The organism is Agrobacterium sp. 20P9.1.2, assembly GCF_057799395.1.
In genome coordinates, this window is record NZ_JBYOKI010000007.1 from 1 (window position 1) to 56507 (window position 56507).

56 protein-coding genes and 1 tRNA gene (1 of these 57 running past the window's edge) are annotated in these 56507 nt (G+C 57.4%); 21 read left to right on the plus strand and 36 right to left on the minus strand.

The genetic code is table 11. The features are described from left to right. Together AC27VJ_RS18420 and AC27VJ_RS18425 are read left to right on the plus strand one after the other, a co-directional pair. Positions 1 to 653 (plus strand): TetR-like C-terminal domain-containing protein (locus AC27VJ_RS18420; protein WP_488685246.1); only part of this gene is annotated, 653 nt, incomplete at its 5' end. A gap of 93 nt (positions 654 to 746) precedes the next feature. Then, a complete protein-coding gene (locus AC27VJ_RS18425; protein WP_488685247.1) occupies positions 747 to 1310 on the plus strand; it encodes a nucleotidyltransferase domain-containing protein in 564 nt (187 codons plus the stop codon). 245 nt (positions 1311 to 1555) lie between these two features. On the opposite strand, the gene AC27VJ_RS18430 is transcribed toward AC27VJ_RS18425, so the two are convergent. The 8 genes from AC27VJ_RS18430 to AC27VJ_RS18465 form a co-directional block, all read right to left on the minus strand. Continuing rightward, positions 1556 to 3337: a chloride channel protein gene (locus AC27VJ_RS18430; RefSeq protein WP_488685248.1), complete on the minus strand. Its 1782-nt coding sequence runs from the start codon at positions 3335 to 3337 to the stop codon at positions 1556 to 1558. A gap of 35 nt (positions 3338 to 3372) precedes the next feature. Further along, the gene (locus tag AC27VJ_RS18435) at positions 3373 to 4203 is read right to left on the minus strand and encodes an MBL fold metallo-hydrolase (RefSeq protein ID WP_488685249.1); all 831 of its coding nucleotides are present in this window, start codon (positions 4201 to 4203) and stop codon (positions 3373 to 3375) included. 3 nt (positions 4204 to 4206) lie between these two features. Next, positions 4207 to 4989, minus strand: coding sequence for a TatD family hydrolase (locus AC27VJ_RS18440; protein ID WP_488685250.1), 783 nt, complete (start codon positions 4987 to 4989; stop codon positions 4207 to 4209). Positions 4990 to 4995: 6 nt separating this feature from the next. After that, positions 4996 to 6546 carry a methionine--tRNA ligase gene (gene metG, locus AC27VJ_RS18445; protein ID WP_488685251.1) on the minus strand — a complete coding sequence of 517 codons (1551 nt, stop codon included), beginning with the start codon at positions 6544 to 6546 and terminating at the stop codon, positions 4996 to 4998. A gap of 98 nt (positions 6547 to 6644) precedes the next feature. Continuing rightward, positions 6645 to 7670, minus strand: a complete 1026-nt coding sequence (locus tag AC27VJ_RS18450; protein ID WP_488685253.1) for a DNA polymerase III subunit delta' — start codon at positions 7668 to 7670, stop codon at positions 6645 to 6647. Then, a complete protein-coding gene (gene tmk, locus AC27VJ_RS18455) occupies positions 7667 to 8338 on the minus strand; it encodes a dTMP kinase (RefSeq protein ID WP_488685254.1) in 672 nt (223 codons plus the stop codon). Before tmk ends, AC27VJ_RS18450 begins: the two co-directional genes overlap by 4 nt. A 72-nt stretch (positions 8339 to 8410) precedes the next feature. After that, entirely contained in the window at positions 8411 to 9577 is a 1167-nt protein-coding gene (locus AC27VJ_RS18460) for a D-alanyl-D-alanine carboxypeptidase family protein (protein ID WP_488685255.1), read from the minus strand. 139 nt (positions 9578 to 9716) lie between these two features. Continuing rightward, on the minus strand, positions 9717 to 10766 hold the full coding sequence (locus AC27VJ_RS18465) for a septal ring lytic transglycosylase RlpA family protein (RefSeq protein WP_113088211.1): 1050 nt from the start codon (positions 10764 to 10766) through the stop codon (positions 9717 to 9719). A 267-nt stretch (positions 10767 to 11033) separates the two neighbouring features. On the opposite strand from AC27VJ_RS18465, the gene AC27VJ_RS18470 reads away from it, so the two are divergent. Beyond that, positions 11034 to 11123: transfer RNA gene (locus tag AC27VJ_RS18470), tRNA-Ser, on the plus strand. 102 nt (positions 11124 to 11225) lie between these two features. Here the strand turns inward: AC27VJ_RS18470 and AC27VJ_RS18475 are convergent. After that, on the minus strand, positions 11226 to 11975 hold the full coding sequence (locus tag AC27VJ_RS18475; protein WP_488685256.1) for a sulfite exporter TauE/SafE family protein: 750 nt from the start codon (positions 11973 to 11975) through the stop codon (positions 11226 to 11228). Between the two features lie 96 nt (positions 11976 to 12071). Between AC27VJ_RS18475 and AC27VJ_RS18480 the strand changes: the two genes are divergently transcribed. Both AC27VJ_RS18480 and AC27VJ_RS18485 read left to right on the plus strand, forming a co-directional pair. Continuing rightward, positions 12072 to 12959, plus strand: coding sequence for a LysR family transcriptional regulator (locus AC27VJ_RS18480; RefSeq protein ID WP_488685257.1), 888 nt, complete (start codon positions 12072 to 12074; stop codon positions 12957 to 12959). 88 nt (positions 12960 to 13047) lie between these two features. Beyond that, complete coding sequence (locus AC27VJ_RS18485) at positions 13048 to 13230, plus strand: hypothetical protein (RefSeq protein WP_113088214.1); 183 nt, start codon at positions 13048 to 13050, stop codon at positions 13228 to 13230. A gap of 1 nt (position 13231) precedes the next feature. Here AC27VJ_RS18485 and AC27VJ_RS18490 read toward each other — a convergent pair whose 3' ends face one another. The 5 genes from AC27VJ_RS18490 to AC27VJ_RS18510 form a co-directional block, all read right to left on the minus strand. Next, positions 13232 to 13576, minus strand: a complete 345-nt coding sequence (locus AC27VJ_RS18490) for a DUF1304 domain-containing protein (RefSeq protein ID WP_488685258.1) — start codon at positions 13574 to 13576, stop codon at positions 13232 to 13234. Between the two features lie 63 nt (positions 13577 to 13639). After that, positions 13640 to 14620 (minus strand): zinc-binding dehydrogenase, encoded by a 981-nt coding sequence (locus AC27VJ_RS18495; protein ID WP_488685259.1) that lies wholly within the window; start codon positions 14618 to 14620, stop codon positions 13640 to 13642. Between the two features lie 139 nt (positions 14621 to 14759). Further along, on the minus strand, positions 14760 to 15125 hold the full coding sequence (locus AC27VJ_RS18500) for a hypothetical protein (RefSeq protein WP_113088358.1): 366 nt from the start codon (positions 15123 to 15125) through the stop codon (positions 14760 to 14762). A 625-nt stretch (positions 15126 to 15750) separates the two neighbouring features. Next, entirely contained in the window at positions 15751 to 16005 is a 255-nt protein-coding gene (locus tag AC27VJ_RS18505; RefSeq protein WP_488685260.1) for a hypothetical protein, read from the minus strand. A gap of 24 nt (positions 16006 to 16029) precedes the next feature. Then, complete coding sequence (locus tag AC27VJ_RS18510; RefSeq protein WP_488685261.1) at positions 16030 to 16296, minus strand: hypothetical protein; 267 nt, start codon at positions 16294 to 16296, stop codon at positions 16030 to 16032. A 95-nt stretch (positions 16297 to 16391) separates the two neighbouring features. On the opposite strand from AC27VJ_RS18510, the gene AC27VJ_RS18515 reads away from it, so the two are divergent. The 4 genes from AC27VJ_RS18515 (at position 16392) to AC27VJ_RS18530 (ending at position 19566) form a co-directional block, all read left to right on the plus strand. Further along, the gene (locus tag AC27VJ_RS18515; protein ID WP_488685409.1) at positions 16392 to 16556 is read left to right on the plus strand and encodes a hypothetical protein; all 165 of its coding nucleotides are present in this window, start codon (positions 16392 to 16394) and stop codon (positions 16554 to 16556) included. Further along, positions 16516 to 17979 (plus strand): D-alanyl-D-alanine carboxypeptidase, encoded by a 1464-nt coding sequence (locus AC27VJ_RS18520; RefSeq protein WP_113088217.1) that lies wholly within the window; start codon positions 16516 to 16518, stop codon positions 17977 to 17979. Before AC27VJ_RS18515 ends, AC27VJ_RS18520 begins: the two co-directional genes overlap by 41 nt. A 91-nt stretch (positions 17980 to 18070) precedes the next feature. Next, positions 18071 to 18334, plus strand: a complete 264-nt coding sequence (locus AC27VJ_RS18525) for a hypothetical protein (RefSeq protein ID WP_113088218.1) — start codon at positions 18071 to 18073, stop codon at positions 18332 to 18334. Between the two features lie 197 nt (positions 18335 to 18531). Then, complete coding sequence (locus AC27VJ_RS18530; protein ID WP_488685262.1) at positions 18532 to 19566, plus strand: NAD-dependent epimerase/dehydratase family protein; 1035 nt, start codon at positions 18532 to 18534, stop codon at positions 19564 to 19566. A gap of 256 nt (positions 19567 to 19822) precedes the next feature. Here the strand turns inward: AC27VJ_RS18530 and gyrA are convergent, their stop codons facing one another. Then, positions 19823 to 22630: a DNA gyrase subunit A gene (gene gyrA, locus AC27VJ_RS18535; RefSeq protein ID WP_488685263.1), complete on the minus strand. Its 2808-nt coding sequence runs from the start codon at positions 22628 to 22630 to the stop codon at positions 19823 to 19825. 252 nt (positions 22631 to 22882) lie between these two features. Here gyrA and AC27VJ_RS18540 point away from each other — a divergent pair, with 252 nt between their 5' ends. After that, positions 22883 to 23512, plus strand: a complete 630-nt coding sequence (locus AC27VJ_RS18540) for a MarC family protein (protein ID WP_113088221.1) — start codon at positions 22883 to 22885, stop codon at positions 23510 to 23512. Between the two features lie 68 nt (positions 23513 to 23580). After that, positions 23581 to 24735, plus strand: a complete 1155-nt coding sequence (locus AC27VJ_RS18545) for an HPP family protein (protein ID WP_488685264.1) — start codon at positions 23581 to 23583, stop codon at positions 24733 to 24735. A 143-nt stretch (positions 24736 to 24878) separates the two neighbouring features. On the opposite strand, the gene AC27VJ_RS18550 is transcribed toward AC27VJ_RS18545, so the two are convergent. Continuing rightward, positions 24879 to 25136, minus strand: coding sequence for a hypothetical protein (locus AC27VJ_RS18550; protein ID WP_488685265.1), 258 nt, complete (start codon positions 25134 to 25136; stop codon positions 24879 to 24881). Between the two features lie 26 nt (positions 25137 to 25162). Next, positions 25163 to 25699 (minus strand): single-stranded DNA-binding protein, encoded by a 537-nt coding sequence (locus AC27VJ_RS18555; RefSeq protein WP_113088359.1) that lies wholly within the window; start codon positions 25697 to 25699, stop codon positions 25163 to 25165. 292 nt (positions 25700 to 25991) lie between these two features. On the opposite strand from AC27VJ_RS18555, the gene uvrA reads away from it, so the two are divergent. Further along, complete coding sequence (uvrA, locus tag AC27VJ_RS18560) at positions 25992 to 28913, plus strand: excinuclease ABC subunit UvrA (protein WP_488685266.1); 2922 nt, start codon at positions 25992 to 25994, stop codon at positions 28911 to 28913. A gap of 44 nt (positions 28914 to 28957) precedes the next feature. Next, positions 28958 to 29758, plus strand: a complete 801-nt coding sequence (locus AC27VJ_RS18565; protein ID WP_488685267.1) for a DUF72 domain-containing protein — start codon at positions 28958 to 28960, stop codon at positions 29756 to 29758. A 21-nt stretch (positions 29759 to 29779) separates the two neighbouring features. Here the strand turns inward: AC27VJ_RS18565 and dusA are convergent, their stop codons facing one another. Beyond that, the gene (dusA, locus tag AC27VJ_RS18570; protein ID WP_488685268.1) at positions 29780 to 30793 is read right to left on the minus strand and encodes a tRNA dihydrouridine(20/20a) synthase DusA; all 1014 of its coding nucleotides are present in this window, start codon (positions 30791 to 30793) and stop codon (positions 29780 to 29782) included. A 137-nt stretch (positions 30794 to 30930) separates the two neighbouring features. On the opposite strand from dusA, the gene AC27VJ_RS18575 reads away from it, so the two are divergent. Together AC27VJ_RS18575 and AC27VJ_RS18580 are read left to right on the plus strand one after the other, a co-directional pair. Then, the gene (locus tag AC27VJ_RS18575; RefSeq protein WP_113088227.1) at positions 30931 to 31620 is read left to right on the plus strand and encodes a fumarylacetoacetate hydrolase family protein; all 690 of its coding nucleotides are present in this window, start codon (positions 30931 to 30933) and stop codon (positions 31618 to 31620) included. A gap of 13 nt (positions 31621 to 31633) precedes the next feature. Further along, positions 31634 to 32161 (plus strand): gamma carbonic anhydrase family protein, encoded by a 528-nt coding sequence (locus AC27VJ_RS18580; RefSeq protein WP_488685269.1) that lies wholly within the window; start codon positions 31634 to 31636, stop codon positions 32159 to 32161. 2 nt (positions 32162 to 32163) lie between these two features. On the opposite strand, the gene AC27VJ_RS18585 is transcribed toward AC27VJ_RS18580, so the two are convergent. The 3 genes from AC27VJ_RS18585 to znuC are packed head-to-tail and all read right to left on the minus strand — an operon-like array spanning position 32164 to position 34296. Beyond that, positions 32164 to 32568 carry a Fur family transcriptional regulator gene (locus AC27VJ_RS18585; protein ID WP_062449313.1) on the minus strand — a complete coding sequence of 135 codons (405 nt, stop codon included), beginning with the start codon at positions 32566 to 32568 and terminating at the stop codon, positions 32164 to 32166. Beyond that, positions 32565 to 33383 (minus strand): zinc ABC transporter permease subunit ZnuB, encoded by an 819-nt coding sequence (gene znuB, locus AC27VJ_RS18590; protein WP_488685270.1) that lies wholly within the window; start codon positions 33381 to 33383, stop codon positions 32565 to 32567. The genes AC27VJ_RS18585 and znuB overlap by 4 nt, the downstream gene beginning before the upstream one ends. Continuing rightward, on the minus strand, positions 33376 to 34296 hold the full coding sequence (gene znuC, locus AC27VJ_RS18595) for a zinc ABC transporter ATP-binding protein ZnuC (protein WP_488685271.1): 921 nt from the start codon (positions 34294 to 34296) through the stop codon (positions 33376 to 33378). The genes znuB and znuC overlap by 8 nt, the downstream gene beginning before the upstream one ends. A 103-nt stretch (positions 34297 to 34399) precedes the next feature. Between znuC and znuA the strand changes: the two genes are divergently transcribed. Both znuA and AC27VJ_RS18605 read left to right on the plus strand, forming a co-directional pair. Next, entirely contained in the window at positions 34400 to 35374 is a 975-nt protein-coding gene (gene znuA / locus AC27VJ_RS18600; RefSeq protein WP_488685272.1) for a zinc ABC transporter substrate-binding protein ZnuA, read from the plus strand. Between the two features lie 85 nt (positions 35375 to 35459). Then, the gene (locus AC27VJ_RS18605) at positions 35460 to 36665 is read left to right on the plus strand and encodes a GTP-binding protein (RefSeq protein ID WP_488685273.1); all 1206 of its coding nucleotides are present in this window, start codon (positions 35460 to 35462) and stop codon (positions 36663 to 36665) included. A gap of 116 nt (positions 36666 to 36781) precedes the next feature. Here the strand turns inward: AC27VJ_RS18605 and AC27VJ_RS18610 are convergent, their stop codons facing one another. The 3 genes from AC27VJ_RS18610 to AC27VJ_RS18620 all read right to left on the minus strand — a co-directional run bounded on the left by AC27VJ_RS18610 (position 36782) and on the right by AC27VJ_RS18620 (position 40887). Continuing rightward, on the minus strand, positions 36782 to 37111 hold the full coding sequence (locus AC27VJ_RS18610) for an RcnB family protein (protein WP_488685274.1): 330 nt from the start codon (positions 37109 to 37111) through the stop codon (positions 36782 to 36784). A gap of 177 nt (positions 37112 to 37288) precedes the next feature. Further along, positions 37289 to 38323 carry an L-glyceraldehyde 3-phosphate reductase gene (mgrA, locus tag AC27VJ_RS18615; protein ID WP_488685275.1) on the minus strand — a complete coding sequence of 345 codons (1035 nt, stop codon included), beginning with the start codon at positions 38321 to 38323 and terminating at the stop codon, positions 37289 to 37291. A gap of 92 nt (positions 38324 to 38415) precedes the next feature. Further along, positions 38416 to 40887 (minus strand): beta-mannosidase, encoded by a 2472-nt coding sequence (locus AC27VJ_RS18620; RefSeq protein WP_488685402.1) that lies wholly within the window; start codon positions 40885 to 40887, stop codon positions 38416 to 38418. Between the two features lie 485 nt (positions 40888 to 41372). On the opposite strand from AC27VJ_RS18620, the gene AC27VJ_RS18625 reads away from it, so the two are divergent. Beyond that, the gene (locus AC27VJ_RS18625) at positions 41373 to 42434 is read left to right on the plus strand and encodes a LacI family transcriptional regulator (RefSeq protein WP_488685276.1); all 1062 of its coding nucleotides are present in this window, start codon (positions 41373 to 41375) and stop codon (positions 42432 to 42434) included. A gap of 39 nt (positions 42435 to 42473) precedes the next feature. Here AC27VJ_RS18625 and gndA read toward each other — a convergent pair whose 3' ends face one another. From gndA to ccoG, 5 genes are all read right to left on the minus strand, one after another. Next, entirely contained in the window at positions 42474 to 43904 is a 1431-nt protein-coding gene (gene gndA / locus AC27VJ_RS18630) for an NADP-dependent phosphogluconate dehydrogenase (protein ID WP_488685277.1), read from the minus strand. Between the two features lie 134 nt (positions 43905 to 44038). Continuing rightward, a complete protein-coding gene (gene ccoS / locus AC27VJ_RS18635; RefSeq protein ID WP_113088236.1) occupies positions 44039 to 44194 on the minus strand; it encodes a cbb3-type cytochrome oxidase assembly protein CcoS in 156 nt (51 codons plus the stop codon). Beyond that, positions 44191 to 46476: a cation-translocating P-type ATPase gene (locus tag AC27VJ_RS18640; RefSeq protein ID WP_488685278.1), complete on the minus strand. Its 2286-nt coding sequence runs from the start codon at positions 46474 to 46476 to the stop codon at positions 44191 to 44193. Before AC27VJ_RS18640 ends, ccoS begins: the two co-directional genes overlap by 4 nt. Next, the gene (locus AC27VJ_RS18645; RefSeq protein WP_488685279.1) at positions 46473 to 46973 is read right to left on the minus strand and encodes a FixH family protein; all 501 of its coding nucleotides are present in this window, start codon (positions 46971 to 46973) and stop codon (positions 46473 to 46475) included. Before AC27VJ_RS18645 ends, AC27VJ_RS18640 begins: the two co-directional genes overlap by 4 nt. Beyond that, positions 46970 to 48556, minus strand: coding sequence for a cytochrome c oxidase accessory protein CcoG (gene ccoG / locus AC27VJ_RS18650; RefSeq protein ID WP_488685280.1), 1587 nt, complete (start codon positions 48554 to 48556; stop codon positions 46970 to 46972). The genes AC27VJ_RS18645 and ccoG overlap by 4 nt, the downstream gene beginning before the upstream one ends. A 119-nt stretch (positions 48557 to 48675) precedes the next feature. On the opposite strand from ccoG, the gene AC27VJ_RS18655 reads away from it, so the two are divergent. Further along, a complete protein-coding gene (locus tag AC27VJ_RS18655) occupies positions 48676 to 49077 on the plus strand; it encodes an SRPBCC family protein (protein WP_488685281.1) in 402 nt (133 codons plus the stop codon). 137 nt (positions 49078 to 49214) lie between these two features. Here AC27VJ_RS18655 and ccoP read toward each other — a convergent pair whose 3' ends face one another. The 5 genes from ccoP to cobU form a co-directional block, all read right to left on the minus strand. Next, entirely contained in the window at positions 49215 to 50078 is an 864-nt protein-coding gene (gene ccoP, locus AC27VJ_RS18660; RefSeq protein WP_488685283.1) for a cytochrome-c oxidase, cbb3-type subunit III, read from the minus strand. Positions 50079 to 50080: 2 nt separating this feature from the next. Continuing rightward, complete coding sequence (locus AC27VJ_RS18665) at positions 50081 to 50233, minus strand: CcoQ/FixQ family Cbb3-type cytochrome c oxidase assembly chaperone (RefSeq protein ID WP_062449288.1); 153 nt, start codon at positions 50231 to 50233, stop codon at positions 50081 to 50083. Positions 50234 to 50244: 11 nt separating this feature from the next. After that, positions 50245 to 50976 (minus strand): cytochrome-c oxidase, cbb3-type subunit II, encoded by a 732-nt coding sequence (gene ccoO / locus AC27VJ_RS18670; protein ID WP_062449287.1) that lies wholly within the window; start codon positions 50974 to 50976, stop codon positions 50245 to 50247. A gap of 12 nt (positions 50977 to 50988) precedes the next feature. Then, positions 50989 to 52611 carry a cytochrome-c oxidase, cbb3-type subunit I gene (gene ccoN / locus AC27VJ_RS18675; protein ID WP_488685284.1) on the minus strand — a complete coding sequence of 541 codons (1623 nt, stop codon included), beginning with the start codon at positions 52609 to 52611 and terminating at the stop codon, positions 50989 to 50991. Positions 52612 to 53027: 416 nt separating this feature from the next. Then, positions 53028 to 53552, minus strand: coding sequence for a bifunctional adenosylcobinamide kinase/adenosylcobinamide-phosphate guanylyltransferase (cobU, locus tag AC27VJ_RS18680; RefSeq protein WP_488685285.1), 525 nt, complete (start codon positions 53550 to 53552; stop codon positions 53028 to 53030). Between the two features lie 526 nt (positions 53553 to 54078). On the opposite strand from cobU, the gene AC27VJ_RS18685 reads away from it, so the two are divergent. Further along, positions 54079 to 54765: a DUF599 domain-containing protein gene (locus tag AC27VJ_RS18685; protein ID WP_488685286.1), complete on the plus strand. Its 687-nt coding sequence runs from the start codon at positions 54079 to 54081 to the stop codon at positions 54763 to 54765. Positions 54766 to 54837: 72 nt separating this feature from the next. Next, on the plus strand, positions 54838 to 55806 hold the full coding sequence (locus AC27VJ_RS18690; RefSeq protein ID WP_488685287.1) for an acetyltransferase domain-containing protein: 969 nt from the start codon (positions 54838 to 54840) through the stop codon (positions 55804 to 55806). Positions 55807 to 55809: 3 nt separating this feature from the next. Here the strand turns inward: AC27VJ_RS18690 and AC27VJ_RS18695 are convergent, their stop codons facing one another. Together AC27VJ_RS18695 and mgtE are read right to left on the minus strand one after the other, a co-directional pair. After that, complete coding sequence (locus AC27VJ_RS18695; protein ID WP_062589573.1) at positions 55810 to 56196, minus strand: MerR family transcriptional regulator; 387 nt, start codon at positions 56194 to 56196, stop codon at positions 55810 to 55812. Positions 56197 to 56360: 164 nt separating this feature from the next. After that, on the minus strand, positions 56361 to 56507 hold the final stretch of the coding sequence (gene mgtE, locus AC27VJ_RS18700; RefSeq protein WP_454892304.1) for a magnesium transporter. It continues 1281 nt past the right edge of the window; 147 of the gene's 1428 nt are visible here — the last part of the coding sequence; its start codon lies off the right edge, out of view; its stop codon occupies positions 56361 to 56363.

Here is a 56507-nt window from a genome sequence, read left to right on the forward strand (position 1 = left end):
AAGAAGGTAAAAAATCCGGACACCAGATGACATACAGCCCAGACGAAAGAGCCTCGATCAGGCGAAAGATTGCCGAAGTCTGCTCCGCTCAGATCGCGGAGGCAGGCCTCGAAAAGGTTTCGGCCCGATCCGTCGCCAAGGGCATGCGAAAGACTGTTGGCTGGCTCTACACCATGTACGCGGATTTCGGCGAGATCATAAATGCCCCAAACTCGACAACATTAAAGGAGCTGAACGATGCGTTGAGACGTAACGCATCCGATCAGGATTCGATACCTGCCGCCGACAAGCTCTCCGCGTTCGCCAATTCCTACCTCATCTTCTCGCGAAAACATCCCGAACGATGCGCGGCTCTGTTTGCACCCATGCCAATATCGCAAGCACTGCGTCCAGCTCTAGAGATCGGGTTCCGGTCGTTGGTGTCCCACCTAGAGACGCCGCTCGCGCAGATCATGCCAGATGTTGACAGTGACAAGATCAACGCTACTGCAAAGACATTGTTCACGGCCTTGCACGCCATCGTCTCCCTTGATCACCGCAACAGGCCGGCATACAGCCAAGGCGACGCAGTGGACGATCAACTCCGTTCGTTCATGAACGCAATCGCTGCCGGCTACTCCGCGCTCCACAAGGATAGACGGGCAGGGCGCTGAACAAGACAGTCGGGCGACTTGCCGGGCACGGCGTGAACGGGTACAACAGTCCGCACCAATTTCTGGTGCAATCGAGCCAAGTCTGGGTGCAAAGTGTCTACCGTTGATTTCCTGCTGTCAGAACGCAAACAGAGGATGCTGAGCGCGTTGCTTCTCCATCCAGACCGCCAGTATGGGTCCAACGAGCTTATCGCGATCGGAGGGCCGGGACAGGGCGCCGGGAAAAGAATCCTCGAGCAATTCGAGACCTCCGGGGTCGTCACAAAGACACCACGCGGAAACCAACGCTTATATTTGGCAAACAGGCAACATCCAATCTACCCCGAACTTCGCTCGATCTGCCTCAAGACCTTCGGGCTCGCCGATGTCATCGGTGAAGAACTCTCTCAGTACCGCGAACATATCAGCGAAGCTTTCGTCTTCGGGTCGATCGCCCAAGGGACTGACAAACCGCAGAGCGACGTCGATCTCATGCTTGTCGCAAACTTGGACTTACTCGACTTGGGCGAAGTTCTCGAACGCTTGGAGAGCGCGCTTGGAAGACGAATAGATCTCAATCTTTACACTGACGAGGAATGGGCCGCGGCACAAGGAGACCGCGTCGTAAGGTCAATAATGGAGAGCCCGCAGATCACGATTTTTGAACGGACTGGCTGACTAAGTCGGTCTTCTTGGCAAAGTAGGGCGCGGCTCGGCAAGGTGTCGGTGCGAATAACACATGGGAGAAGGGTGTCGCATTTCTATCCGGCCCAACTGTCGCATTACTAAATGGGCGCTACATACAGAGATCGCATAAGATAGATTATGGAACTTTTGTGAGTGTCGATATGGCAGAATCCTGTTGCCGACGAATGCATTTAATCAAACGAAATCAAAATCATCCGTTCAACTCCTCAACCAACCTATATCTCTCCCGATGCCTCGCGGCGTCGGATTTCCAATTCTTCGCTGTAGCGTCTTAGCGTATGGCTTTCTGTCAGCAAACCTACGGGACGGTTTTCAATTTTGTCGTTCACCACCGCCAGTGCTTCGCTTTCCGTGGCGTCGAAGGATGCTGCGGCTTGGCGGGCGTTCATGGTTGGTAGAAGCACGTCGGTCTTGTAGCGCAGATAGGTTTCAAGGCTGATCGTTTTGGAATCGCGTTCCATGGGATCGGCGTAGATTTCTGGCACCAGTATAATGCCAGCATAACGGCCGTCGTCGTGGGTCATGATGACGCGTTGGGTTGAGCCGAGTGGAAACTTTTCCTTGAAGGCCGCAAGGCCGATGCTGACCGGTTCCTTGCGAATATCGGCGCGCATCATTTTGCCCACGGTCAGGTCGCGGATCCAGCCGATGTCATGGGCGCTGCGGATGCTTTCGCCACGCAAGTGGAAGCGCCATGTGGCGAAGGAATAGCCGAAGGTCGTTCGCACCACCAACGACGTCGTCATTACGGCTGCAAGGACCAGCACGGTGATCTGGAAGTCGCCTGTGAGCTCCAGAGCCAAGAACGTCATGGTCAAGGGACCGCCGATGATCGCCGCTGCGAAAGCGCTCATGCCGATCACGGCATAGACGATGGGCTGGGTATCGCCATAACCGATATAGGGCGCGCAGATGGCGAAGATTTTGCCCAACAGCGATCCCATAAACAAGGATGCGAAGAACAGGCCGCCGCGGAAGCTGGAGCCGATGGAGATGGCGCTGGCTGCGGCTTTAAGAATGAAGATGCCCGCCAGCCCGGCAATCGTCATGTTTGCATCGAGATTGAGATGCAATGCGCCGTGACCGCTGGATAGCACTTGTGGTGAAATCAGCGCTAGTACGCCGACTGCAACACCACCTATGGCGGGCCTCAGCCAGATAGGAATTTTGCTTTTCCGCGCGGTCTCCTCGATGAAAGACACCGCCTGCATGAGGACAATGCCAACGCCGGCGCAGACCGCGCCGAGAAAGATTGCTGGAACATAATCCGGCGGTGTGACTTCGCTGGCGCCAAATATATCGATGCTGAGACCGTGCTGGGACAGCAGTCCCGTGACGATGGTCGCCACCAGTGCGGAGACGATCAAAGGTGCCAGCGTGACAATCGTGTAGGTGCCAATGATGAGTTCGATGGCGTAGAATGCACCCGTAAGCGGTGCGTTGAAGGCGGCGGCAATTGCGCCTGCGGCGCCGCAGCCAACGAGGATACGCATGTCCCCTCGCCGCAGCTTCAGCTTCACGCCTAGCTTCGATGCGATGCCACTGGCCACCTGCGTATAGCCAGCTTCGAGCCCGACAGACGCGCCGAAACCGTTTGAGACGATGTTTTGCAGGCAGACGATAACGCTATCGGTCAAGGACAGACGCCCGCCATGCAGGGCATTTGCCTCGATGGGGTCGATCATCGGCTTTTTTCGCGTTTTGGAGATGACGAAAATGATGATGCCGAGAACGACGCCACCCGCCAATGGCCCGAGCAAAACGATCCAGCCCGAGAGATCGCTGCTGCTCAAGCGTTCGACACCGAAGATGAGCACATGTAGCGCGGTGGTTATGGCGCCGATCAGGACCACAAAAAGGCCCGAGGCAATTCCGACGAAGAACGCCAGAATGACAAGTGCGATTTCACCACGTCGGAAAATTGCGCGCAGGCGGCTGGAGCGCAGATTGTCGAAGAAGCTTGCCATACTGGGCGCACGGAACGGCTTGGTCGACATGATTTCTCCTCCGGCAGTCCGCTTAAGCTTTCAGGTCAGAATGCCTCAGCCAACATATCGATTTCAAACCGCATCTGGTCGTAACCCGGCTCGACGTGATCGGGCGTCTCACCCATGACTATGTCATAATCCAGAGGCGTGTGCATGTGTGTGAGGATCGCCCGTTTGGGTGCCAACCTCTCGATCCAGCCCATAGACTGTTCCATGGAAAGATGGCTGGGGTGAAAGCGATATTGCAGCGTATCGATAATGAGCATATCGAGCCCACTCAGATTGGCGATGGCCTGTGCCGGAAAATCGCTGACATCGGTGCAGTAGGCCACATCGCCGATGCGAAATCCCAGCGAATGGGTATCGCCATGCTGTTGCAGATGCGGCTTGAAGGTGATGGTGCCGCCTGCCCCATTGATTGCGATTTCGGCGTCCAGATCGTCTATGAGATGCGGCTCGACGATGGGCGGGTAATTGCTGCCCGGCGGCGTCTCAAGGCAATAGGGAAAGCCATCGCGAATGCGCTGCATTGTCACCGGGTCGGCATAAACAGGAATGCGAACTCGGCTGGAAATGAAATATCCACGCAGGTCATCGATACCATGCAGATGGTCGGCATGGGCGTGGGTGTAAAGGACCGCATCGATATGCGCGACTTTCGCGGCAATCAGTTGCGCACGCAAATCCGGCCCCGTATCGATGACGACAGTCGTTACACCGCCATCCGGGGCGAATTGCTCCACCATGAAGGCCGCACGGGTGCGTTGGTTCTTCGGATTATCAGGATTACAGGCACCCCAGTCGCCGTTGATACGCGGCACGCCGGGCGATGAGCCGCAACCGAGTATCGTGAACCGACGCCGAAAGCCTGCCACAACCTACACCTTCGTCATTTTCGAAAAGCAGCGAAACGCATTTTCGGTGGTGATCTTTGCCATACGCTCATAGGCAATGCCGTGAATCTCGGCCAGAACTTCTGCCGTGTTGACGACGTAAGAAGGCTCGTTGCGTTTTCCGCGCCACCGCTTCGGTGCGAGATAAGGTGCATCGGTTTCCACCAGCAGCCGATCCAACGGAACGGTCGCGGCAATATCGCGGATATCCTGCGATTTCGGGAAGGTCAGAATGCCCGAGAACGAGACGTAACCACCAAGCTCCACGCCAACTTTTGCCAGCTCAGGCCCAGCCGAAAAGCAATGCAGAATGAAGGGGAAGGCCCCCATCCCGCTTTCTTCGCGCAGAATCGCAATCATGTCGTCATCGGCGCTGCGGCTGTGAATGACAAGCGGCAGCTGGGTGATGCGCGCAGCCTCGATGTGACGTCGCAGGCCGGTTTTCTGGTCTTCCGGCTTTTGCGTATCGTAGAAATAATCCAGACCCGCCTCGCCGATGGCAACGATCTTGTCGTGGCTGTTGGCCAGCCGAACCAGATCGTCTGCCATAATATCGAGTTCTTCATCCGCATTGTTGGGGTGCGTACCAACGGAGCAGAAGACCGAGGGATATTTTTCTGCGATCTTCAGCAGTTCGCCCAAGCGGGAAACGCGGGTAGAGATCGTCACCATCTGCGCAACGCCGGATGCGTGAGCGCGCGCGATGATATCGTCGCGCTCCGCATCGAAATCGGCGAAATCCAGATGGCAATGGGTATCGATCAGCATCTGTCTTTAAGCCTCTGGCGCTACATAACGCGGGAAGACCGGCTTAGGTGCTTCGAGCGGCGTGCCCGGCACCAGACGTCCCGCCTCACCCAGAGCCGTGAAATCGCGCTTGTCCGCAGGTGCGGCCACGAGATCGAGCAGCTTTTCGCAAGAACCCGGCATGAAGGGCTGAAGCAGAATGCCGATCTGGCGAACCACTTCCGCAGTTACGTAGAGAACAGTGCCCATGCGCTCCGGATCGGTCTTTTTCAGCGCCCATGGCTCCTGACCCGCGAAGTAGCGGTCGGTTTCCGAGACGACGGCGATGATGGCGGCAAGCGCCTTGTGGATCATCTGCTTGCCCATTTCGTCGCGGCAGGTCGCCAGCAACGCATCGGCAGCCGCAAGCATGGCCTTGTCTTCATCCGTATAGGCACCGGGTGTCGGAACCTGCCCGTCGCAGTTTTTGACGATCATGGATAGCGAGCGGCTGGCAAGGTTGCCGATACCGTTGGCCAGATCGGCATTGATGCGGATGCCGATGCCTTCTTCGCTGTAGCTGCCGTCCTGTCCGAAGGACACTTCGCGCAGGAAGAAGTAGCGCACCTGATCCAGCCCGAAATGATTCACCAGATTGACGGGGTCGACCACGTTGCCCAGCGACTTCGACATCTTCTCGCCCTTGTTGAGCAGGAAGCCATGCGCATAGACACGCTTGGGCAGCGGCAGACCGGCGCTCATCAGGAAAGCAGGCCAGTAGACCGCGTGGAAGCGGATGATGTCCTTGCCGATGATGTGAACGTCGGCTGGCCAGTATTTCGCACGCGGACCGTTCTTGTCTTCAATATAGCCAGTCGCGGTGATGTAGTTGGTCAGCGCGTCGACCCACACATACATCACGTGCTTGGGATCATTGGGAACCTTGATGCCCCAATCAAAGGTGGTGCGCGAAACCGAGAGATCCTTAAGGCCGGATTTGACGAAGGACATGATCTCATTGCGGCGCTCGGCCGGACCAATGAAATCCGGGTTTTCTTCGTAAAGCTTCAGCAGCTTGTCCTGATATTCGGACAGCTTGAAGAAATAGCTTTCTTCCTCGACCCATTCGACCGGCGTGCCCTGCGGCCCGTAGCGAACGCCATCGGCACGCACTTCCGTTTCGTCCTCGGCGTAATAGGCCTCGTCACGCACGGAGTACCAACCGGCGTAGCTGTCCTTATAGATGTCGCCGCTATCGGCCATCAGGTTCCAGATGTTGCGCGACGTCTCGTGGTGACGCTCTTCCGTGGTGCGGATGAAATCGTCATTGGAGGCGTTGAGCAGCTTGCCCATTTCGCGGAACTGGTCGGAATTACGCTGTGCCAGCTCTTCCGGTGCGATGCCCTCGGCGCGTGCGGTCTGCTGCATCTTCTGGCCGTGTTCGTCCGTGCCCGTCAGAAAGAAGACGTCCTTACCATCCAGACGCTGAAAACGCGCCATGGCATCCGTCGCGATCAGTTCATAGGCATGGCCGATATGCGGCTTGCCGTTGGGATAGGAAATCGCTGTGGTAATGTAGAAAGGTGTCTTGTCTGTCATGACGCTCGATCGGCTTTACGGTCTGTTTTTGAGATAGACCGCTCTTAGCCTATTGTTCGCACAAGCGAAAGCAAAAGCCTTACAAAATCTACGAGACGTCAAACCGAGCGCATGTCTTCCAGAATGGAAAGCACCATCTGCTTCTTGTCCAGATTATAGGCCTGCGCGATAGTGATGCGCTCTGACAGCGAAGACGACAGGCGCGCATGGCGCTCGGCGGCGTTGAGGTCACCCGCCATGGCCGCCGCCCTCGCCCGGTCCATCAGGGCTTCCGTGGCGTGTTCCATGAAGAAGCCGAGAACGATATCGCCATCCTTCTGCGCCAGCACATCGGCCAACTTGTGCATCTGCTTGCGGGCGGATGGTCCGGTCGCGGCCATGACTTCACCGAAGACATCGACGATGTCAGCGCCACCGTAATTCAACAGCTTCAACGCCTGCGAAACGCTGCCCTTCGAGGCTTCCAGAAGCGTATCGGGCTTTTCGGCAGACATGCTCAGCCCGAGGTTCTGCAGCGCAAGCTCCATATCTTGGTTCTGCAAGGGCAGCAGACGAAGCGGCATGCAGCGGGAGCGGATGGTGGGCAAAAGCTTGCCCGGTGCGTGTGATAACACCAAAAACATCGCCCGTTTTGGCGGTTCTTCCAGTATCTTCAAGATCGCGTTGGCGGCGTTGCGGTTCAGGTCATCGGCTGGGTCGATGATGACGATGCGCCAGTTGCCTGTGCCAGAGGTTTGCGAGAAGAAATGCCCTGCCCTGCGCACCTCATCCACTGTGATCGCGGATTTGACCTTGCCGGTCTTTTCATCGACCGGGCGTGTCAGATGCAGCAGATTATGCGATGCGCCGGAGGAAATCTGGCGGCTGACCATGGAATCCTGATCAGGATCGGCCATTGTTTCCGGTGCCTGCGAAGGCTCCGGGTTAGACAGAACATGGTTGGCAAAGCGGAAGGCCAGCGTTGCCTTGCCTATACCCTCAGGCCCCTCGATGAGAATGGCGTGATGGCCTTTTCCGGAGCGGTAGGATTGCGCCAGAAACTGCTCCGCCTCGTCATGGCCGAACAGCTTGGTATTTTCCTGCGGCGGAATCGCACCGTCCAGAACGCCCTGTATCTCGCTCATTCCGCGACTTCCGAAAGGCTGGCCATCTTGGCAAGCAGAGGCTCCACGAAGGAGAGAACGTCTTCCGTTACTTGGATCTGAGGCTGGTCTGCATTGACGATGCGGCAGCGACGCGGCTCGTTGAGAGCGATATCGAGATAGGCCTCGCGGCGCTTCTCGTGTGTCTCGAGCTCTTCTTTTTCGAAGCGGTCAGGTGTGGCACCCTCGTCCGCTCTCTTGCGCGCACGGGCAAGGCCTGCGGCGGCTGGGATATCAAAGATCAGCGTCATATCCGGCATAGTGCCATCGATGGCGATGCGCTGAAGGGTTTCGATGAATTCCGGTTCCAGATTGCCCGTTGTGCCTTGATAGACGCGGGAAGAATCGAGGAAACGGTCGCACAGAACAACGGCACCTTTTTCCAGAGTCGGGCGAATGACTTCCTCGACATGATCATTGCGCGCAGCAGCAAAAAGCATCGCTTCCATGCGCACGCCGAAGGGTTCTGCCGCCCCGGACAAAAGCACATGCCGGACGGCCTCCGCACCCGGCGACCCGCCCGGCTCCCGTGTTACCACGACATCCAACCCGCGCGCGCGCAAGGTTTCCGCCAACAGGCGAATCTGGGTGGATTTGCCAGCGCCCTCGCCGCCTTCAAAGCTGATGAACAATCCGTTGTTTTCGGGCAAAATTTCTTCCTGACTTCAGGTTTACGCCAGTCCGTGTTTAACGCATATCAGCGCATTGCGAAACCTCAGGCGCTACAACCAAAAGAACAATAGTTCTTTCAGCGCGCCTGCCGCGTTTTGCGTCAGTGTTCCCTTTTCCACCGCCGCCGTGGTGTAAAGCGGCACTTCGCGAAGCAGTTTTTCGCCGGAGTAAATCTTCAGCGTCGCGGCGTTGTAATCGGCCGCCAGTGGCGCATTCAGCGGCCAGTTATAGACGATGCGACCGGACAGGCGATCTGGGTTGTTGATCGGGACCAGTACGCTGACCGCTTCATGCACGGTCAAATCCACGGCGGATGTCGCACCGCCATAGATGCCGATATTGCCGACCGTCTCGTTCTTCTGGAACAGATTGCGCTTTTCAAACGCCGTCAGGCCCCATTCCACCACTCGGCGCGCTTCTTCCTGCCGGGTCTTGTCGTCAGGCAGACCGGCAAGCGTCAGATAGATCCGGCGGCCATCGCGTTCGGCAGAGACAACGGCAGAAAAGCCGTGGCCTTCGGCAAAGCCTAGCCCCATGCCATCAATGCCATTGCCAAGAAGCGAGTTCTTGTTGCGCTGAAAAATACGGTTCCACTCGAAATCCGGCTTGCTGAACAGGCTGTAGCGGTCCCCGAATGTCTCGTGAATATGCTTGGCCAGCACGACCATGTCTTTGGCCGTCGTGTTGCTGACCTGATCCGGCAGTCCGGTGGAATTGGCAAAGGAGCTGCCGGTCATGCCCAGTTCCGCCGCGCGTGCCGTCATGCGCTTGGCGAATGCTGGGTCGGAGCCAGCCATGCCCTCTGCAATGATAAGGCAGCCGTCATTGGCATTCTGAACAATGATACCCGTCAGCAGATCATTGATGCTGACCGAGGACTTTAGCGCCGCAAACATGGTGGATGTGCGGGATGGCGCGCCACCGGTGCGCCAGGCATATTCGGAAACCGGATAGCTGGTGTCTGCGCTCACCTGCCCTTTGGAAAGAGCATCCGAAATCACTTCCACCGTCATCAGCTTGGCGAGGGACGCAGGCGGGAACTGCGTGTTTTCATTGACGGCCAGCAGCACTGTGCCGGTTTCGGCATCGATCATATAGGCCTGCTGGGCTTTGGTCGCCAAAGGGCCGGATTGCGCTTGTGCGGCAGAAATGCCCGCACCGATGCAGGCCACAACAAGAAGCGCAATGCGAAGATGTCGGTTGATTGTATCGCGCATGAAAACGCCAGCCCGCCGTCCTGTAGTGTTAAGCCTGCGCCTCACGAAATCAACGATGCGACGCCGATGAGGGCATGCACATCGAGAATCGCTACGCAGTTACGGAGAGTATGCGCAAGACTGCTGCAAAGGGCAAAGATCAGCGACCCTTGCCCTGCTTGTTTTTCACGAAATTGAGGATGGACTGCTCGGTCAACTGGCCGCGCTTGACGAGAACTGTATCAAAAGCGCTTGCAGCCTTGGAGACGGGCGCCTCTTCCGAATAGGCGGAGGCAAAGCGGGCCGATGGCGTCGGCGCGCGCAGGAAGTTGCCTTCCGGGCGCTCAACGATGAACGGACCGATTTCCGGCAGGATCACGAACTGCTCAGCGCCCTGCCCCATAACAGGTGCCGGGCCATTGACCAGCGGCATGGCCTGCAACGCAGCGTTCTTCTTGGTCCCCGCCATGGCCATCTGCGCGGAACCGCCATAGGCCGGGCTCTGCGGGATCGGAATATTCGTCGCCGAAGCGGATGCGACCATCACGCCCGTTGCGATCTGACCTTCAGGATTGATACCCGGGTTGCGGGAGCCCTTGGGTGAATAGGATGCCATCAAATAGGGCATGTCGTGGCCGTCAAGCGGTGCGCGGCCAACATATTGCACCCGCACATTGGCGGTGCCAGTTGCCTTCATGTCCAGCAGATCAGCCGTCTTGCTGGAAACATCGATCAGGCGGCCTTCGTGGAAAGGTCCGCGGTCATTGACGCGAACGATGACGGAAGAACCGTTGTTGAGATTGGTAACGCGGGCATAGCTTGGCAGCGGAAAGGTGGGGTGCGCGGCAGAAAGATGTTCCTTGTCGTATGCCTCGCCATTGGCGGTCAGACGACCGTGGAACGCGGAGCCGTACCAGGATGCAAGGCCGGACTTGTCGTAGTTCTGCTCTTCCTTGGGGAAATAGCGGCGACCCTTGACGGTGTAAGCATTACCAACAAGAAAACGCCCGCCGCCCTTGGGAATGTTCGCGCCATCGGCAACACGCGGGCTTGCCTTCACGCCATATTCCGACTCGGAAAAATATTCCTTGCTGCGCTTCGGCTTTGTTTCGGTCTTCGACGTGGTCGAACAGGATGCGGTCGCTGCGCACAGAACGGCAATGCCGAGCCACTTCGCGCTCACACCGACTTTCGTAACCGTAGAGTTCAAATCCTATGCCCCGTGCTGCTGCTGGGTCGCCTTTGCGACAACCCCTCTCTCGCCTCGATTGTCATGCCCCTGACACCGAAGCACCTAACAGGCCCTTAATCTTGCCCGCAACATGGCAAAAATGCGAACGGCACATACGAATTCGATAAAATTGTAATGAACGTGGTTAGCCATTGGTTAATGCGCAACGCGCCCAAACCATGCCGAAATGCCCGCGCAGACGGATTGACGGGATAGGCCAAACAGTTATAAAGCCACGCTTAAGACGGATGGGTGTCCGAGTGGTTTAAGGAACCGGTCTTGAAAACCGGCGTGCGTGAGAGCGTACCGTGGGTTCGAATCCCACCCCATCTGCCAGCGTCTTGAGAATGTCGAACACTGTCGTTCGTTCTCCTTCTCCCCTGACTTACCACTTCCTCTGCCGCATGTTCGCCATTGCGATCGGTATTGGGAAAACCATCACAGAAACGGCCTGATCGCCATTTCGCATCCCAGCACGAGAAGGCTGACGAGGAACCAGCGGCGGAAGGTTGTTGGGCTGATGCGGTTGCGCGCACATTGACCCACCCACATGCCCGCAAGCGCTGGAAGAACGGCCGCAGTCGAGATGGCGAGATTGCCGGACTGAAACGCACCGTGGCTTCCAAGCCCAATGGCTAGCGCGATTGTCGAGACAGTGAAGGAAAGGCCAAGCGCTTGAACCAGTTCCTCTTTTTTGAGGCCGAGCGCCTGAAGATAAGGCACGGCAGGAATGACGAATACGCCCGTTCCGCCAGTAACGATGCCTGTGATAGCCCCGATGAGCGGCGAGAGCCAGGGCTCCAGATTGTCCGCGATGCTGAGCTGTCGGGTAAGTAAAGTATAGGCAGCATAGAACACAAGTGTGCCGCCGAGCAGTGTCGTCGTGATGCCCGTATCGCCGCGCGCAATCCATGCCGAGCCCAGCACCGTTCCTGCGACGATCGCCAGCATCATCGGCCAAAATCGACGCAAGAGCTTGTCGAAATTCGGCCCTGCCAGCAACTGCCAGACATTGGTAACGAAGGATGGGACGAGTAGCAGACTGGCGGCAGCTAGCGGTGAAATCAGCGCTCCCAGAATACCCATTACCACCGTTGGCAGGCCCATGCCGCTGACGCCTTTAACGAGACCGGCGACGAAGAATGTTGCGAATATTGCGGCGAGCAGAGGAACTGAAAAATCTGTCATGCCCTCTTGAATATCGTCTTTCAGACGGCAAACAATGCGGATGTGCCAAGCAGTGACTTCGGCTATACCGAAGGCTGATTTGAAAGGCTCGATGAAATGCGCTTCGACTTGACCGATCTTCGCCTTTTTGTTGCCGTAGTTGACGCCGGCAGCATCACCCATGGCGCGAGCGATGCTGGCCTGTCCCTGCCCGCTGTCAGTGAAAGGCTACAGGATATGGAGGCCGCAGGCGAAGTCCTGCTGCTCCATCGCGGGCGGCGGGGTGTGGTTCCTACCGAAGCTGGCGAAGCACTGGCCCACCATGCGCGCACTATCCTGCATCAAATGGCGCAGATGCGCGGCGAACTCGGGCGTTATGCCAAGGGCATGCGTGCAACCGTGCGCATTCTCGCCAACACAGCTGCCATGACCGAGTTTTTGCCACAACGCCTCGCCACCTGGATGGCTGCCAACCCGCAAATCGACCTTGACCTTCAGGAGCGACAGAGCACCGATATCGCCCGCAGTGTCTCCACGGGCTCAGCGGAGATCGGCATTCTCTCCAGTGCCGTGGAAACGGAAGGTCTGACATTGAAGCCATTCGCCGTCGACAGGCTGGTTGCCGTCTTCGCTCAGGACCATGTCTTTGCGCAGAGACCATCCCTTCGCTTTGCCGATTTGTTGGGCGAGCATTTCGTCGCGCTGACGGATGGTGCTTTGCGGCAGCATCTCGATATGCAGGCTGCACGCCTCGGCGCGAAACTCAAGGTCCGTGTGGAACTTCGCAATTTCGATGGCATTTGCCGTATGGCAGGCGCGGGAATCGGCGTCGGCATCGTGCCGGAAACAGCTGCGCGTCGCTTCAAGCGATCTACGCGAGTGGCCCTGATGCGGCTTCAGGACGATTGGGCAACCCGAAAATTGTCCGTCTGCGTTCGCGCGGAGGCTGAACTGACCGCACCGGCAAGAAGCCTGCTGGATCATCTGGCCAAACCCGGTCGATAAGGCTCACATCAAACGCCAAAATGGTTTGAGACTTTTGCGCATGCATTTATAACGTGCGCAACTGACGATTCTCTAAGGGCTTTTGATAATGTGGATTGAAGTGACAGCGGCAAGTAATAACCAGAAATTCGCCATCAACTTTGACCATGTGACCCAGATATCGCCGCTTGTTCAAGGCGCCCTTATCCTGCGCGCAGGAAATGAGCGCGTACAGGTCATGGAGAGCTATGACTATCTCGTCGCACGCCTGCACGCCGCCGCTGTGAAGTAAGTCAGATACCGGCGAAGACGGCTGCGAGCGCCAATGCCGCAGGCACGGACTGAATGAACAGAATCTTCTTGTTTGCGGTGATGCCACCAAAAACGCCTGCGACGAAAACGCAGGTGAGGAAGAATATGGCAAAGGTCCGGTCGTGCATCACGCCGAAGATCAGGCCGGCTGCGAGAAAGCCGTTGTAGAGACCCTGATTTGCGGCCAGAACCTTGCTGGCTTCCGCAAACTCGGGCGAGAGCTTGAAGGCTTTGCGACCCGCAGGTTTGGTCCACAGCGCTGTTTGCAGAACGAGAATGTAAAGATGCAAAAGGGCAATCAATAAAATCAGTGTGTTGGCAATCATGCTGCGCCCCAGACAAGGTGATGAGATGATGCGGCGTTTCAAACGCGCGCATCACCCCAAGAATTAGGGCTTCAGCAGTACCTTGCCCACCTTACCTGAAGCTAGCGATGCTTTGACGGCCTGGGAAATGTCGGCCAAATCATAAATGCCATCGACGGGCAGGCGAATCGTCTCATTGGCCACATGCTGGATCAGTTCGCCGATCAAGCGGCGGCGCTCATCCGCGGGCATGGAGCCGATGACCGTGCTGCCCCAGAACCCCTTGATCGTCAGCTGCTTGAAAATCACCGGACCGGAAGGAATCTGCATCGCCTCCCCGGTCATGCTGCCGAAGGAAACGAGAAGGCCGTTTTCACCCAGAAGCTCCACGATATCCTTGCTTGCATCGCCGCCAATGGAATCGACACCAGCGCGGATCGGGTTATCGCCCGTGAGCCCACGAACCTTGTCTTTCCAGTCCCTCGCAGCTGTCGAAATACCGTTGACGATGCCAAGCTCGGCCAGCTCAGCGACACCTGCATCGCGTCGAACAAGATTGATGACATTGATGCCGCGCGCCTGCGCCAGCATGGCAACTGCCTTGCCAACAGCGCCATTGGCCGTGTTCTGGACCATCCAGTCATTTTCTTTGACGCCGAGAAATTCCAGCAATGTAATGGCGCTGAAGGGCATGGCGATGAGTTGAGCCGCGGCCTCATCCGAAATCGCATCCGGCAAAGGCACCACGCCGTCCGCAGCCGCCAGAAAATATTCGGCCCATGAACCATGGACGCCAGCGGCGGTCACGCGTTTCCCCAGCAAGCTGGAATCGGCCCCCTCACCCAACGCGTCGACAATGCCAACAGCCTCGCTGCCACCGATGGCGCCGGGCAATGGCGGCTTGTATCCGTAGCTTCCGCGCACGGTCCAGATGTCGTGGTTGTGGATGGGCGAGAGGATTGTGCGGATGCGAACCTGGCCTTTGCCCGGCTGTGGAACGGGTGCTTCCTTCAACTGAAGCACGTCTTGCGGTTCACCGAAAATATCGTGGGATGCGCTGCGCATGGAATGATCCTCGTCATGAAAATTGCTGATGCGCCAGCGTTTCGAAACAATAAGGCATTGATATGAATTTGAATTGTCCGCGCTGAAAACAAAAAAGCCGACCCAAAGGCCGGCTTTCGATTGAGAGATGGCATATGCCTTACTGGCAGACGCGGAAGCTTTCCATGTGCCAGCCGCCATCATAGGCGTTGCGGACCTGACGGTCTTCGAACCAGCAACGTGGCGGAGGTGGTGGTGGCGGTTCCACGTAGCGTGGGCCACTGCCGTTCACCAAAGCGCCGCCGATAATGCCGCCGAGAACACCGGCTGCAATGCCACCAGCGATCACTCTGCCATCGTGATTGCGGTGCTTGCGCGGCGGATCACGATAGGGAGGTGGCGGTGGGCCGCGACGGTCGTAGCGATACGGACCATCATAATATTGGGCCGAAGCAGTTTGCACGCTGGCCAGAACTGCGCCGCTGGCGATGACCGCGGCAAGCGTTGTGAGAAGAATTTTTTTCATTGCGGGCTTCTCCATGTGAGCCGAACCGTCCTGCGGTAGCGCCTCAATATGCTCGCAAAATGGCACGATATTGATGAACAAGTCCTGAACGTCGAAAGTTGAAATGCACCAGATTTTCTTTCCGGGGTTTTCTGGCGAGGCGTACCGATAGCCAGCACACTGGCCTTTCGCGCATAGGTAATGGAGGCTATGGCTGATTTGCTTCCTCCACGGGAGGAGCTCCCAAGTCCTGAAAGCCAATCAGGCAATAGCTTAGCCCCGCCTTTTGGTGGGGCCTTTTTTATTGTACGCGCTGCTCCGCACCGCCCTCAAATATTTTTTTCTATTGCACGCAACCTTTTTTATAGCCCCGCCGTTATGCAGCCGAGACTTCACGTCTCGGTTCCCCTCTCGACTGATAACCCGCCTCGTGCGGGTTTCTTTTTGCGCGTTAAATAATGTCGCGATTGCTGACCTAATTATTTCGTAGAGCGTACCGATTATGTGCAATATGCACTATCTCGCCGCTGCTATTCTGATTTATGAAATTGACATCGCTCAAGGGCTTTGCCCAACTTTTCCCCGAGCGAACAACCTGCCCCGCCCATGTCGCGGGGCTTTTTTGTTTCAGCAATAGAATAGGGCGTCACCGCAAAGATAGCTGCACGGGCACCGAGACGTCCAGCCTTGGTCCAACATGACCATGATCGTTGCGGTCATTCAGCAGGTCGCGGAACAGGTCGATGATGGCCGGAGGCATGTTTCTGGAAAAGTCGTCAAATATCTCGCTGGCGCGATTCCATGAATAGATCGCCATCAGCGTCAGAATGAGCAGCAGCAACCATGGCCAGATGGGCTTTCTGCGTGGCGGCCTGTCTTTTACACTCTCTTCGATCGTCATCGTAAAGACCCTTAGCTCCTGGCTTTATCGTCTTCCGTAACGCGGCTCGCCGCCCGGAGCATAGGCTGCCTTCTGCAGGAAACGGAAGATGTTGCCGCATTGGGCGCAGCGTATCATGTACTCGGCGGGATTCCCCGAAGGACGTTCGGTCCTGAAACCGGCTGGCATTTCGTCTACCCGAAAATCGACGTCGGGATTGGCCTTCTCATCGATCTCCGATGCTTCCGCAAAGCCGCTATGGCCGCATTTGGAACATTCGAGTTTGCGGGAATATCGATCGCGTGAGGCCATGGTGCATCCTTTGTTTCGGGACAGGTAGCAATCGGCACGCGCCAGTTCAATACATATTGCCGCGCCACGCACCTCCTTACCCACGAAGCTCTGTATTGTTTTCAATCAAGCTCGGCATTTTATCGGCTTCAGATACCATTCATAAACCACTTGGTAACGCCATCGCTCTACAGTTGGTGGGTGAAAAGTCTGGCGGGGCGTGTCGGACGGAACAGTGGCATGCGATTAAAGAGTTCAACCGTGTTGAAAAAAATATCTGAGGGACTACGGCGCGCTGTAGGCGTGACGTCTTTTGCAAAGGCAGTGCTATTTGCGACGGCGGTAACGGTAGCATCCGTTTCTTCCGTGCAGGTGGCGAATGCTGATCCCAAATATGCTGGTATCGTTATCGATGCCAAAACAGGTAAGGTTTTGTACAGCGAAGATCCAGATGGTTTGCGCTACCCAGCGTCATTGACCAAAATGATGACGCTCTATTTGACCTTCGAGGCTCTAAGCGCCGGCCGCATATCCTTGAATTCGACTGTCCCCGTTTCAGCAAATGCTGCCAAGGAGCCTCCAACCAAGCTTGGCGTGCGCGCTGGTGGTTCTGTAACGGTCGAGCAGGCCATTCTCTCGCTTGTTACTTTGTCTGCCAACGACATCTCGACCGCACTCGGTGAGTATATTGGTGGTTCTGAAGAGCGTTTCACGCGGATGATGACGGCTAAGGCTCGCGCCCTTGGCATGACGCGCACAACCTATCGCAACGCCAATGGATTGCCAAATACCGCCCAAATGACCACGGCTCGCGATCAGGCCCGTTTGAGTATGGCATTGCGTCAGCATTTCCCGCAATATTACGGCTACTTCAGCACGCGCTCCTTCAATTTCGGAAAGCGCGTCATTGGCAGCCACAACCGCCTCGTAGGCACCGTTCGTGGCGTCGACGGCATCAAAACCGGTTACACCCGCGCGGCAGGCAGCAACCTTGCAACATCCGCACAGCTCGATGGCCGCTCGATCGTGGCCGTTGTTCTCGGTGGTCGCTCCAGCGCGGCGCGTGATGCGACCATGCGCAAGCTGGTTGCCGAATATCTTCCGCAGGCATCTCGCAGCGGTAGCGGCAATCTTATTGCTGCGACACCATCTGCACCTATCGAAGAGCCTGTTGCTGTCGTGGCGACTGCACCGACGTCGTCCGCTGGTCTTCCAAATGCTGGCCCTGTTCCGCAGGCCCGTTATGCAGATGAAACACCGGTTTCCGCTTTCGCTCCGGCACCTGCCAATGCCGCGGTTGCTGCTATGGATGTGGCAACGCGTCCAAAGGCTGCCGCACGGCCTGTTCCACCCGCACCTGTCAACATGAAGCCGGATCGTTCGCTCGTGACGAACTCCACTAAGGTTGACAACATCGTGACGGCATCAACCGCCCCTGCCCCATCGACTTCCGCCAATGCGGGTTGGGTTATCCAGATCGGTGCATCGCCGGACGAAGGCTCTGCACGCAATCTGCTCCAGTCCGCACAGGACAAGGGTGGCAGCCTGCTTCGCACAGCCAAGCCCTTCACAGTCGCCTTCAGCAAGGACGGCGCCCAGATGTATCGCGCTCGTTTCGGTGGCTTCGGTGACCAGAACCAGGCGGTCAATGCATGCAACGCTTTGAAAAAGAAGGGCATCAGCTGCTGGGCATCGCTCCAGTAAGCGGAAGACGTTTTGGGCACCGGTGATGGTTATGAAAATTCAGATTACCGGTTCCTCTCCTCGAATTGTATTGTGTAACGAGGCTTTCCAGATGGCGATCAACGAAAACTATTCGGACATTGCAGCAGGTAAAGGCAGACAACAGAGTCTTTCCGTGCTTCACCCGATCCATGAAGCAGCAATGAGAATTGCCGATTTAGGCTTGAACAAATCGCGCCACAAGACGCGCGATCTGGTCAATCTTCTGCTTTGCCACGGCGCACGCGCCTGGCGCAGCAACCAGCCGGAAGCGAAGATTCATCTTCATATTTCGTGCCGTTCCGGCCGAAGCGCAATCCATATGCGCCTGCGCTGACCACCGACAATCCACAAAAAAGCCCTGCGAAACATCTGTTCCGCAGGGCTTTTTTTTGGGGGGGGTTAAATAAAAGCTTGCTAGCAAGTTTGGTGAGCCATTGAATACTTTAGGCCTTAAGCGGTCATTGCTGAACTTGTGCCAAAGAGCTGCCTTCGTTACGCTGGTCCAAGTAAATCTCGCTTCGGGAGACTGGCGTGGCAAAACAGGCTTTTATTATAGGTGCCGGGCAGATCGGTCGTGCGATTGGTTTGAAGCTCTTGAAGGAAGGTTGGAGCGTTACCTTCGCGAGTCGTCGCGGTAACATGCCAAATGAAGCTCTGGGCTTCTATGCCAAAGCGATTTATCTCGATCGTAATGAAGCCGGCGCGCTGGCACGAGCTATTAGCGAGGGCGCAGATGCCGTTATCGATACAGTTGCATACGACGAAACGCATGCAAACCAATTGATCGATATCGAGGCATCTGTTGGGCAGTTTGTGGTGATCTCGTCATCTAGCGTCTATCGCGATGAGACGGGAAGGACTTTTGATGAAGCGAGGGAGAACGGCTTTCCTAATCTCCCGGACGGAATGACAGAGGAGCAGCCAACGGTTGAACCGGGGCCAGAGAACTACTCGACGAAGAAGGTTGCAATTGAACGGCGACTGCTCGACGGCGCGAAGAGGCATGTCGCTATTCTGCGACCCGCCGCAATCCATGGCACCCATTCCACCCACCCGCGAGAATGGTGGTTTGTTAAACGTATGCTGGACGGTCGAGAAATCATACCGCTCTGTTTCAAAGGAAAAAGCCGTTTTCATACGACTGCTGCATCCAACATTGCTGAGGTTGCTGTCCATGCCCTTGCCGAGCCAAGGAAACTTATCCTCAACGTCGCAGATCCCGTAGCCTTAACCGTGTATGAGATTGGTACTCTCATAGCGGAAGCTATGGAATGGACTGGGAAATTTGTGCCGATCGACATTGGTGACCCGCGTTTTGGTTCACCCATCGGCTGGACGCCTTGGTCTGTACCGGCTCCTGTCACCTTAAGCACCAAAGCTGCGCGGCAGATCGGATATGAACCTGTCACCGACTATGCACGATCGGTTCCATATACTTGCCAGTGGCTCCGAGGCGATATGTCCGGAGATTGGCAAGAACGGTTTCCCGTGTTGGCTCGCTATACCGTCCCTTTGTTCGATTATGCCACGGAAGACGAATTCTTTGCCACTCGAAGGGCTAAGTGACTCTTACCTCAGCCAGGCGAAGGCCGAGTGTCATTATCTCTAATACGCGAATAGCGGAAGATCGTTAACAGCAACGAGGTGCTGCGCTCAACGCAAAGCTGTCTTGTACTCTTTCAAAGCAAGGCTCTGTGATACTGAAATTGATAAAAGTTCAATTTATTTGTGAAAACGTTCAGGTGTTATTCCGCATCAGCCTAAAACAGGCATCTGAATAGAGAGCGGCGAGACTTTTCACCCGCCGCCCCCACTATCAATCTCAGCTATCGCTTTCCGGCGTCGGATCGGTCGCGGGCGCATCGCTCTCGACAACCAGGCCATCGGCTTCGGCTTCACCGAGAGCTTCGACCTCGTCTTCACCTTCCGGCTCATTGATACGCTCGACAGATACGACCTTTTCGTCCTTGGCTGTCGAGAAGATCGTTACGCCCTTGGTGGCGCGGCTGGCGATGCGGATGCCGTTGACCGGCACGCGGATCAGCTGGCCACCATCGGACACCAGCATGATCTGGTCCTTGTCCTCAACTGGGAAGGCAGCGATCAGCTCACCGATTTCCGCAGTCTTGGAGGTGTCGGTGGCACGAATGCCCTTGCCGCCACGACCGGAGGTGCGGAAGTCGTAAGACGACGAACGCTTGCCGAAGCCCTTTTGGGATACAGTCAGCACGAACTGTTCGCGCAATTTTAGTTCCTGATAACGGTCTTCAGGAAGATCACCTTCTTCAGAGACCTCTTCGCCAACCAGCGTGATGTCTTCTTCATCCACACCTGCGGCACGGCGCTCGGCAGCGGAACGCTTGAGGTAAGCCGCACGCTCCCATGGCTGGGCATCGCTGCTGCCAACGATGGTCATGGAGATGATGCGATCACCCTCGCCCATGTTGATACCACGCACACCGACCGAATTACGGCCCGCAAACACGCGAACATCATCAACGGAGAAGCGAATGCACTGACCCAGCGCCGTCGTCAGCAAGACATCATCGCGGTCGGTACAGGTTTCGACGGAGAGGATTTCGTCGCCCTCTTCGTCAAGCTTCATTGCGATCTTACCGTTGCGGTTGACCTGAACGAAGTCCGACAGCTTGTTACGACGCACGGTTCCACGCGTGGTGGAGAACATGACGTCGAGCGTTTCCCACGTCGTCTCGTCTTCCGGCAGTGGCATGATGGTGGTGATACGTTCACCCGCCTCAAGAGGCAGCATGTTGATCAGCGCCTTGCCCTTGGACTGAGGCGTGCCGATGGGCAGGCGCCAGACCTTTTCCTTATAGACGATACCGCGCGAAGAGAAGAACAGAACCGGCGTATGCGTGTTGGCCACGAACAGACGGTTGACGAAATCCTCGTCGCGCGTTGCCATGCCGGAGCGACCCTTGCCGCCGCGACGCTGCGCCTTGTAGGTCGTCAGCGGCACGCGCTTGATGTAACCCAGATGCGATACGGTCACGACCATGTCTTCACGGGCGATGAGGTCTTCATCGTCCATGTCAGGACCGCCTTCGACGATGATACTACGGCGCGGTGTGCCGAATTCATCGCGCACGGCGGCCAGTTCATCCTTGACGATCTGCTGGATGCGGATGCGCGACGACAGAATATCGAGATATTCGCTGATCTCAGCGCCGATCTTGTTCAACTCGTCGCTGATTTCATCGCGACCGAGAGCCGTCAGACGGGCAAGACGCAGTTCGAGGATGGCACGCGCCTGCTCTTCCGAGAGGTTGTAGGTGCCGTCTTCGTTGATGCGGTGGCGCGGATCGTCGATCAGAAGGATCAGGCTTTCCACGTCGGATGCCGGCCAGCGGCGCGTCATCAGCTGTTCGCGCGCCGTCGCCGGGTCTGGTGCCTGGCGGATAACGCGAATGACTTCATCGATATTGGCAACCGCAATCGCCAAGCCCACCAACACATGCGCGCGGTCACGCGCCTTGCGCAGCAGGTACTTGGTGCGGCGGCTGACGACTTCTTCGCGGAAAGATACGAAGGCGCGCAGCATGTCCAGCAGCGTCATCTGCTCCGGCTTGCCGCCGTTCAACGCCACCATGTTGCAGCCGAAAGAGGTCTGCAAAGGCGTGTAGCGATAAAGCTGGTTCAGAATAACTTCGGCATTGGCATCACGCTTCAGTTCCACCACAACGCGGTAGCCCTGACGGTCAGACTCGTCGCGAAGGTCGGAAATACCTTCGATGCGCTTGTCCTTGACCAGTTCGGCCATCTTTTCGATCATCGACGACTTGTTCACCTGGAAGGGAACTTCGGTGATGATGATCTGCTCACGGTCACCGCGCATCGGCTCGATGGTGGCGCGACCGCGCATGATGACGGAACCACGGCCCGTCTCGTAAGCCGAGCGGATGCCAGAGCGGCCAAGAATGAACGCGCCGGTCGGGAAGTCCGGGCCCGGAATGATCTGCATGATATCCGGCAGCTCGATTTCCGGATTGTCGATCAGAGCGATACAGCCCTCGATGACTTCGGAAAGATTGTGCGGCGGAATGTTTGTGGCCATGCCGACGGCAATACCGCCCGCGCCGTTGACCAGCAAGTTCGGGAACTTCGCAGGCACCACGACGGGCTCGGAGAGCGTGCCGTCATAGTTATCGCGGAAATCGACGGTTTCCTTGTCCAGATCGTCCAGCAGCGAGTGTGCTGCCTTTTCCAGACGGCACTCGGTGTAACGTTCGGCTGCCGGTGGATCGCCATCGATGGAGCCGAAGTTACCCTGACCGTCGATGAGCGGCAGGCGCAAGGACCAATCCTGCGCCATACGCGCCAGCGCATCGTAAATGGCGGAGTTGCCGTGCGGGTGGTATTTACCCATCACGTCCCCGGTTACGCGGGCGCATTTTACGTATTTCTTGTTCCAGTCGATGCCAAGCTCGGACATGCCGTAAAGAATACGGCGATGAACTGGTTTCAGTCCGTCACGAACGTCTGGAAGCGCACGGCTGACGATAACGCTCATGGCGTAATCGAGATACGACCGCTGCATTTCCTCCATGATGGAAATCGGCTCTATGCCTGGCGGAAGCTTTCCGCCGCCTGGGGGGCTCTGGTCAGTCAAATCGGATCACATTCTATGTTAAGAATCGGATGGATTTTTATAGCGGAAACATCGCTAAAGCGCCAATTTCCAGCGCCGTTATGAACAGTCTTTTGCGTCATTTGCAAGACGATACACAGTTTTCTCCGTAGCCACGGCAAAAACCGGCAGATCGGGGTTTCAAACACGCGTCGACTTACCTACCATTGCCAAAAAACAAGCACGTAACGCGGCGGCGCAGCCTTTGATTTGCGGCTCATAAGCAGGGAAAACATGGCAAGCACGGAACTTCTGGTCAACGCGCTGACCACAATGCTGGTAACGCTGGACCCGCCCGGCCTCGCGCCTGTGTTTCTGGCGCTGACAGCGGGCATGACGCGTGCGCAGCGCGGTCAGGTCGCTCTTAGAGGCTCCATCATCGGCTTCGGCATTCTGGCCATGTTTGCGCTGTTCGGTGCGTCCATTCTGGAAGTGCTGGGCATCTCGCTGGGTGCCTTCCGCATTTCCGGTGGCCTGCTGCTGTTTTGGATTTCCTTCGAAATGATCTTCGAAAAACGGCAGGAGCGTAAGGAAAAGACCTCGGAGATGGCGATTACCCTCGACCATATCCAGAATATCGCCGTCTTCCCCCTCGCCCTTCCGCTTATCGCCGGGCCGGGCGCGATCTCCGCGACCGTGCTGATTTCCGGCTCCATGGAAAACAGCTTCGAAAAGGCCATCTTCATCCTGCTTCTGGCTTTCAGCATGCTGCTGGTTTTTGCCGCGCTGCTGGCCGCAGATCGTCTGGACCGCTTCCTCGGCAATACCGGCCGCGCCATCCTAACCCGCCTTCTGGGTGTGCTGCTGGCGGCGCTTTCCGTGCAGTTCGTGGTCGATGGCGTGAAATCGGTTATGGCCACCTGACGAGATACAGACAGCGCGGGCTTTTCTGCTAAAACGCCAACTCCCGACGAGAATCGAGAGTTTGCAGAATGCGAAATCTGTTGCGCCTTATCGTGCCCGAAGCGATGCCGGTCAGTTATAAGGAGCGCTTTCGCTCCGCAACCGGCGCTCTAATCGGAATTCTCATCACGGGCGTCATCGGTCATCTGGCTATCGGCAACAGTGCCGCGCTGCCAGCGCTGATAGCCCCCATGGGCGCCTCCGCTGTCCTACTCTTTGCCGTTCCTTCCAGCCCGCTTGCGCAGCCCTGGTCCATCCTCTGCGGCAACATCGTCTCAGCCCTCGTGGGCGTGACAGTGGCGCTTCTGGTTGCCAATCCCTTCATCGCTGCGGCGCTCGCCATCAGCATCGCCATAGCCGCTATGATGGCGCTGCGATGTCTGCATCCGCCAAGCGGTGCGGTGGCGCTGACCGCGGTTCTGGGTGGGTCGGCGATCCATAATCTCGGTTATGGCTTCGTGCTCTGGCCGGTGGCTGGCAACTCCATCGCGCTTTTGGCTGTGGCGATCATCTTCAACAATCTCTCCGGCCGCCGCTATCCGCACGCCATGCGCCCGCAGCCCGCCAGTCACGGCACGAAAGATCCTGACCCCATCCAGCGCATCGGTTTTTCATCCGCCGATCTCGATGATGTTCTGAAAGACTTCGATCAGGTGCTGGATATCGACCGCGACGATCTCGAAACCATTCTGCGCCGCACGGAACTGCGCTCCTACCGCCGCCGCGCCACCCATCTGGATTGCGCCAGTATCATGTCCCGCGACGTGGTGGGCGTCGCCCCGGACGATGCCCTGAAAACCGCACATGCGCTTATGCGCAACCACCATTTCAAGGCATTGCCAGTCACGAACGACAGCGCGGAGGTCGTTGGCATCGTCACCCAAACGGATTTTCTCGACAAGGCAAGCTGGACCAGTGGCCGTCCCACCATCGGCCTCCTTCAGCGCATAAGACTGATATTTTCGGGACGCAGCGCGCCGAACGGTACTGTCAAGGATATCATGACATCGCCGGTCAAGACCGTGTCACCCAAGACGCCGATAGAAGATGCAATCATCATTCTGGCAGAGCAGGGCCTGCATTACCTGCCGGTCGTCGATGACAACAACAAGCTCGCTGGCATCATTTCACAATCGGATGTGATGGTGGGCATGCTGGCGGACAAGGCCGAAAACACAGACTGAGGAAAGATCGCGCTTGGGATAATCCTCACGCTAGAACAATGACTGACCGCCGGTCTTCCTACGCCAACATCGAAACATGTGAGCACTTGCAAGGAGGCAGCGACGAGCATCACCTGCCGCAGATCGTCTCGATGGGGCCAGTCTTACCGCTTCGCCTTCAAAATCCGCTTCCAGATGGTGCCGCCGAGAAACTTATTAAAGACCACGAAATAGGCGACCATCAGGGCGAAGGACAGAAGGGCTGGCATACCATTAAGCTGAAAACCGTCTTCTGTCCGCCCACCGAAGACGGTCGCGACCAGAAAACCAAAGACCCAGAAAGCCGTAAAGAAATCCAATATGAAGGCAAGTACGATGCGCCATGTGGCGGGTTGACTGCTGGATGTTGCTGTCTCTGTCATGCTTGCCCCAAATTGAAATTTAAAAATCAAAACGGAATGTCGTCATCCATATCATTGGAGAAGTTGCCCGCAGGCTGGCCGCCACGGGAAGCGCCGCCGCGAGAAGACGATGGCTGGTCGTTGCCGCCACCATAATTTCCACCGCCGCCGCCATAGGAAGAGCCGCCGAAATCGTCTCCGCCACGGCTTGCGCCGCCACCACCGCCTTCACCGCGGCCATCGAGCATGGTCAGCGTGGAGTTGAAGCCCTGCAGTACGATTTCCGTGGAATAACGGTCGGCGCCGGTCTGGTCCTGCCATTTGCGGGTCTGAAGCGCGCCCTCGATATAGAGCTTCGCGCCCTTTTTGACGTATTGCTCGATGACCTTGCAAAGACCTTCGTTGAAGACAACGACAGAGTGCCATTCGGTCTTTTCTTTTCGCTCACCGGAATTGCGGTCGCGCCAGCTTTCGGAGGTGGCGATACGCAGGTTGGCAATGGGGCGACCATCCTGCGTGCGGCGAATTTCCGGATCTGCACCGACGTTTCCGAGCAAAATTACCTTGTTTACGCTGCCAGCCATCTTCTCATCCTGTCCACCGGCCTTCATGGCCAGCATATATCCTGTTCAAAATCTGAGGCCACCATAGACCATCGTTCGACACCATGGGCAGCAGATGGAACGACAATCCACAAGGAATGTTCTTTCATCACGCGTCCACTTGCCAATCGTTCATCTTTTGTTCTATTAAAGCTGCACCAATGAGTCAAGCGCTGCGAAAAGCCGACATGAATTACCTAATATACCTCGACACACCGATCTGCGTCATTACATAAGAGCCAACGCCTCCCAACGAGTATTTCCGAGCGATCTCATGAGTGAATTGAAGACGATTTCGATCCGTGGTGCCCGCGAGCATAATCTCAAAGGCATCGATCTGGATTTGCCACGCAACAAGCTGATCGTCATGACCGGGCTGTCGGGTTCCGGCAAATCCTCGCTTGCCTTCGATACGATCTATGCGGAAGGGCAGCGGCGCTATGTCGAGAGCCTGTCGGCCTATGCGCGCCAGTTTCTGGAGATGATGCAGAAGCCGGATGTGGACCAGATCGAAGGTCTGTCGCCCGCCATTTCCATTGAACAGAAGACGACCTCGCGCAATCCGCGCTCGACGGTCGGTACTGTCACGGAAATCTATGACTATATGCGCCTGCTGTTTGCGCGCGTCGGTGTTCCCTATTCGCCGGCGACCGGCCTGCCGATCGAAAGCCAAACGATCAGCCAGATGGTGGACCGTATCCTCGCCTTCGAGGAAGGAACGCGGCTTTATATTCTCGCGCCGATGATCAGGGGTCGTAAGGGCGAGTATAAAAAAGAGCTTGCCGATCTGATGAAGAAGGGCTTCCAGCGCGTGAAGGTGGACGGGCAGTTCTACGAGATTGCCGACGTCCCGGCGCTGGACAAGAAATACAAGCACGACATCGACGTCGTCGTGGACCGCGCCGTGGTGCGCCCGGATATGGCCGCACGTCTGGCAGACAGTCTCGAGACCTGTTTGAAACTTGCAGACGGTCTGGCAGTCGCGGAATTTGCCGACAAGCCCCTGCCGCCGGAGGAAACATCCGCAGGTGGATCTGCCAACAAGTCGCTCAACGAAACCCATGAGCGGGTGCTGTTCTCGGAAAAATTCGCCTGCCCCGTATCGGGTTTCACGATCTCCGAGATCGAACCGCGCCTGTTTTCCTTCAACAATCCCTTCGGTGCCTGCCCGACCTGCGATGGCCTCGGCTCTCAGCAAAAGGTCGATGTCGCACTCATCGTGCCCGAGCCTGCGCGCACGCTGAAAGATGGTGCTGTTGCACCCTGGGCCAAGTCCTCTTCGCCTTATTATAACCAGACGTTGGAAGCGCTTGGTAAAGCCTTCGGCTTCAAGCTTTCCAGCCGTTGGAACGAGCTGACGGATGCGGCCAAGAAGGCGATCCTGAATGGAACCGATGAGAAAATCGAGTTCCAGTATCAGGATGGCGCTCGCTCCTACAAAACGGTCAAGAATTTCGAAGGCATCGTTCCCAACCTCGAGCGCCGCTGGAAGGAAACCGACAGTGCCTGGGCGCGCGAGGAAATCGAGCGCTATATGTCGGCTGCCCCTTGCCCGGCCTGCGCCGGTTATCGCCTGAAGCCTGAAGCGCTGGCGGTGAAAATCAACAAGAAGCATATCGGCCAGGTCACCGAGATGTCGATCAAGGTCGCGCGCGACTGGTTCGAAGTCCTGCCGGAATCCCTGAACGCCAAGCAGAATGAAATTGCCGTCCGTATCTTGAAGGAAATCCGTGAGCGCCTTCGGTTCCTGAATGATGTCGGGCTGGATTATCTCAGCCTGTCTCGCAATTCAGGTACCCTGTCCGGTGGCGAGAGCCAGCGTATTCGCCTTGCCTCGCAGATCGGCTCGGGCCTGACAGGCGTTCTATACGTTCTGGACGAACCCTCCATCGGCCTGCACCAGCGCGATAATGCGCGCCTTCTGGATACGCTCAAGCATCTGCGCGATATTGGTAACACCGTGATCGTGGTCGAGCATGACGAAGATGCCATTCTGACGGCGGATTATGTTGTCGATATCGGCCCTGCCGCCGGTATTCATGGCGGCGAAGTCATTGCCGAGGGCACGCCGCAGGAAGTCATGGCCAACCCAAAGTCTCTTACCGGCAAATATCTGTCCGGCGAGTTGGGCGTGGCCGTTCCTGCAGAACGCCGCAAGCCGAAGAAGGGCAAAGAGATCAAGGTCGTAGGCGCTCGCGGCAACAACCTCAAAAATGTCACCGCATCGGTTCCGCTTGGCGTTTTCACGGCTGTCACCGGCGTGTCCGGCGGCGGCAAGTCGACCTTCCTGATCGAGACGCTTTATAAGTCTGCTGCACGTCGTGTCATGGGCGCGCGAGAAATTCCGGCGGATCATGATCGTATCGATGGCTTCGAATTCATCGACAAGGTTATCGATATCGACCAGTCGCCCATCGGTCGCACACCGCGCTCCAACCCGGCCACTTACACGGGCGCATTCACGCCAATCCGTGACTGGTTCGCCGGCCTGCCGGAAGCCAAGGCGCGCGGTTATGCGCCGGGCCGCTTCTCCTTCAACGTCAAGGGCGGTCGCTGCGAAGCGTGTCAGGGCGATGGCGTCATCAAGATCGAGATGCACTTCCTTCCGGACGTCTATGTGACCTGCGATGTCTGCCACGGCAAACGCTACAATCGCGAAACGCTGGATGTGACCTTCAAGAGCAAGTCGATTGCCGACGTGCTGGATATGACGGTCGAGGAAGGCGTCGAATTCTTCTCCGCCGTTCCAGCGGTGCGGGATAAGCTGCAATCACTCTTTGATGTCGGCCTCGGCTATATCAAGGTCGGTCAGCAGGCGAACACCCTGTCAGGCGGTGAAGCGCAGCGCGTGAAGCTGGCCAAGGAGTTGTCGAAACGCTCGACCGGCCGCACGCTCTATATTCTCGACGAGCCGACCACCGGCCTGCATTTCCATGACGTCAACAAGCTCCTGGAAATGCTGCATGAGCTGGTCAATCAGGGCAACTCCGTCGTCGTCATCGAGCATAATCTCGAGGTCATCAAGACGGCAGACTGGGTGATCGATATCGGCCCCGAAGGCGGCACGGGCGGTGGCGAAGTCGTCGCGACCGGCACGCCGGAGCAGATCGTCAAGGAAAAGCGGTCCTATACGGGTCACTTCCTGAAGGAACTGCTGGAGCGCCGCACGGACAAGAAGGTTCAGGCGGCAGAGTAATTGACCAGACTGGCATACAATAGCGACGTTGATGGGAGGCTAGAATGAGCAAAACAGGCACGATCCGCACCGGCATTGGCGGCTGGACCTTCGAGCCATGGGAAGGCACATTTTATCCTGACAAGCTGCCGAAGCGACGCCAGCTGGAACATGCCAGCAGCCTGCTAAAGGCTATCGAAGTCAATGGCACCTATTATGGTAGCCAGAAGCCCGAGACATTTGCCAAATGGGCATCGGAGGTGCCTGATGGTTTTGTCTTTTCGCTGAAGGCCAGCCGCTTTGTGACCAATCGCAAGGTGCTGGCCGAGGCCGGTGAATCGATGACCAAGTTCCTGACGCAGGGACTGACGGAGCTGGGCGACCATCTCGGCCCGATCCTCTGGCAGTTTGCGCCGACGAAGAAATTCGAGCCGGATGACTTCGCCGCCTTCCTGGCGCTTTTGCCGGAGAAGCAGGATGGTCTGACGCTTCAACATGTCGTGGAAGTTCGCAATCCCAGTTTTCAGGTGCCCGAGTTTATCGAGCTACTGGCCAAGCATAAGGTCGCCGTAGTCTGCGCCGATCATCATGATTACCCAATGTTGCCGGATGTGACCGCGGATTTCGTCTATTGCCGCCTGCAAAAGGGCGAGGACGATATCGAGACCTGCTATCCCGAAAAGGACGTGAAGGGCTGGGGCAAACGTCTTCAGACCTATGCGGAGGGCGGCGTGCCGGATGATCTGCCATTGATCGCACCGGATCGCAAAGCGGCGAAGACGCCGCGCGATGTCTTTGCCTTCTTCATCACCGGTGGCAAGGTCAATGCGCCAAATGGTGCACAGTTGTTGCAGACGCTGGTCTAGGCAGCAAAGCTGCGATTTGCCTTAGACAGCGATGCTTTCCGGGCTTGTATCAAAGTTGATGGCGGCGAATGCTGCGGCGATCACTTCTGGCCCGGCACCCGGTCGTGTTGCGTCGCTGGACAGGATTTGGCGGAAGCGGCGTGCGCCCGACAGCCCCTGAAACAGCCCGACCATATGGCGGGTGACATGGTTCAGCCGCCCGCCCTTATCGATGTATTCCTGCGCATAATCCATCATGGTGTAGAGCAGTCTCATCCAGTCCGGTGCGATCGCGGCTTCTCCGTAAATACGATGATCGACATCGGCCAGAATGGATGTGTTATGGTAAGCCGCGCGGCCCAGCATCACGCCATCCATATGTTCTAAATGTTCTTCGGTGTGATCGAGATCGGTGATGCCGCCATTGATGCCGATGAAGACCTCAGGGTTTGCCTGCTTCATGCGGTAGACGAGCTCGTAATCGAGTGGTGGCACATCGCGGTTTTCTTTTGGCGACAGGCCCTGTAGCCAGGCCTTGCGCGCGTGAACCCAAACCGCATCTGCGCCAGCGGCTACAACGCGCACAATAAAATCGGGCAGCACCGTCTCCGGCTCCTGATCGTCTACGCCGATCCGGCATTTGACAGTAACAGGCACGGTTGCAACGGCTTTCATCGCCTCCACGCAACGCGCAACCGTTTCCGGCTCACGCATCAGGCAAGCGCCGAAAGTGCCAGACTGCACCCGGTCGGAGGGACAGCCGACATTGAGGTTGATTTCGTCATAGCCATAATCACTGGCAATCTTCACCGCTTCGACAAGCTTCGCAGGATCAGAACCACCGAGCTGGAGCGCTACGGGATGTTCCTGCTCGTGATAGCCCAGCAACTTGTCCCGCTGACCATGAATGATCGCATCGGCCACGATCATTTCCGTGTAAAGCAGCGCATGGCTGGAGAGCTGCCGGTGGAGAAAGCGACACCGGGTATCCGTCCAGTCGATCATAGGTGCCACGGCGAAAATCTTGCTGCCGGTTGCGAGTGCGTGCTTATACATGGATTGCGAAACCTCTTTCTGCGGGGCTTCTACCGCAATGCAGGCAATAATGCCAGTTTTCTGCCGGACCCGATTTTAAACTGGAAATCCCGGCAGAATCGCGGGACAAACATCACCTGAAATCAGGAGCCAAGCCCATGTCCGCGACCGTCATTCCCGTTCCCCCAACTGTTTTGCTGCCGGTTGAAGGCACCGACGAAACCTTTCCCGTGCGCCGGGTCTATTGCGTCGGGCGCAATTACGCCGACCACGCAATCGAAATGGGGCACGATCCATCGCGCGAACCGCCTTTCTTCTTCCAGAAAAATGCAGACAATCTGCTGCCTGCGGGCAAGGACTTTCCTTATCCGGCCCTCTCCTCGAATGTGCATTACGAAGTGGAATGCGTGGTTGCCCTGAAAAGCGGCGGCTCGGATATATCGGTGGATGACGCGCTCGAGCATGTATGGGGTTATGGCGTCGGCATCGATATGACGCGCCGCGACATGCAGGATGCGTTGAAGAAAATGGGCCGTTCCTGGGAAAGCGCAAAGGCATTCGAATTTTCAGCACCCGTCTCGCCGCTCGTTCCGGCTTCCAAAATCGGCCACCCGGCAAAGGGCGCGGTCTGGCTGGAGGTTAATGGCGAGCGCAAGCAGTCGGGTGACCTCGACCAGATGATCTGGAAGACGGCGGAAATCATTGCCGAGCTTTCCAAGCTTTTCACGCTGGCGGCGGGCGATGTCATCATGACGGGTACACCGGCAGGTGTCGGCGCTATCGTCTCCGGCGACCGGATCGATTGCGGTGTGGATGGTGTTGGAACGCTGTCCGTGAAAATCGCTTAAGCGAGGATAAAATATGCCGCTTTACCGACTTGGCGAACGTGTACCGCAAACCCCTGCCCCTGAATACTACTGGGTGGCGCCCGATGCCAATGTCATCGGGTCCGTCACGCTTGGCGAAGATGTCGGTATATGGTTCGGCGCGACGCTGCGCGGTGATAATGAGCCCATCACCGTCGGTCGCGGCAGCAACATTCAGGAAGGCGTGATGGTGCATGCCGATCCGGGCTTTCCGGCCATCATTGGCGAACACTGCACCATCGGCCACCATGCCATCATCCACGGCTGCACGATTGGAGATAATTCGCTGGTCGGCATGGGCGCGACCGTGCTGAACGGCGCGAAGATCGGCAGGAACTGCTTGGTTGGAGCCAATGCGCTGGTGACTGAGGGTAAGGAATTTCCCGACAATTCACTGATCGTCGGCTCGCCTGCCCGCGCCATCCGCACACTGGATGACAAGGCAGTCGAGGGCTTGAGGAAGTCGGCGGAGAACTATGTTCGCAACTGGCAGCGCTTCGCCAGGGATTTGCGGCCGCTCTGACGTCAGGCGGCGCAGGCTTCGCAGAGGCCGCGGATTTCTATTGTCGTCTTTTCCGCCTTGAACTTCTTGCTCTTGACCCAGTCGCCCAGACGGTGATCGATTTCGTGATCGTGGAACTCCGTCACCTGTCCGCAGGCGTTGCAGATTGCAAAGGCCACGGTGCCATGGTGATGCGTGCAGCAATCCGACTTGGTGTGGGAGCAGGCAACGAAGGCATTGAGGCTTTCCAGCCGGTGCACGAGGCCGAATTCAATCAGTTTTTCCAGCGCGCGATAGACCTGTAGTGGCGCGCGGAAACCCGCGTCACGCAGCTTGTCGAGAATGACATAGGCGCTGAGCGGCGCTTGCGAACGGGTCAGCGCATCGTAAACCAGAGACTGGTTGCGCGTGAGGTTCTGAGTGGTCATGGACGGCCTCCTTGCTCTGCCTTTCGCGCCAGTTTCGGCGCGGGCAGAAGACTCAAGATGAAAAGCATAACGGCGGCAACGACGATGGATGGGCCGGATGGCGTGTCATAATGCAGCGAGCCCATCAACCCGCCAACAACGGCTACTGCGCCGATGACAGATGCCAGCACGGCCATGATTTCTGGCGTGGAAGAAAAACGGCGCGCGGTGGCTGCGGGAATGATCAGCAGCGAGGTGATCAGCATGATGCCGACGATCTTCATGGCGATGGCGATGACGAGCGCCATCAGCAGCATGAACAGCAGCTTGGAACGCTCCGGCCGCATGCCTTCCGCCTCTGCCAGTTCGGCATTGACGGTCGAGGCCAACAGCGGCTTCCAGAGATAAGCGATGGCAAACAGCACCACGACGCCACCACCCCAGATGAGATAGATATCCGAGACGGAAACGGCCAGGATATCGCCAAATAAGAAGGCAACGAGGTCGATGCGGACCCATGTCATGAAGGCGACGATGACGAGGCCAAAGGCGAGCGCGGAATGCGAGAGAATACCCAGCAGTGCATCCGCCGACAGAGCCTGACGGCGTTGCAAAAACAGCAGTAGCAGCGACACCAGCGACGCGACGATGAAGACGCTGACGATCAGGTTCAGTTGAAACAGCAAAGACAACGCGACACCCAAAAGGGCTGAATGTGCCATCGTATCCCCGAAATAGGCCATGCGCCGCCACACGACAAAACAGCCCAACGGTCCCGCCATCAGGGCAACGCCAACACCGGCAACCATGGCTCTCACGAAGAAATCGTCAAACATGCTTTTCTCCATGGGCGTGGTGGTCATGGGAATTATCGTGGCCAGCGTGATCATGATGGTCATGCCCGCAGCCGCACGCATCGTCGTCGCCATGCGAATGCGAGTCGTGATGATGACCGTCATCAGGGTGGCAATGGTCCGTCACCGAACCATCGGCATGCTGCACGCGCCCATCCGGCAGATGGGTGTGGTCATGATGGTGGCTATAGACCGCAAGCCCGCGTCCTGCCATTCCGCCGAACAATTTCATATATTCAGGGCTCTGGCTCACCATCTGCGGCGTGCCGCGGCAGCAGACATGGCCGTTGAGGCAGATGACCGTATCGGTCTCGGCCATCACCACATGCAGATCGTGCGAAATCAGCAGAATGCCGCAGCCGGTGGAATTGCGGATGTTCTTGATGAGATCGTAAAGCGCGATTTCGCCGGAAAAATCCACACCTTGCACGGGCTCGTCCAGAACCAGCAGATCCGGCTTGCGGGCGATGGCGCGCGCAAGCAACGCGCGCTGAAACTCACCGCCGGACAGATGCTGCACTTCGGCCTTGGCCAGATGGGTAATGCCAGTGGCGTTGAGAGCGGCATCGATTTCCCGCGCAGGCAATTGGCCGGTCAGCGTCATCAACCGGCGCACGGTCAGCGGCATGGTCCAATCGACAGATAGTTTTTGCGGCACGTAGCCGACCTTCAATCCGGCAATGCGCGAGACATGCCCCTCATCCGGTTTCAGCACGCCCGTCGCCATTTTGGCGCTGGTGGATTTGCCGGAACCGTTCGGGCCGATCAGCGTCACGATCTCGCCGCGACTGACGGAAAACTCCACGCCACGCACCAGCCAGCGACCGTTTCGTCTCACGCCCGCATTGGAAAGGGAGACGAGATGTCCGTCACTTTTGACTGGCGAATGAAGCATGTGTTTTTCCGATTGTCGGTGTTGCCTATGGCTATTGCATACGTTATAGCGTTACGCAACATATGTAATAACATAACAAATCCATACAAGTGGAGCATACCGCATGAAATCACTCGCCACGCTTCTTCTGGCCTCCGCAGCCATGATTGCGTCTTCCAACGCCATGGCAGCACCCAATGTGGTGGTGTCGATCAAGCCGATCCATTCGCTTGTCGCCGCCATTATGCAGGGCGTGGCAGAGCCGAAGCTGATTGTCGATGGCGGCGCATCTCCGCACACTTACAGCCTCAAGCCTTCCAATGCGCGAGCGATAGAAAGTGCCGACGTGGTGTTCTGGGTGGGTGATGGCCTTGAGAAATTCTTGGAAAAGCCGCTGCAATCGCTGGCAGGCAAGGCCACCGTGGTAGAGTTGGATGACGCCCAGGGCATAGAAAAGCTGCCCTTCCGCGAGGGTGGCCCTTTCGAAGCGCATGACCATGGCGATGATGAAGGTCACGACCACGCGGAAGAAGCTGGCCACGATCATAACCATGAACACGCAGATGGCCATGACCATGACCACGGCGAGTTCGACATGCATCTCTGGCTCGACCCCACCAATGCCAAGGCCATGGCTGTCGAGATCGAAAAGACATTGATGACGGCCGATCCGGCCAATGCGCAGGCCTATCAGGATAACACCAAGAAGCTGGTGGATAATCTCGATGCACTCGACAAGGAAATCACGGCAACAGTGGCACCCATCAAGGATAAGCCATTCATTGTCTTCCATGATGCCTATCAGTATTTCGAACATCGCTACGGCGTGAAGACGGCGGGCTCGATCACCGTCAGCCCGGAAAACATTCCCGGCGCGGATCGCATCAAGCAAATTCACGCCAAGGTGAAAGAGCTGAACGCAACCTGCGTTTTCGCCGAACCGCAGTTCGAGCCGAAACTGGTCAACGTCGTCATAGAAGGCACCAATGCCAAGTCCGCGACGCTCGATCCCGAGGCCGGGACGCTGGAGGCTGGCCCTGACCTCTACTTCAAGTTGATGCGCGGCATCGCGACATCGCTAAAAGATTGCCTCTCGTAAATCGAAGGGCAATCGATGGAAGGTGGCTTTGGCCGCCTTTCATTTTCATCAGATATGTAATGGTATAACAAAACAGGAATACACCATGACACGGAAACTGCCTGTAACCGTCCTGTCCGGTTTTCTCGGTGCGGGAAAAACCACTCTCCTCAATCACATCCTGGGCAATCGCGAAGGCCTGCGCGTCGCCGTCATCGTCAATGATATGAGCGAAGTGAACATCGATGCGGCGCTGGTCCGCGATGGCGGCGCCAATCTTTCGCGCACGCAGGAGCAACTGGTGGAAATGACGAACGGCTGCATCTGTTGCACGCTGCGCGACGACCTGTTGAACGAGGTTCGGCAGCTGGCAGAGCAGGACAGGTTCGACTACCTCTTGATCGAATCCACCGGCATCGCAGAGCCCCTGCCCGTGGCCGCGACCTTCGATTTCCGCGATGAGAACGGCCAGAGCCTGTCCGACGTCGCAGTGCTGGATACAATGGTGACGGTCGTCGATTGCGCCAATCTGCTGAAGGATTATGGCTCGGCGGATTTTCTGGCGGATCGTGGAGAAACGGCTGGTGATGGCGACAACCGGACGCTGGTCGATCTGCTGGTCGAACAGATCGAATTCGCCAATGTCGCCATTCTTAACAAGGTTTCGACAGCTACCGAGGCGCAACGAGATGCCGCTCGCAAAATCATCGTCGGCCTTAATCCAGATGCGAAGCTGATCGAGGCGGATTTCGGCAAGGTAGAACTCAAGTCCGTTCTCGGCACAGGCCTGTTCGATTTTGCCGAGGCGGAAACGCATCCGCTGTGGTTCAAGGAATTGCACGGCTTCAAGGGTCATGTGCCGGAAACGGAAGAATACGGCATCCGCTCTTTCGTCTACCGCGCCAAACGCCCGTTCGATCCCGCCCGCTTCCATGCGTTCATCAACAGGGATTGGCCAGGCGTCATCCGCGCCAAGGGCTTCTTCTGGCTGGCCACGCGTCCAGATCATGTTGGCGAAATCAGCCAGGCAGGCGCTTTGGTGAAAACGGGCAAGATGGGTCTGTGGTGGTCATCGGTACCGAAAACCCATTGGCCGGAAGACCCGGGCTTCGAGCGGATGCTCGCGCCCTATATGGACAATGTCTGGGGAGATCGCAGACAGGAGATCGTCTTCATCGGTGCCGACCCGATGAGCGAGGCCGCCCTTCGCAATGAACTGGATGCCTGCCTGATCGATGCCAAGGTGTTTACACCCACGGCGTGGCGGCATCTGAAAGATCCATTCCCGGACTGGAGCCGACAGGCAGCATGAGAAAACCGGAACGCGCATCGAATTTCCGCTGCGAAGCCGTGACGGATGACATCGCCTTCGAAAACGACTGCGGCCATGGAAGAACTCCACGGCCACAGCAGGAAAGGCAGGTCGGCTTAGCGCGCAGCGGCAAGACCGATGATGAGACCGCTGACGGCGTTGATCAGCAGGTACTGGTTATCGACGCGAACCCAACGCTCACCCCGACGCGGCTCTCTCAGATTGTGGCGGCGGTAGTCGCGGCGATCCACAAAGTGATGACGGTCTCTCGCCGCTAGGCGCTGGCCGCGGTCCCAACGATGCTTTTTGACGATGACCTTCTTCTTGGTGATCGTCCGTTCAACCGTCACATGGCGACCGCGATCATCGTGACGGCTTTGGGCCTGAGCGGCGAACGGAGCTGTAAGAACGGTTGCAGCGAGAAGAACGGAGAAAAACTTTTTCATCGGTGTTTCCTTTCGTGAAGTGATGGCCTGACCCTATCGTCACAACAATGAATGGAAACTGAACCGGGAAGTTACAATTCCGTAATGGTTCTTAATGCTTAGCGCGATCACTTAAAGTTTATATCGAGTATCTCGCAGGGAAAAGCCGCCCCGAAACATCCGGGGCGGCCTGCTGTTTTACTTCTTCAGTTCAGCGGACTTTGCCCAGAGATTGATGTCCGCATCCTTGGCGAAACGATCGATTTCCGACAGCTCTTCCGCCGTGAAATCCGGCTTGTAGAGCGCCTTGACGCAGTCTTCGACCTGCTCGGGACGGCTGGCACCAATCAGAGCCGTGGTGATGTGACCGCCACGCAGCACCCAGGCAATAGCCATCTGCGCCAGCGTCTGGCCGCGACGTTCCGCAATCGCGTTCAGCCCGCGAATGTTTTCGATATTGCGTTCATTAAGGAAGGCAGGGTTCAGCGACTTGCCCTGGCTGGCGCGGCTGGCTTCCGGCACGCCACCGAGATATTTCGTGGTGAGCATCCCCTGCGCCAGCGGCGAGAAGACGATGGAGCCGATGCCGAGTTCTTCCAGCGTATCGACCAGACCATCCTCTTCGATCCAGCGATTGATCATCGAATAGCTGGGCTGGTGGATGATGCAGGGCGTTCCGAGTTCCTTCAGGATCGCGGCGGCTTCGCGGGTGCGCTGCGAATTATAGGAGGAAATGCCGACATAAAGCGCCCTGCCCGACCGGACGATATGGTCCAGCGCACCGCAGGTTTCTTCCAGCGGCGTATCGGGATCGAAACGGTGTGAATAGAAGATATCCACATAATCCAGCCCCATGCGCTTCAGGCTCTGGTCGCAGGAGGAGATGAGATATTTGCGGCTGCCCCATTCGCCGTAAGGGCCTGGCCACATGTTGTAACCGGCCTTGGACGAGATCACCAACTCGTCGCGATAACCGGCAAAATCCGTGCGCAGGATTTCGCCGAAGGCCGTCTCTGCGCTGCCGGGCGGTGGACCGTAATTGTTGGCGAGATCGAAATGGGTGATGCCCAGGTCGAAGGCTTTGCGGCAAATATCCTGCTTGGTTTTGTGTGAAAAATCATTGCCGAAATTGTGCCAGAGGCCCAGCGAGATCGCCGGAAGCTTCAGGCCGGATTTGCCGCAATGATTATATTTCATGGACGCGTAACGATTTTCAGCCGGTTGCCAGGCCATGGATAGTCCTCCCTGTATGGATATGTGACCTGCGACAGTTGCCGCAGGTTTGGGTGTGATTAAATGGAGCGTAAAGAGATGCCGCTATCGTTTCAACCTTGCGATTGCGACGAATAGAGATCGAAAATCTTGAAGGTTGGGCGGGACGCCTGCTCCCTGTCCTGCGGCGAAAACACGATGCGTCTCGTCTCGCCTGCGGCCAGATCGAACAGATTGTCGGAATAACGACCGGCGACATCGGCTTCGATCATCACGAAAAGTGCAAGTCCGGTGGCAGAGACCTCTACCTCTAACTGCCCGTCATCCAGTGGCCTGACGTGGTGCGTAAGGCCGGAGGCCTGGAGGTCCAGCGCCTTGTATGTTTCCGGCACATGATGCCCCTCGCCGGTCATGCCGTTGGAGGCAATGAAGTTCCAGGAAAGCAACGCTCCAGCGGCCAGCTGCTTCATGTCGATTTCCGTCATGGTCACGGCTGCGTCCGGCCCACAGGTGCCGCTGGCGGATTTCAGCGGCGTGCGTGTGCCATCGGTCGCAAGTGCGAAGATGTTCATGTCGATTTCCACTTCCTCCGCCGTGTCGTTGACCGTGGAAAAGCGAATGGTGCTGCCATCTTCGGATGGAATTGCGGAGACAGTCACGGGCTGGAAAAAGCGCCGCGCGGCATAATGCAAGGCCTTCCAGCTGCCGCCGTAATCGAGGCTCGACCACGAAGCCACCGGCCAAGTATCGTTCAGCTGCCAATAGAGCGTGCCCATGCAATGAGGTTTGAGAGAGCGCCAGTATTCGACCGCGGTCTTGATGGCGAGAGCCTGCTGCACCTGACTGATATAGACGAAATTCTCGAAATCCTTCGGAAAGCGGAAATAGCGGAACATGGTCCCGGCAATCCGCTCGTTGCCACCGGCATTCTTCTGGTGAAGCTCGATGACGGGCGAGGAGATATTCATGTCCTTCTCATCCGCATAGGTCTTGATGACAGGCATGGATGTGTAGGACTGGAAACCGAATTCCGAGCAGAAGCGCGGTTTCACCGCGCGGTAATTGTCAAAGGATTTGTTTTCGTGCCAGACGGACCAATAGTGCATGTCGCCGGAACCATCCGAGTGCCAGGCATCGCCATAATCCATGTAACCGGATGCCGGGCTGGAGGGCCACCAGAGTGCGGATGGTGCCGCCTTCTTCAGCGCCTTCTCGATTGTCCGGTTCAGCCGGTCATAAGCCACGAGATAGCGGTCGCGATTGTCGCGGGATTGGTCGAACCATGTCAGCGCGCCGACAAGCTCATTGTCACCGCACCACAGCGCGATGGACGGATGCGACGACAGGCGCTTTACCTGATAGGTGACTTCGTGTTCGACATTGTCCAGAAAGTCATCGGTGCAGGGGTAAAGATTGCAGGCAAACATGAAGTCCTGCCACACCATCAGCCCCATCCGGTCGCAGAGATCGTAGAACCAGTCCTGCTCGTAAAAACCACCGCCCCAGACGCGGATCATGTTCATATTGGCTTCGACAGCCGAGGACAGCAAATCCTCGGTCTTTTCACGGCTGCTGAGCGAATGCAGCGCATCGGCCGGAATCCAGTTCGCACCCCGGCAGAAAATCTCACGTCCGTTGACCCGGAAGGCAAAGCGGCTGCCCGCCTCGTCCTTGTCGGTCAGCAGTTCGGTGGTGCGAAAGCCGATCTGCCGCGTCGCCGTTTCATCCGGCAGTTCCACCGTCAGTGTATAGAGCGTCTGCTCGCCGCTGCCCGCCGGCCACCAGAGTTTCGGTTTTTCGACGAAGAAGACATGCCGCAGCACAGTCTCGCCAGCATTGACGCCGCAATCCAGCCGCAGCCTTTCATCGCCGAGTGAAAGGTGGATCGGCACGCTCACGGCCTGCGCGGCATGCAGTGCGACTTCGACATGCAGTTCCACGCCGCCACCCACATGGTGCTGCGAGGTGCTGATATGTTCGATCCGCGCCGTATCGAGCCGCCGCAATGCGATGTCGCCATAGATACCGAGCGGCGCCAACGCGATGTTCCAGTCCCAGCCAAAATGGCACTGCGGCTTGCGCAGCATGTTGCCATGCGGGATGGGGGAATTACCGGGATGGTACGGAACATAAAACGGCTGCGCCGCCTGCCGCTCTTCTCCGGCCTTGATGCTGGAGTGGAAATGAATGCGGATGACATTTTCACCCGGAAAGATGGCACTGGTTACATCCGGCCTGTAACGGCGAAAGCAATTGTCGGCAGACAGAACCGGCACCTCATTCAGGAAAACGACGGCGACCGTATCGAGATAATCGACATCCAAATACCAGTCTGCATCGGCATCATCGATGTTGAAGCGGCGCTCGATAATCCAGTCCCGCTCCGCCACCCACTGCACGTCATTCTCATTGCGTCCGAAATATGGGTCGGGAATGATCTTCGCCTCGCGCAAGGCGCTGTGCACATCGCCAGGAATTTCAATCCGGGCGTCATGCTCACCGTCTGAAGATGAGAGTTTCCATTCACCGGAGAGGTCGATTGCAACGTCGCTTGCGTAAGATGATGTCATGTCCTGCCCTGTCATTTCGCCATGCCGCATTGGAAGAATTTTCAATCACGCAACTGCGGCAAATGTCGTACACTGGCTACGAAGCAGTGCACGCAATCCGTCCGCAAATGTCCACGAAACATGAAATTCTCCTCCCGGCGGCAACGTTACCGGAAAATTTTCTGGCGGTCACGGGGGATTAGCGGAAATGACGGAAGCGTAGGCCTGATGGGACGAGACACCGCCGTAATCTTTCGCGATAAATGAAGTAAAACTATTTTAAATCATAATGATATTTTATTTTATTAAAGTGATTAAAGCGCTACTTGGAACATCACTTTAACCCTCAAGCCATCCAGCGAAGGCGAAAAGCATTTTAGCCCATCCTCAATAAAAACTCGACAGAAGAGCTGTATCGTTACAGTTTATCGTGCGGCGGCGACCTGAGAAAATGGCTCCGCGCTTTGCAATGTGAAAAAAGCAATCTACCATATGACGTACAGGTTATGGTGAGTGGCGACATGAATGATGGCATGAAATCCGATACGAGCGGCCAGGCACTGGCAGGTTACGAACGCCCCACACTCAAGACAATCGCCTATATGACAGGCCTCGGCATCACCACGGTTTCCCGTGCCTTGAAGGATGCGCCTGACATCGGCGCCGACACCAAGGAGCGTGTGCGTCAGGTCGCGCAGCAGATCGGTTATCAGCCCAACCGCGCTGGCGTTCGTCTGCGCACTGGCAAAACCAATGTTATTGCACTGGTGCTGAGTGTCGACGAGGAACTGATGGGCTTCACTACCCAGATGGTGTTCGGCATTACCGAGGTGCTGTCCAGCACGCAGTATCACCTCGTCGTCACACCCCACACCCACGCCAAAGACCCGATGATCCCTATCCGCTATATTCTTGATACGGGCTCTGCCGATGGTGTCATCATTTCCAAGATGCAGCCGGACGATCCGCGCGTTCGCTTCATGACGGAACGCAACATGCCTTTCGCCGCCCATGGGCGCACCGATATGGGCATCGAGCATCCCTATCATGATTTCGACAACGAGGCTTACGTCTATGAGGCGGTGAGACGGCTGTCGCAATGCGGGCGAAAGCGCATTGCCGTTCTTCTGCCGCCCAAGCAGTTTTCCTATCACGACTTCGCACGTCGCGGCTTCGAGCGTGGCCTGCGCGATTTCGGTCTCAGCGAATTTCCGCTACACGGCATCATCAGCAACGACACGCCTCTGGACCAGATCAAGGAAGTCAGCCGAACGCTGATGAGCGGCGCGGATTGTCCCGACGGGCTGGTGTCGATAAGCGGCAGCTCCACCATCGCCTTCGTGGCGGGTGTTGAAGAAACCGGCAAGAAGGTTGGCACGGATATCGATGTCGTATCCAAGCAGTCGGCGGATTTCCTGAACTGGCTGCGACCGGAAATTCATACGATGAATGAGGATATCAAGCTGGCAGGCCGCGAACTGGCAAAGGCCCTGCTGGCGCGCATCGATGGGAAGCCGGTGGAAGGGTTGCAGACGCTTAGCCAACCGGTATGGTCCAGCCGCGCCCCGAAATTCGGCGCATAAGAAAAAGGCCCGCTTGAAGCGGGCCTTTCACTATCAGTCTTAGAAAATATCGAGACCGCTGCCCCATGGGCCATGCGGCTTGTCCACGCCATCGGTGCGCTCGAAACCATGTGCGCCAAAGAAGTCGCGCTGCGCCTGAATGAGGTTGGCACTGCCACGCGCACGACGATAGGCATCGAAATAGCCGAGTGCGGAAGCGAGTGCTGGAACCGGCAGGCCTGAGAGAACGGCGTGGGAAACAACGCGACGAAGCGGCGCGTCCGTATCCTTCACCATCTGCGCGAAGGCAGGCGTGACGATGAGGTTGGCGACATGCGGATCCTTGGTAAAGGCCGATGTGATTTCATCCAGGAACTGCGAACGGATAATGCAGCCTGCGCGCCAGATGCGGGCGATGGTCGGCATCGGCAGATCCCAGCCGAATTCCTTGGAAGCAGCAGCCATCACTGCAAAGCCCTGCGCGTAGGCGCCGATCTTAGCGGCCAGAAGCGCATTTTCTAGATCGGCAATGAAGGCCTTTTTATCGGCAGGCGCTGGCAGAGCTTTCGGCAGACCGAGAATGGTTTCGGCAGATTCGCGCTCTGTCTTCTGCGAGGACAGAATGCGCGCTGCGACGGCAGCTTCGATAGCAGTGGCGGCAACGCCCATGTTCTGCGCTTCGATGACAGACCACTTGCCGGTGCCCTTCTGGCCAGCCTTGTCCAGAATGAGATCGACCATCGGCTTGCCGGTGATCGGGTCTGCGGCGCGCAGAACCTTTTCGGTGATTTCGATGAGATAGGAGTTCAGGCGACCCTTGTTCCACTCACCGAACACATCGGCGATTTCGGCAGCGCTCAGCTTCAGGCCATCGCGCAGAATACCGTAAATTTCCGCGATCATCTGCATGTCGGCATATTCGATGCCGTTGTGAATGGTCTTGACGAAGTGGCCTGCGCCATCATTGCCCAGCCACGCCACGCATGGATCATTGTCGTACTTGGCAGAGATGGACGTCAGCACCTTCTCGACGCGCTTCCAGCTTTCTTCCGTACCACCAACCATGATGGACGGGCCGTGACGCGCGCCTTCTTCACCACCGGAAACACCCATGCCGATAAAGGTCAGGTCGGTATCCTTAAGCGTATCGAAGCGGCGGATCGTATCGCGGAAATTCGCATTGCCCGCATCGATCATGATGTCGCCGTTTTCGAGATGGGGCTTGAGAATTTCCATTTGCTGATCGACCGGGTCACCAGCCTTGATCATGATGATGATCGGGCGCGGCGGGCGGATGGCGGCGATGAATTCCTCGATGGTTTCGCAAGGAATGATCTGGCCCTGCAACTCGCCGGCATCGGCGTAGAATTTTTTCGTGACTTCCGGGGTTCGGTTGAAAACAGCAATCTTGTTGCCTTTTTCTGCGATGTTGAGCGCGAGGTTGGACCCCATTACGCCAAGACCGATCAAACCGATTTCTGCCTGTTCCACGGATGTATCTCCAAATTGCTTTTAACGGCGATGTTGTGGCACTCTAATGTGAAAACGGCAAGGCTAGCAGGAACTGAAACGATTATATTTTGATGACGCAAGTCAGCTTTGCGACACGCGCATGGAAGCCACGATTATCGCCCCGGCCGATCGTCGCCATCATCCAGCGCCCGCCATGCGGAACCGTCCATATCGTCATACTGGCCGCTTTTCAGCGACCACATGAAGGCAAAAAGACCAAGCCCGCCCAGAAACAGCGCCACCGGAATGAGGAACATCAGCATATTCATGCGAAGCGCACCTCCGAGCTTTTGCCCTCGCTTCTGTCCGCCGCGATCACGGGCTTGGCAGAGCCATTCAGCCGCAAGGCATTGACGACCACGATGATCGATGAGGTCGACATGGCGATGGCGGCGATCATCGGCGTGGCATAACCGGCAAGCGCAATCGGCACGGCGATGATGTTGTAGCCGATGGCGAGCGCGAAGTTCTGCCGGATCAGACGCCCCGCCTTTCTGGACGTATCGATGGCGAAGGAAACAGCCCGCAGATCATCCCGCATGAAAACGAAATCCGCCGCCTGCCGACCGATATCCGCAGCCGTGGCCGGTGCCATCGACACGTGAGCAGCAGCCAGTGCCGGCGCATCATTGATACCATCGCCCACCATCAGAACCTTGCGGCCTTCCCCTGTCAGTTCAGCACAGCGATTGGCCTTTTCGGCAGGCGATAGCCCACCCCGCCCGGCATCGATGCCCACCCGTTTGGCAAGTGCCGCCACAGCGGCTGGGCGATCGCCTGAAACGATCTGCGTCGAAAAACCGGTCTGATGAAGCTGCGCAATGGCTGCAGCGGCACCGGGGCGAACGCTGTCTTCGAACTGAAACTGCGCGACCTCGCGCCCATCCAGCGAGAGAACGACTTCCGACGTCGCATCATCGCTTTGCGCAGCCTCATCGGCGCAGGCAAAGCGCCGGTTGCCAAGCCGGTAGATGCCATCAGATGTTTTCACCTCGACGCCCGAGCCCGGAATTTCGCAGACATCCTCAAACATAGGCAGCGGACCATTCACCTCCCGGCAAAGGCTTTGAGAAAGAGGATGACGGGAGTTCGCAGCAATGCCAGCGGTAAGGCGCATCGTTTCTGCCGCTATGGCTCCACCATTCACCAGCCGTGGCTGGCCCAACGTCAATGTGCCGGTTTTGTCGAACAGAACGGTATCAGCCTCCGCCAACCGCTCCATGGCCGAGCCGTCTTTCACCATGATGCCGTTTTTGAAAAGCCGCCCGGCAGCAACGACCTGAACGACCGGCACGGCGATGCCGAGCGCACAGGGGCAGGTGATGATCAGCACTGCAATCGCAATCAGCATCGCCTGCTTCCAGTCACCACCAAAGACGCCCCATGCGACGAAGGAGCTCAGTGCCAGCAGATGCACAACCGGCGAATAATATTGCGCGGCCCGGTCCGCCAGGCGGCGGTAACGCGCCCTGCCCCCTTCGGCAGCTTCCATAAGGCCAATGATTTCCGAAAGAAAGGAATCCCGCGCCAGCGCCGTCGCTTGCATCAATAGCGGGCCTGTCAAATTGAGCGTTCCAGCCTGAATGAGATCGCCCACGCGCACCACGCGCGGCGCGCTTTCGCCATTGGCGATGGACATATCCAGATCGCTATTGCCGCTGACGATCCTGCCATCCACCGGCACCCGCTCGCCCGCCGCAATCGCCACCCGGTCACCGGGTACGATTTCACCGACGGCACGATATTTGCGGTTGCCGTCCTCAAGCAGAACAGTCGCGCCATGTGGCGAAAGCCGTGCCAAGCCAGCAATGGCCGAGCGCGCCCTGTCGCGCATCACGTGATCCAGCGTGCGGCCAATCAGCAGGAAGAACAGCAGCGAAACTGTGGCATCGAACCATGCATGCGCGCCGCTGTGCATCGTCTCCCAGATGGACACGCTGTAGGATAGTGTGATCGCCAGCGCGATGGGCACATCCATATTGGTGCGCCCATGCTTCAGTGCGTTGTAGGCGGATTGATAGAAAAAGCGCCCGCCATAAATCAGCGCCGGTGTCGCTATCAGCGCCGAGATCCAATGGAACATATCGCGCGTCGCCGCATCCGCCCCGGACCAGACCGAAATCGACAGCAGCATGATGTTGACAGCCGCAAAACCGGTGAGCCCGACGGCGCGGATGAGCTTGTTGCGCATGTCATCCAACGTTTCCTGGCCGGAGCCGAAAAGATGCGCCTCATATCCGGTCGAGGCCACGGCTCTTGCCAGATCGGCAGGGTCCGTTCGCTCGCCCGTCACCTCCTCCTTCCAGACAATGGAAACGCGTTTGGAGGAGAGGTTGACGCGGGCGCGTTCCACCTGCGGCATCCCCGCCAGAGCGCTTTCGATGGTACTGATGCAGGCGCCGCAATAAACGCCGGGCACGGAAAGGTCCGTCTGCCGCAGCCCCTGCCCCAGATCGCGGCTGGCCAGCATCAGCTCTTCTGACGAAGGCAGCGCTCTCTTCAACCCGGCCTGTTCAAGAGCAATTTCCGTTCCGGGCGCGCAGCAACTCATCTCACACCTCCGGCAATGTCGATGCGTGTTCCCTCATGGACGATGATCGCCCCATTCTTCACGGCAATCGCCTCGACGATCCAGTCGCCTGCCGCCAGTTCATGCCGGGCGGAGAATGTGTTGGGGCCGAGCTTTTCCAGAGGCAGCGAGAAATCCTGATGCTCACCCACCGGACGGCGGAAGTTCAGCGTTACCGTATCGGTATCGATGGCACCGCGCTGCGGGTGAGACACCTCATATTCGACGGTGCTTCCATCAATGCGAAGCTTGCCGACGATGCCGCTGGCGGCGCGGGCCTTCGCCGCCTCCGCCTTGCCATTGAACTGCTGGCTGGCGACATAGGTATTCGGCACCACCAACCCGCTCCAGCTGGTGACAGCGTTCCAGGCCATGGTCACATTCACGGAAATGATCGTGCCGAAGAACAGCAGCATGATCGCCAGCATGTGCCAGCCGGTAAAGGTAAAGCCCGGCTTTTCGCTCTGTTCAGCGCTCATTTCTTTGCTCCCGGCCCGTTGAAGACGGCCTTGTAATGTGCGGTTTCGGAATATTCGTCATCGACCGCTATGAAGTTGAAATCATCAGCAGCACGGACGGATGCCCCGCTCGGCGTGGTCACGAAGACCCGCAGATTGGTCACCTCATCCGGCTTCACATCGATGCTGAAGGAACGCGCAGGCTCCGTAGCCATGCCGTTGATCTTCATCACCGCGTCCGGCAGGCCATCGAGCGACAGCGTGATGGTGCGCGGCTGGGCGATCATGTTCAGCAGCCGCACCGTATAGCCGTTGCGGATCGAGCCATCCGACTCCATCACATATTGCGGATTGCGGTCATGCAGCACATTGACGGAAAGCCGCTCTCTGGTTGCCAGCGTCACCAGCATGACGACACCGACAAGGCACCAGATCGTCATGTAGAACACGGTGCGCGGACGAAAGATGATACGCCAGTTGAAGTGCCTGACGGCATCAATAAACGTCCCGTCCGGGTTTCGAACATTGCCGGGGCGGATGTCATGTGCACCGCCACCGGTGGCAAGCGCCATGTTGTCTTCATATTCGCTGAGCGTCGCATAGGCGATCAGGCCGCGCGGCTTGGAAAGCTTGTCCATGACACTGTCGCAGGCATCGATGCACAGCGCACAGGTAATGCACTCCATCTGCTGGCCATCCCGGATGTCGATGCCCATGGGACAGACCGCAACGCAGGCATTGCAATCCACGCAGTCCCCCACCGGCTCTCCGGCAGCAATGGCCTTCTTGGCATGACGCGAACGGCGTTCGCCGCGCCAGTCATTATAGGTCACAACCAGCGAATGCTCATCCAGCATGGCACCCTGAATACGTGGCCATGGACACATGTAGGTGCAGACCTGCTCTCGCATAAGCCCGCCCAGCACATAGGTCGTCGCCGTCAACGTGGCGACGGTATAATAGGCGATCATTGCGGCAGTGCCGGTCAGAAACTGCATGGCCAGAGTCGGCGCATCGGCGAAGTAAAAGATCCAGGCGCCGCCAGTCAGAACGCCGATGACGATCCATATCGCGTGCTTCACCACCCGCTTACGGAGTTTCTCAAACGTCCACGGCCCAGCATCCAGCTTCATCCGCGCATTTCTGTCACCTTCGATGAAGCGTTCAACGACCAGAAACAGATCGACCCACACCGTTTGCGGACAGGTATAACCGCACCATGCCCGCCCCACGGCAGAGGTCAGCAGAAACAGCCCGAACCCAGCCATGACCAGCAACCCGGCGACATAGAAAAACTCCTGCGGCCAGATTTCGATGAAGAAGAAATAGAAACGGCGATTGGCAATATCGATCAACACAGCCTGATCCGGCGCGTAAGGCCCACGGTCCCATCGAATCCACGGCGTGAGATAATAAATGCCAAGCGTGATCAGCATCACGATCCACTTGAAACGCCGGAAACGGCCCTCCGCGCGCTTGGGAAATATCTTCCTGCGCGCTTCATAGAGAGGCTGTCTGCTTAGAGCAGAGTTCACCGGCTCTGCATTCAGTCTCTCAACCGTATCGGAGCCGTTGCCATTGTTTCCGGCGCTGTAAATGTTCATGGGGCTAGTGTCCGGTTTCTCACCCTTGCGTTTTGGCACTTCGCCGGGCAACCATCCTTGACTTAGGTCAAGTCAGGACAAAGTGGCGCAGTCAGACCGCGCAGGACGAGGAGGCAACAATGACCACCATGACATCGCGCATAGTTCACATCTCGATCGAACGTTCCTGGAAAGAGGTTTATGCCTTTGCAGCCGACCCCGCCCGTATGCCGCAATGGGCTGCCGGGCTTGCCAGTGGTTTGACGAAGGATGGCGATGAGTGGATTGCGTCGGGGCCGCTGGGCGATGTGCGGGTGAAGTTCGCTCAGCCGAACGATTACGGCGTTATCGATCACGTCGTGACGTTGCCGGATGGGCTGGAGGTTTATAACGCGCTTCGCGTCACGCCCAATGGAGATGGGGCGGAGGTGGCGTTTACCGTGCTGAAGCTGCCCGGCATGGCAGATGAAGAGCTTGAGCGCGATGCGGCAGCGGTGCTTGCGGATTTGAAAGCGTTGAAGGCGATTTTGGAGGGTGACTGATACCCCTCTACGTCATCCTCGGGCTTGTCCCGAGGATCTACTCACGTCTCCTAAATTGCAACGGTGCAGATGCTCGGGACAAGCCGGAGCATGACGTAGAGGTGGTTTGGCCAACCTCCACTCGAGGTAACCGCCCTTTATTCCCCACCACCAAGCGAATGCACAAACAGCGTCAGCTGCTTGACCGTCGTATCGCCAAGGCGCTCTCCCCATGCGGGCATTACGCCGTGCTTGGGTGCGCGTATCTGCGCGATGATGCCGTCTTCGCCCTGTGCCTTCAGCCAGATGGCATCGGCGAGATTGGGTGCGCCCATGTCGCGGTTGCCCCTCGCGTCTTCACCGTGGCAGGACGCGCAGTTATCGGCGAAAACCTGTGCGCCCGGCTGGACCATGGATGGATCATGCGGTCTACCAGTGAGGCTGACGACATAGGCTGCGACCTCGCGGATTTCGTCGGCTTTGAGCATTTCCGCGAAGGCTGGCATTTCCGAGATGCGCGTGTCTGCATCCTCGGCAAAACGAATGCCATGCGTAATCGTCGTGTGGATGTCGTTGACGGTTCCGCCCCACAGCCAGTCGTCATCGTTGAGGTTGGGATAGCCATTGCCGCCCTCAGCGCCGGAACCGTGGCACTGGATGCAGTTAATCTTGAAGGCAGCGGCACCGCCGGCGACGGCAAACTGCATCAGCTCGCCATCCTTCTGAATATCTTCCAGCGAAGACGAGGCGATCTTGTCAAGGTAGACATTCTGCGCCGCCTTGGCATCTGTCACCTCGGCCACGAAATCCGCGCGGCTGTGCCAGCCAAGGAGTCCTTGCGTGCTGCCAGAGATCAACGGCCATGCCGGAAAGGCAATCGTATAGCCGATGGCCCACAGGATGGTGACGTAGAAGGTCCATACCCACCAGCGCGGCATGGGATTGTTCAACTCGCGGATGCCATCCCACTCGTGACCGGTGGTTTCGACGCCGCTGACATCGTCAATGTGTTTATCGGACATGATCAGTCCTCCCTAAGCGGAATGCTGGCGGCATCGTCAGCGGATTTCTTGGAGCCGGGGCGCAATGTGAAAATGATGGTGCCCGCGAAAAACAGGGTCATGACAAGCAGGCCCCAGCTATCGGCGAAGTGGCGCATGGCCGTGTAGGTTTCCATGATACGTCTCCTCAGCGATAACCGGCGGCATCGTCATAGGTCGAGAAATCGACCAGCGTGCCGAGCATTTGCAGGTAAGCGACCAGCGCATCCATTTCGGTGACCTTGGTCGGGTCACCATCGAAGTCGCCGATCTTGGCCTTCGGGTAGCGTGCCTCCAGCGCCGTCGTATCGGCATTGGGGTCGGCCTGCGCCTTCAGGTCGGCTGCCGCGTTTTCGATCATCTCGTCGCTATAGGGAACGCCGACGGCACGGTTTGCCTTCAGCTCCATGGCGGCATCAGGGATTTGCAGCGGTGTCGATTTCAGGAAGGAATAGCTCGGCATGACCGACTCGGGCACCACGGCCCGAGGCTCCACCAGATGCTGGACATGCCATTCGTTGGAGTAGCGACCGCCAACGCGCGCAAGGTCGGGGCCCGTACGCTTGGAGCCCCACTGGAACGGATGGTCGTACATGCTTTCCGCCGCCAGACTGTAATGGCCGTAACGCTCCACCTCGTCGCGGAACGGGCGGATCATCTGGCTGTGGCAGACATAACAGCCTTCACGGATGTAGATGTTGCGGCCTGCCAGCTCCAGCGGCGAATAGGGCCGCATGCCTTCCACCTTCTCGATGGTGTTTTCGAGATAGAAGAGCGGCGCGATTTCCACGATCCCGCCGATGGAGACCACGGCCAGAGAGCCGACCAGCAGCAAGGTCGCGTTTCGTTCGATGACGCCGTGTTTGTCGAGAATAGACATCGTTGAAACTCCTTATTCCGCAGGCTGCAGCTTGGGCGCGGCGGTCTTGAAGCCCGTCTCGTCGCGCTGGTAGCCCAGAATTGTCATGGTGACGTTGTAGGCCATGATCAGCGCACCCCCGAGGAACAGCGCCCCGCCCAGTGCACGCAGCACGTAGTATGGGAAGAGTGCGGCGACCGTTTCGGCAAACGAGTAGACCAGGAAGCCCTGCGCATCATATTCGCGCCACATCAGACCCTGTTGAATACCGGCCACCCACATGACGGCGGCGTAGACGACGATGGCGAGCGTGGCGAGCCAGAAGTGCCAGTTGACCATCGCCAAGCTGTAGAGCCGTTCACGACCCCAGAGCTTCGGCGTCAGGTAATAGATTGCACCAAAGGTGATCATGCCGTTCCAGCCGAGAGCGCCCGAGTGCACATGGCCGATGGTCCAGTCCGTATAATGGCTGAGCGAGTTGACGGCCTTGATCGACATCATTGGGCCTTCGAAGGTCGCCATGCCGTAGAAGGCAACCGCCATGATCATCATGCGCACGATTGGGTCAGTACGGATCTTGTCCCATGCGCCAGACAGCGTCATCAGACCGTTGATCATGCCACCCCACGAAGGCATCCACAGCATGATGGAGAACACCATGCCCAGCGTCTGCGCCCAGTCGGGCAGTGCCGTGTAGTGAAGATGGTGCGGACCGGCCCAGATATACATGAAGATCAGCGCCCAGAAGTGGATGATCGACAGGCGGTAGGAATAGACCGGGCGGTTCACCTGCTTGGGGATGAAGTAGTACATCATGCCCAGGAAGCCCGCCGTCAGGAAGAAGCCCACGGCATTGTGTCCATACCACCACTGCGTCAGCGCATCCTGTACACCGGAGAAAGCCGAGTAGCTTTTCACGCCAAGAAACGAAACCGGGACCGCCAGATTGTTGACGATATGCAGCATGGCAATGGTGACGATAAAGCCGAGGTAGAACCAGTTCGCCACATAGATATGCGGTTCCTTGCGCTTGAAAATCGTGCCTAGGAAGGTGACGAGATAGGCAACCCAAACAATGGTGAGCCAGATATCGACATACCATTCCGGCTCCGCATATTCCTTGCCCTGAGTGATGCCCAGCAGATAGCCGGTTGCCGCCATGATGATGAAGAGGTTGTAGCCCCAGAACACGAACCAGCCGAGATCACCACCGAACAGCCGCGCGCGCGATGTGCGCTGCACGACGTAGAAAGACGTGGCAATCAGCGCATTGCCGCCAAAGGCAAAAATTACCGCCGATGTGTGCAGCGGGCGAACACGACCGAAATTGAACCATGGCTCGATGTTGAGATCGGGAAAGGCCAGTTGCAGCGCAACGACGACGCCGACCAGAAAGCCGACGACGCCCCAGAACACCGTGGCAATCACGCCATAGCGAATGACCTCATCGAAATATTCGGATTCGCGCTGCTCCTTGGACGCCGGCTTGACGGGCGCGAAGGATACGCGGCGCAACATCAGCGCGGTGCCGACCAGCAGCACGAAAAACAGCACCCACATATGGGCGGCGAAAAGATTGTCGTGAGCGAAAGCCGCCCCGAGCAAGGCGAGGAAGGCCCCCACGGCCACCATCGCAGTTCCAAGCATAGAGTTCATTGTTGGTTTCCCCCAACGTCATCGCAGTTACGACGCGGCGGGACGAACCACAGATAAGGCGGCAAACGTGCTTTCGCGTCGTCTGCTGCTTTGCCACTGTGTTGGGCAAGTGGCCTTGATTTGGATCAAGTTGGGGGTCGGAGGGGCGGCAATCGGGTGCCAGATAGCTACATTATAAGGTGGTGGGTGTGGCTCACCCCCCTCTGCCCTGCCGGGCATCTCCCCCTCAGGTGGGGAGATTGGCTGGGCGCTTGCTCCTTGCCCAATCAAGGCTTTGCGAAAGCCTCTCAGCTAGAAACATTGCCGCCTCAGCGACGTTAAAGATGGCCGATAGCTAACCGCGATTCGATCTCCCCACCTGAGGGGGAGATGCCCGGCAGGGCAGAGGGGGGTGAGCCACACCCGCCAACAACCAACTACCCCTTCATCCGCAACGGCAACCCCGCCGCCACGAAATAAACCTCCCGCGCTACCGCCGCGATCTGCTGGTGCAACCGCCCGGCGTGGTCGCGAAACTCCCGCGCCATCCGATTGTCAGGCACGATCCCCAACCCAACCTCGTTGGACACGAAAACAATCTTCGCCCGCGCCATCCCAACATGCGCAACCAACGGAGCAAAGGCCGGCTCAACATCACGTCCCTCCTCCATCATCAGGTTCGTCACCCAAAGCGTCAGGCAATCGACCAAAATGACGTTGTCCGGCTGGTCCAGCCGCCGCAACACATCCGTCAGCGCAAGCGGCTCTTCATGCGTCGTCCACACGTCGCCGCGGCGCTCGCGGTGGTGGGAAATGCGGTCTTTCATCTCACCGTCCCAGGCGCGGCCCGTCGCGATGTAATGCGCGGCGCCCTCGCTTGAGAGAACCAGATTTTCGGCAAAGGCCGACTTGCCGGAGCGCGCGCCGCCCAGCACCAGAACAGCGCGTGATGCGTCAGTCATGAGAATTGCCATGAAATGGTGAGAGAGACGATCCGGCAGCCATTGCAATGTCTATCGCAAGCCTTGAAGCCACCGGCATGAAAAGAGAACGATTCGTAGATATGGAGGCGTTCTCCCGGTCAATCATGCCATGCTGTCGCGGTGATCTATCAATCTTTGCCTACCCGCCCGCACCATGCGGACACGTCGATAAACGCGATCGTAGAAAAGCGCCGGATCGTCATAAATAAGGTAGGGATGGCAGGGTCTCTTGTCAATTTCCGACAAGCAAAAACCGCGCTGCATCGAGACGCAAACGCGGTCTTGGGTGCCCCCTTAAACTTAAAGAGGCAAAAGCAGCACCGGTACGCAAAACCAAATCCGGCGTGCAGGCATAGTCATAGCGGCACATTCTTACCGGATGGTTAGCGCGAACATGAAAAGCTTTCACCTGTCGATTTTTTCACCCAGATTGCCATGCACCCAAATCACATCAATATTGGGCCGGGAGATTCGGAACGGACAGGACAGAGGTTAGACAGCCACCATGACGATCATCGATTACGTAGCCCTCGTCGTTTTCGTCGCGCTTTGGTGGTCCTATACCTATGTCACGACAGCGAAGACGCCGTTTTCGCGCACCAGCCTCAATCAGGCCATGGGCGAGCGTCGCCGCAAGTGGATTTACAATTCGCTGACCCGCGATCTGAAGATGATCGATACCCAGATCATGGCCGGACTGCAAAACGGCACAGCCTTCTTTGCCTCCACTTCCATCTTCGCCATCGGTGGCTGCTTCGCGCTGCTGGGCGCGACGGACCGGGTGGAATCGGTGTTTCGTGACATGCCCTTCGTGCAATATGGTGGCCGCACCGCTTTTGAAATCAAGGTCATCGGCCTGACTTGCCTGTTCGGCTATGCCTTTTTTAAATTCGGCTGGTCCTATCGACTGTTCAACTATTGCACCATTCTCTTCGGCGGAATGCCGATGCTGCACGAGGCGAATGCCAACCGCGAAGCGGCGGAACGCGCAGCGGAAAACGTCATCCGCATGAACATCATCGCCGCCAAGAATTTCAATGACGGGCTTCGAACCATCTTCCTGTCCATCGGTTATCTCGGCTGGTTCATCAGCCCTTATGTCTTCATGGCATCCACCCTCGTCATTACCGTTGCGCTGCTGCGACGGCAGTTTTTCTCCGAAGCGCGCCGCGCCATCATGGACGATTTCTGATTGCCATGAAATTGCCGCACTTGGCAGGCGAAGCGCTGGCACCATACTGTAACCGTTGCAAAGGACGGATGAATGAGTAACGCTCCGGCAGATGCAACGGCAACACAGGGCAAAGGCCGTATCGGCGCGCTGGATACGCTGCGTGGCATCGCGCTCATTGCCATGGCAAGCTACCATTTCACCTGGGATCTGGAGATGTTCGCCTATCTCGATCCCGGCACGGCGACGCAAGGCTGGTGGCGAATCTATGCCCGCGCAATCGCAAGCTCATTCCTGTTTCTGGCTGGTTTCAGCCTTTATCTTGCCCATCGGCGCGGCATAAACTGGCCGTCTTTCGGCAAACGCTTTGCGATGGTTGCGGGCGCTGCTCTGCTGATTTCGGTCGCGACCTATTTCGCTGTGCCGGATGGCTGGATATTCTTCGGCATTCTGCACAACATCGCCGCCGCCAGCCTCATCGGCCTGCTTTTCCTGCGCCTGCCCTTCGTCGTAACTCTGGTGGCTGCCGCTCTCGCATTGCTGGCGCCGCAATATCTGAGTTCGGACAGCTTCAACCCCATTTGGCTGTCATGGATTGGCCTCTCCACCGTGCCGCCGCGTTCCAACGATTACGTACCCGTGCTGCCGTTTATGGCGCCATTTCTTCTGGGGCTGGCGGTGTCGCAATTCGTCACGCCACGCGGCTGGCTGGATCGCTTCAGAAAACCCAGCGGCAAGCGCAATCTGCTCGCCCTGTTCGGTCGTCACAGCCTGCTGTTTTACATCGTCCACCAGCCGATCCTGATCGGTATCGTCTATCTGGCATCGCTTATCACCCCGCCACCGCCGGTGGATCAGGTCGAAGCCTATAAGAGAAGCTGTGAGGCAAGCTGTATGCAGCAGCAGAATGGTCTGGAACTGTGCCAGAGCTTTTGCGGATGCACGCTGGAAAAACTTCAGGCCGAAAACCTGTTCGACTCTATGATGTCCAACAGCCTTCAGCCTGAGCAGCAGTCAAAGATCGGCGAGATTGCCGCGCAGTGCTCGAACCAGATTCAATAAGGATCAGGTGCCGACGCCGATTTCGGCGAGGCGCGTGAGGCAGGCCTCTTCGACATTGTCGAGTTCGGCCAGCGTTTCCTCGATGTCCTTGCGCTTCTGGCGCAGGTCGGCGCGCTTCTCATCCACCTTCTTCATCAGAAGTTCGAGTTGCCCGGATTCGCCCGGCGGCTCCTTATAGACCTGAATGATTTCGCGAATTTCAGCGATGGTGAAGCCGATGCGGCGACCGCGAAGGATTTCCTGAATGAGCCTGCGGTCAGCCATGCGGAAAAGCCGCGTGCGGCCCCGACGTTCAGGGTGGATCAGACCCTCATCCTCGTAAAAGCGAAGGGTGCGGGTGGAGACCCCGAATTCACGCGTCAGTTCCGTAATGCTATAATACTTGTTCAAAGCTTCATCCGATTCTGGAGCATCGGACCGAAAATGACGGGCAATTTTCGGAATATCCGTTGCTCAAACAACAAGATAGAATGACGAAGCGTGAAACGCCTCACAACTCTCCTTTATTAGAAACACTATGATTGACCTTCACGTAAAAGTCAATTTTCAAGCTTTCAGATCGGAACGCCGAACCACCAGGTCGCAAGACCGAGAAACGAGAAGAAACCGACAATGTCGGTGACGGCGGTCACGAAGACGGCGGAGGAGACGGCAGGGTCCGCTCCGAACTTGTCCAACAGCAGTGGAATGATGATGCCGGC

What these genes read in the sequence shown, in the direction of transcription:
- AC27VJ_RS18480 (WP_488685257.1), top strand. Translation starts at nt 12,072, where the DNA reads ATGCGCTTCGACTTGACCGATCTTCGCCTTTTTGTTGCCGTAGTTGAC.
- metG (WP_488685251.1), bottom strand. Translation starts at nt 6,546, where the DNA reads ATGACAGACAAGACACCTTTCTACATTACCACAGCGATTTCCTATCCC.
- ccoO (WP_062449287.1), bottom strand. Translation starts at nt 50,976, where the DNA reads ATGTCTATTCTCGACAAACACGGCGTCATCGAACGAAACGCGACCTTG.
- AC27VJ_RS18545 (WP_488685264.1), top strand. Translation starts at nt 23,581, where the DNA reads ATGCGAAATCTGTTGCGCCTTATCGTGCCCGAAGCGATGCCGGTCAGT.
- AC27VJ_RS18690 (WP_488685287.1), top strand. Translation starts at nt 54,838, where the DNA reads ATGAGTAACGCTCCGGCAGATGCAACGGCAACACAGGGCAAAGGCCGT.
- uvrA (WP_488685266.1), top strand. Translation starts at nt 25,992, where the DNA reads ATGAGTGAATTGAAGACGATTTCGATCCGTGGTGCCCGCGAGCATAAT.
- AC27VJ_RS18525 (WP_113088218.1), top strand. Translation starts at nt 18,071, where the DNA reads ATGGCGATCAACGAAAACTATTCGGACATTGCAGCAGGTAAAGGCAGA.
- AC27VJ_RS18500 (WP_113088358.1), bottom strand. Translation starts at nt 15,125, where the DNA reads ATGAAAAAAATTCTTCTCACAACGCTTGCCGCGGTCATCGCCAGCGGC.
- AC27VJ_RS18520 (WP_113088217.1), top strand. Translation starts at nt 16,516, where the DNA reads ATGCGATTAAAGAGTTCAACCGTGTTGAAAAAAATATCTGAGGGACTA.
- AC27VJ_RS18585 (WP_062449313.1), bottom strand. Translation starts at nt 32,568, where the DNA reads ATGACCACTCAGAACCTCACGCGCAACCAGTCTCTGGTTTACGATGCG.
- AC27VJ_RS18665 (WP_062449288.1), bottom strand. Translation starts at nt 50,233, where the DNA reads ATGGAAACCTACACGGCCATGCGCCACTTCGCCGATAGCTGGGGCCTG.
- AC27VJ_RS18565 (WP_488685267.1), top strand. Translation starts at nt 28,958, where the DNA reads ATGAGCAAAACAGGCACGATCCGCACCGGCATTGGCGGCTGGACCTTC.
- AC27VJ_RS18550 (WP_488685265.1), bottom strand. Translation starts at nt 25,136, where the DNA reads ATGACAGAGACAGCAACATCCAGCAGTCAACCCGCCACATGGCGCATC.
- znuC (WP_488685271.1), bottom strand. Translation starts at nt 34,296, where the DNA reads ATGCTTCATTCGCCAGTCAAAAGTGACGGACATCTCGTCTCCCTTTCC.
- AC27VJ_RS18640 (WP_488685278.1), bottom strand. Translation starts at nt 46,476, where the DNA reads ATGAGTTGCTGCGCGCCCGGAACGGAAATTGCTCTTGAACAGGCCGGG.
- AC27VJ_RS18440 (WP_488685250.1), bottom strand. Translation starts at nt 4,989, where the DNA reads ATGCTGATCGATACCCATTGCCATCTGGATTTCGCCGATTTCGATGCG.
- AC27VJ_RS18450 (WP_488685253.1), bottom strand. Translation starts at nt 7,670, where the DNA reads ATGAGCGAGATACAGGGCGTTCTGGACGGTGCGATTCCGCCGCAGGAA.
- AC27VJ_RS18620 (WP_488685402.1), bottom strand. Translation starts at nt 40,887, where the DNA reads ATGACAGGGCAGGACATGACATCATCTTACGCAAGCGACGTTGCAATC.
- AC27VJ_RS18495 (WP_488685259.1), bottom strand. Translation starts at nt 14,620, where the DNA reads ATGCGCAGCGCATCCCACGATATTTTCGGTGAACCGCAAGACGTGCTT.
- ccoS (WP_113088236.1), bottom strand. Translation starts at nt 44,194, where the DNA reads ATGAATATGCTGATGTTCCTCATTCCGGTGGCGCTGTTTCTGGGCGGG.
- AC27VJ_RS18580 (WP_488685269.1), top strand. Translation starts at nt 31,634, where the DNA reads ATGCCGCTTTACCGACTTGGCGAACGTGTACCGCAAACCCCTGCCCCT.
- znuB (WP_488685270.1), bottom strand. Translation starts at nt 33,383, where the DNA reads ATGTTTGACGATTTCTTCGTGAGAGCCATGGTTGCCGGTGTTGGCGTT.
- znuA (WP_488685272.1), top strand. Translation starts at nt 34,400, where the DNA reads ATGAAATCACTCGCCACGCTTCTTCTGGCCTCCGCAGCCATGATTGCG.
- AC27VJ_RS18610 (WP_488685274.1), bottom strand. Translation starts at nt 37,111, where the DNA reads ATGAAAAAGTTTTTCTCCGTTCTTCTCGCTGCAACCGTTCTTACAGCT.
- ccoP (WP_488685283.1), bottom strand. Translation starts at nt 50,078, where the DNA reads ATGTCCGATAAACACATTGACGATGTCAGCGGCGTCGAAACCACCGGT.
- AC27VJ_RS18655 (WP_488685281.1), top strand. Translation starts at nt 48,676, where the DNA reads ATGACCACCATGACATCGCGCATAGTTCACATCTCGATCGAACGTTCC.
- AC27VJ_RS18540 (WP_113088221.1), top strand. Translation starts at nt 22,883, where the DNA reads ATGGCAAGCACGGAACTTCTGGTCAACGCGCTGACCACAATGCTGGTA.
- AC27VJ_RS18430 (WP_488685248.1), bottom strand. Translation starts at nt 3,337, where the DNA reads ATGTCGACCAAGCCGTTCCGTGCGCCCAGTATGGCAAGCTTCTTCGAC.
- AC27VJ_RS18575 (WP_113088227.1), top strand. Translation starts at nt 30,931, where the DNA reads ATGTCCGCGACCGTCATTCCCGTTCCCCCAACTGTTTTGCTGCCGGTT.
- AC27VJ_RS18475 (WP_488685256.1), bottom strand. Translation starts at nt 11,975, where the DNA reads ATGACAGATTTTTCAGTTCCTCTGCTCGCCGCAATATTCGCAACATTC.
- mgrA (WP_488685275.1), bottom strand. Translation starts at nt 38,323, where the DNA reads ATGGCCTGGCAACCGGCTGAAAATCGTTACGCGTCCATGAAATATAAT.
- AC27VJ_RS18555 (WP_113088359.1), bottom strand. Translation starts at nt 25,699, where the DNA reads ATGGCTGGCAGCGTAAACAAGGTAATTTTGCTCGGAAACGTCGGTGCA.
- ccoN (WP_488685284.1), bottom strand. Translation starts at nt 52,611, where the DNA reads ATGAACTCTATGCTTGGAACTGCGATGGTGGCCGTGGGGGCCTTCCTC.
- AC27VJ_RS18490 (WP_488685258.1), bottom strand. Translation starts at nt 13,576, where the DNA reads ATGATTGCCAACACACTGATTTTATTGATTGCCCTTTTGCATCTTTAC.
- AC27VJ_RS18510 (WP_488685261.1), bottom strand. Translation starts at nt 16,296, where the DNA reads ATGGCCTCACGCGATCGATATTCCCGCAAACTCGAATGTTCCAAATGC.
- AC27VJ_RS18605 (WP_488685273.1), top strand. Translation starts at nt 35,460, where the DNA reads ATGACACGGAAACTGCCTGTAACCGTCCTGTCCGGTTTTCTCGGTGCG.
- AC27VJ_RS18625 (WP_488685276.1), top strand. Translation starts at nt 41,373, where the DNA reads ATGAATGATGGCATGAAATCCGATACGAGCGGCCAGGCACTGGCAGGT.
- dusA (WP_488685268.1), bottom strand. Translation starts at nt 30,793, where the DNA reads ATGTATAAGCACGCACTCGCAACCGGCAGCAAGATTTTCGCCGTGGCA.
- AC27VJ_RS18460 (WP_488685255.1), bottom strand. Translation starts at nt 9,577, where the DNA reads ATGCGCGATACAATCAACCGACATCTTCGCATTGCGCTTCTTGTTGTG.
- ccoG (WP_488685280.1), bottom strand. Translation starts at nt 48,556, where the DNA reads ATGAACATTTACAGCGCCGGAAACAATGGCAACGGCTCCGATACGGTT.
- AC27VJ_RS18485 (WP_113088214.1), top strand. Translation starts at nt 13,048, where the DNA reads ATGTGGATTGAAGTGACAGCGGCAAGTAATAACCAGAAATTCGCCATC.
- AC27VJ_RS18685 (WP_488685286.1), top strand. Translation starts at nt 54,079, where the DNA reads ATGACGATCATCGATTACGTAGCCCTCGTCGTTTTCGTCGCGCTTTGG.
- AC27VJ_RS18645 (WP_488685279.1), bottom strand. Translation starts at nt 46,973, where the DNA reads ATGAGCGCTGAACAGAGCGAAAAGCCGGGCTTTACCTTTACCGGCTGG.
- cobU (WP_488685285.1), bottom strand. Translation starts at nt 53,552, where the DNA reads ATGACTGACGCATCACGCGCTGTTCTGGTGCTGGGCGGCGCGCGCTCC.
- AC27VJ_RS18505 (WP_488685260.1), bottom strand. Translation starts at nt 16,005, where the DNA reads ATGACGATCGAAGAGAGTGTAAAAGACAGGCCGCCACGCAGAAAGCCC.